The following is a 57671-nucleotide window of genomic DNA, read 5'->3' on the forward strand; positions in this document are numbered from 1 at the left end:
CGGCGGAAATAGGTAAAAAACCGAAGGTATCGTGACCGCTAAACTACAATAAACGAGCCTTCCAGCATCAAGAGTTTATCGGTCACGATGAATTTGGAACCGGCGGTCACGATCGCTGGAATACGCAACTAGAACATCAGTTAAATCCGTTCACAGCCTGCATATAGCCTTGGATATATTGCGGCGGTACAAAGAGTTCAGTCTTCACACCATTCTTGGCTGACAGGTTAATGATGAAACCTTTCTTCATCTTGTCTTTGAGGAATGCTTCAGTCAACTGAATTGAGACCACTTCCCGAAAGATGCAGCCTCTATCTCCGCATGCGCCAGCCTCTCTGCCTACTACTTTAAATGTCGTGGCAGGAGTGTTTTCTAGCATTGCAGAGTCGTAATAACGCCATTGTGAGTAATAAGTTAATTGCGCATTGAGCTCATAAGTCTTGGCGCCTTGCTTAGGCTGCTCAGCTCTGAGGCCAAACATTTCATAGGTATTAGCCTCATCCATCGTATTGATAGGAGGGCCTTGATAGATTTTTCCACCGGTTGCTGAGTTGGGGGTAATGATGGTTGAGTGATAGACATCATTGGATTCCCATCCGCTAATTTTTTTATCATTCATATTGCAGGCAGCTAGCCCGCTTATTGCCAGCAATAGAACAACTCGATAGATGATTCGATACATATAAAGCTCCTAGAGAATCTTCAAATCATACTATCCCTTTGGTTAGGGGCTGCAATTCTGGGGCTTGCACGTATTTTCCGGTCATACCGCGCCATCAATCGCCAGTTCCCACGCAGTGCCAGATTTACCCATGTGACCTCCTTATCCCTGGCGGAACAAGCTTCATCAATGCCGTTCTCCGAATAAATTGGATATTAGCGGCCTTGTTCACGCTCTCACACTAAAGCTGCCTAGAGGCGTTCTTGGCGGCATAGCTCAGTTAACGCCTCCATATCTTTTTATTAGGGTAGCTCCCTATGCTTTTTTATACTTCACAACTTCACAACTTCAGAAGTTATGATATAGTGTTGGTACTGGGAGATGAAATGAAGAGACAGGTACCGAAAACACATCAAGCCTTGGAGTGGGTAGGGAAGGGCATGACTGCTGCTCAAGCAGCCAGAAAGATGCAAATTTCAGAATCCAGTGTGTATGCCGCCCTTAGAAAGACAAAGGCGAAAGAAGTGGGCTGTTGTCCAACATGTGGTCACAAAATAAGGAACTAAGATGAAAAAGACTCTATTAGCAGCTGCAACAATCACTGTTGCTGCATTCGCTTATGCAAATACATCGCCGTCAGATTCTTCTGAGTTAGTCAATCAGCAGTGCAAGATATCTGCTGAAGCGGTATCTACCTTGAAGGGTCTGCGTTACGGCAACACTTCAATTCGCAAGGATGTAGCCACATTAATTAACGCCAGCCTTAAGACTCCAGAGAATCGCGAGCTAGCGCAAAAGACCCTGAACCTCATGGTTGACGATAAGGCAACCGATACAAGGGGTTTAGAGGGCAAGTACTGCTCTTAAGGAGATCAGTCTGATTCTTAAAGGTGGCACATAACGCTGAATGCCCTGATTGTGGAAATATGCGGGCATTGTTTAATCAGTGTCCGCATTGCGGTTCTGTCAATTTGCCCATATTGGGTTAGGATACGATTGAGTTCAATATCAAGCAAGACGGCCCATTTGTTGAAGAGGCCCTAGATCGCCTAACGGACATCCTACGAAAATCATTAGAGATCGGAATCAAGGCCATCATATTGATTCATGGATATGGATCAAGCGGTGAAGGTGGTCGAATTAAGTGGGCTATCCATGAAGCGCTTGAAAATAACCGTTACTCTGACCGAGTTGCTGAATACCATTTTGGCGAAGATGTAGCCTTTGGTAGTGAGTCCTATCATGCCTTGCTGAAACGCCGTCCTGGCCTAAAGCGATATCTCAAGCGCTTTAAAGAAGGTAACGCTGGTATGACAGTTTTATTGCTGGGATCTCAGGTTAGAAGTGCTTAGAATAGGGTTATTGGTATTTATGCCTCATCTATTAGGGATCCATTTCCATGACTACTAAGAAACTCGAACATTCAGATTTACATGATGAAAAGCAAGTTGGCGCAGAAAGCCTTATTAGTGAATTCAAATCCCTGATGGCTGATGCTGAAGCTTTAATCAAGGCAACCGAAGATCATCCAGGTGCGGCCATTAGCTCCATTCGTAATAAAGCCCTTGAAACTCTCGCAGGTGCCAAAGAGAGCCTTTCAGGTGTCGAGGGCAAGATGATTGAGAAAGCGAAGGTAGCCGCTGAAGGTGCGGATGATTTCGTGCATCGCAATCCTTGGGAGGCTGTCGGTGTTGCAGCTGGTCTAGGTTTGCTGATTGGCTTATTTATTGGACGCCGTTAGACCCTTATGTCTCAAGAAAATTTACTTTCCTCTATCAAAGGCCTTGCATCAACTGGTGCATCGATAGCGCAAACGCGCTTAGAGCTCTTATCTCTGGATGTGCAAATCGCCAGAAGTAAATTCATTGGCTTGCTAGTGATGATTATCGGCGCCTTATTTTTTTTATTCTTTGGTTTAGTGATGCTCGCGTTGCTAATTGTTATTTACAGCTGGGAGACGGACCGAATACTGGCCTTAGGCTTATTGACCGCAGCCTTTTTATTGGTTGGTCTGGTTTTAGCGGCGCTGATTGCTCAATCACTACATACGATGCCTAGACTATTTGAGGCCTCAATTGCTGAATTAGCAAAAGATCGCGAAGCCCTTTCAAAATGAGTGAGCATTTAAAAGCTTTAGAGCTGCGCCAACACCAATTGAAGCTTCAGGCAAACCGTGAGCGCACTGAGTTTGCTGAACATTTTGAGGCTTGGGAAAAGCCTCTCTCATGGGCTGATAAAGGGGTTGATGCTGTCAACTTCCTAAGGAGTAATCCGATCCTATGGACTAGTGCATTTGCAGCCTTGGCACATTACAGGCCTAAGCTGGCAAGTAAGGCTCTTGCAGTGGGTTGGGGTGCCGTGAAGGTTATCAAGAGCGTTAAAAAACTGCTCTAGCTTCTAGCTTTTTAATACTGACTGATGGCGAATGCCCGATTGATTTAAAAGATCACGGCCATTTAGGAAAGTAATTTCCAGCAAGGTAATTGCACCACTGACTTCAAAGCCAGCACTGCGTATTAACTTATCAGCAGCCACTAAGGTTCCACCGGTAGCAAGAACATCGTCAAGCAGTAATACTCTGGCATCTTTAGGGAGGGTAGATTGCTGAATCTCTAGAGCATCATTGCCATACTCAAGACCATAAGCTTCACGATGACTAGCTAAAGGGAGTTTGTTAGGTTTTCTGGCCAGTACTAAGCCCCTGTGTGCGTGATGGGCTAGGGCAGAGCCAAAGATAAAGCCGCGAGACTCAATGCCTAGAATGTGGGTGTAATCAAATTGCTGGGACACCTCATCTAACTGACGAATAGCTTCTTTAAAGGCGGCTGGATTGGCTAATAAAGGGGATATATCCCTAAAGAGAATGCCGGGTTTTGGAAAATCAGGAACTCCGGGTAGATAATCTAATAAATTCATCAACAGCCAATATGAAAACAGAACTTCTTATTATTACCGCATTAGAGTCCGAGCTCAAGCGTGAAGCTCTGCCAAGTGGGGTGGAAATTGTTTATTCAGGCGTTGGCAAAATTAATGCTGCCATAACCAGCATCAAAGCCATTCACCAATACTCACCAAAGAGAATATTGAATTTCGGTACCGCAGGGAAAATCAAAACAGAATTACAGGGGCTACTAGAAATCGGTAAGGTCATTCAGCGCGATATGGATGCTGAGCCACTAGCACCCCGCGGCAGCACTCCTTTTTGCGCTAGACCACAAGAGTATGTATCTACCGGAAGATTTATCTGTGGCTCTGGTGATAGCTTTGTGACGGCATCCGATCCTTGGTTGCATAGCCAAGGTGTTGATGTTGTTGATATGGAGCTATTTGCAATTGCTGCGATTGCACATGATCATCACATACCTTGGCAATCATTTAAATACATCACCGATGAAGCTAATGAAGACTCTGGGGAAGACTGGCAGGCGAAAGTTCATCTCGGCCAAGAACTCTTTTTGGCGGCTTTAAGTCAGGCTCTTGCTAACGATTCCTAGTTACCTTATTCCTTAATTTGAGCCCAAAATCACCCTAAAAGCACCTAAGTAAGGTTTTTTTACCCTCATTAAGCTTGTGGTGATTTCTGCTGAGTCGCACCGGCAAAATAAGTTCTTGTGTTATAAAATTCATTGACTAGTCAATTAGTTTTATGAAAAATACCAGCCCTTCACCATCCTCTTTCTACACCCCAGATAATTACCGCCCCCAGGGGAGTGTGGCTTATTTGATGTTGCGTAACAAATCAAGCTATCAACGCCTAGGTGATTTGAGGCTGGCAGATCTTGGTATTACTGCAGCGCAGATGAGCGTGTTGCTCCTCGTTTCACATTCTGAAGCGGCTACGATTTCTTCCTTATCGCAAGCGTTAGGAGTTAATGCCGCAGCAACAGTGCGCGTGGTTCAAAAACTGGAAAAGATGAAACTCATACAAAAAGAGCCCTCCAAAAAGGACGGACGTGTAATTGGCCTATCGCTCACTGCTGACGGAAAGAAGGCGGCAATATCGATTCCACCACTGTGGTGCGATCTATTAAATCAGTCATTAAATGGCTTTACGCAAAAAGAATTTGATCAATTACGCGATTTCTTATTGCGAATTGAAAAAAATAATTTACAGCAACTTGAGGTGAGCTCATGAGGCGCTTAGCTTGGGTATGTAGCGTAGTCCTAGTGACGTCCATAGGCTCTCTCCTATCGGCTTGTGCCTTTTTTCCTAGGCAGGCGTTGCCTGAGCAAGCTGCGAAATCCATTGATGTGCTTGAGCCAAAGCTGGCTACACAAACCAATAGCAATAACAGCAGTACTAATCCTATTGAAGATGCATGGTGGACGGCATTTGGTGATCCGCAGTTAAATCAATTGATTCAACTGGGGCTTAAGCAGTCTCCTAGCTTGGATACATCAGGCGCAAGGATAGCGGCAGCCCAAGCGATGTTAGAGAGTGAAAGGGCGGCATTTATTCCTCAGGTAAGTGTTGGAGGTCAGGTTGATCGACAACAACTTTCACAGAATTATATTTTTGTGCCTGGCATGCCTATTTACACCGGATACGGACTAGCCAATGCTTCACTGAGTTGGTCTCTGGATATTTGGGGAAAGCAAAAGAAGTATTTTGATGCCGCCAAGAATCAGGTACTTGTTGCTCAAGCAAATTACAAAGCCTCAGAACTTCTTCTCTCGACAACGATTGTGCGCGTTTATTTTGACTATGACCATATGGTTCAGGCTCGAGCACTTTATGCGAGGGAGCTTGAGGTCAGAAAGAATTTACTGCGTATTGCCATTGACCGCCAGCACGCAGGTCTAGTTGATGCGTTGACAGTAAATCAGCGCAAGGTAGAATTAGAGTCTGCTCAAGCTAATGTAAATCAGTCTAATTTGAGTGTGAAGATGATGCAGCATCAACTTGCTGCTTTGGTTCAAGAGGGCCCATCCTGGGGTGAATCGCTCAAGGCCCCATCGATTCAGGCAACCAATCTTAGTCTCCCCGAAGTTATCCCATCCGATCTATTGGAGCGCAGGCCTGATTTACAGGCATTGTTAAGTCAGATTGATGTAGCAAAGCTGCAATTAGAAGGTGCAAAGTTAGAGTACTTGCCGGACGTGAATCTTGCAGGTTTCATCGGAGTTCAATCATTTGGCTTATCCCAACTTTTTTCTAGCAGAAGTCAGCAATTTAGTATCGGCCCTGCGATAAATCTGCCAATCTTTGATGGCGGCGTAATTGATGCCAACGTAACCGGCAAAGAAGCGAATCGAAACCAAGCGATTGCCTCATATCAGGAGCAACTAGTACAAGCTTTGCGTGAGGTTGCCGATAGCATTGGATCTGTGAAGAATACACAGGCTAATTATGAGGGCTTCGCTAATGCCGAGATAAACGCCAAAAGAAATTTTGAAATTACGCGCAGTAGAAGCGAGGTTGGAATCGCCTCCAAAGAAGCGTCTTTAACTGCGGAGCAGGCTTATCTGTTGCAGGGGCAAAACTATGCAGATGCTAAATCCAAACTGTTAACTGCCAATGTGGTGCTGGTTCAGGCCTTAGGCGGATCTTATCTTCAGTCTAAATCTGAATCTAGAACTCAAGCGAAATTAAGCGGACAAACTCAATAAGTATTTCACTCGGAATATCCATGGACACTACTACAAACAATGGCGGTTTTAATCGACCAAAAGCTTTCAAGATCTTTTTCGCGATCCTGGTTGGCGTCTTTCTTTTAGGACTGCTGTACTGGCTTATTTTTAGCCGTAATTCAGAATCTACTGATGATGCATATGTAGCAGGTTCTCAGATTCAGGTTGTATCCCAAATAGAAGGCGCGATTGCTACTGTCAATGTTTCTGAAACCCAATCTGTCGAGGAGGGCCAAACACTCTTTAGGGTTGACCCTACAGAAGTACTGATTGCATCTGAAAAAGCAGACATTGATTTGCGCAATGCGAATGCAGATTACCAAAAGCGTAAGGTCTTACAGGGCGATGCCAGTGTGTCAAAAGAGGAGCTGGAACACTCTCAGTTGGCCTTGCTAAAGGCGATGGCTAATGCCCGCCAAGCCTACATCAATCTGCTTCGAGTCGATGTTCAAAGTCCAGCTAAAGCCACAATAGCAAAGCGGTATGCTCAAGTTGGCCAGCGTGTAGCTCCAGGCACTCAACTGGCAATGATGGTTGCGGGCGATCAGATTTGGGTTGATGCGAATTTTAAAGAAGATCAGCTTAAAAATATTCGCATTGGACAGTCGGTGAAATTGGAATCTGACATCTACGGAGGCAAGATGGAATTTCATGGCAAGGTAGTTGGCTTTGCCCCTGGAACAGGTTCCACTTTAGCCCTTTTGCCACCTCAGAATGCCACAGGAAATTGGGTAAAAGTAGTGCAGCGCTTACCTGTGAGAATCGCGCTGGATAGTAATGAGTTAAGTAAGCACCCCTTAAATATTGGCTTATCAATGAATGTTAAAGTCGATACTAGTGATCGCGATGGTAGTTCACTACAGGCGATGGATAAAGGTCCCATTAGTGACACTACTATTTATCAAAAGCAATTTGATAAAGCTGAGCGCCATATTCAGTCTCTATTGACGAACTCTAAGAAGCCATAATTAGCCCTTATGAGTGCGCCTGAGCTAGAGCCTCTTAAGGGATATAAGCTGGTACTTGGAACCTTGGCTTTTGCCTTGGGATCCTTTATGAACGTTCTCGATATGTCCATTGCAAACGTTGCTTTACCAACGATTGCAGGAGATTTTGCTATTAGCCCAACTCAAGGGACCTGGGTCATTACTTCCTACGCAGTTAGCGAAGCTATCTTTTTGCCATTAACCGGTTTTCTAGCCAAGAGAATTGGCGAGGTACGTCAGTTTATCTTTGCCACAATACTTTTTACGATAGCTTCAATGCTGTGTGGGTTGGCGCCATCCTTCGAGGTGCTGGTCATCTCGCGCATCTTGCAAGGCATTGTTGGCGCTTCAATGATTCCGCTTTCCCAAACCTTGATCATGAAATGTTATCCGCCAGCAAAGCGGGGTATGGCATTGGGTATTTGGGCGACAACTACCATAGTGGCGCCTGTATTAGGACCCTTAATTGGTGGCTGGCTTACCGATAATTTGGTGTGGCGTTGGGCTTTCTATATCAATTTGCCATTTGGCATTTTGGTTGCTGTGATGGTTTACTGGTTGTATGGGGCTCCAAAGCCTGAGTCCTCTAAAGAGAAAATTGATCTTATTGGCATAGCGCTACTAGTTGCTGCTGTCGCCTCGATGCAAATTGCACTTGATAAGGGTAGTGAATTAGATTGGTTGTCATCATCATTCATTGCAACTTTAGCAACGATCTCCTTTATCTCTTGGGTCGCCTTTGTTCTCTGGGAGTTGGGGGCAGAGCACCCCATTGTGGATTTGCGCTTATTTAGGCTGGTGAACTTTCGTACCTCTGCCATCTGCTTGGGGATAGGATCTTTTGCCTTTTACATCTACATTGTGATCGGCCCTTTATGGCTGCAAACCCAATTGGGCTATACCGCATTTAACTCTGGCAAGGTCATGGCAATCACTGGAGTATTGGCTTTATTTTGTGGCCCTTTATTTGGGGCCAATATCCATCGTATTGACGCGAGAATCATTGCCACTATTGGATTTGCCGCCATGGCAATTGGGTGCTGGATGGCTGCCGGCTTTACAACTGGCGTCGATGAAAAAACACTGATGTTTGCTCGCCTCATTATGGGTGTGGGTATTGCAGGATTCTTCATGCCAATGTCTGCAATTTCTATGTCGCAGCTCAGGGGGAGTCAAATTGCTTCTGGTACGGGTATCTCTAACTTTTTAAGAAACGTGGGTGCCAGTGTAGGAACAGCGGTTGCCACTACGCTCTGGCAGGACAATGCGATTAGACAGCATGAGAACCTCATGAGCAATATTCAGACGGGGAATCTTGCATACCAACAATTGATGGAAACAACTGCCAAACTCGGCATGACAGAAATGCAGCGACATGCCTTAGTTGATAACTTGGTTACCTCTCAGGCCTACATGCTTTCAACCAATCAGCTAATGCTATTGGCAGGACTCATTTTGGTGGCGCTGATGCCCCTAATCTGGTTATCTAAACCTCCATTCGGATCGGGCCTTATCGGTCACTAATGAGGCTTTAATGCTGCGTCATTAGGGATTCTACTGAGATGCTCCGAACACTGCATCCCAAAAGGCGGGCCATCCAATCAAGCAATTTTTGTGAGTGGAGGCTAAGATGTAGTTATGAATAGCATAACAACAACCCAAAATCCAGAGTGGAATGATAAGCGCTGGCTTTGGTTATTGAGCCCAACTATTCCATTTGCTTTTACCGCTTCTATTCTGGCATTCGTATTGACGGGTCAGTGGCTTTATTTGCTTTTTGCCCCCGCCATCATTCATATCGCCATACCAATCTTGGATCTGACTTTTGGTGAAGACTTTAGCAATCCTCCGGAATCCGCTGTTGAGAACTTGAATAAAGATTTCTTTTATCGCGCGCTGGTTTGGCTTTATGTTCCCTTTCAGCTCATTGGCACAGTCTATGGAACTTGGCTGGCAGCGACTCAGTCTTTAGATTGGTATGCCTACATCGCCTTAGTATTTACTGTGGGATCTACCAATGGTATTGGCATTGGAACTGCTCATGAGTTAGGGCATAAACAAGAGTCCGTAGATCGCTGGCTTTCTAAATTGGCATTAGCCTCCAGTATGTATGGCCACTTCTTTGTGGAACATAACCGCGGCCATCATAAGCGGGTGGCAACCCCAGAGGATCCCGCTAGCGCTCGTATGGGAGAGAGTTTTTGGGTATTTCTGCCGCGCACTGTATTGGGTAGCCTATATTCAGCATGGGAATTAGAGCGAGAACGCTTAAAAAGAAAAGGTAAGGGCGTTTGGAGTATCCAGAATGAAAATCTCCAAGCTTGGTCTCTCACCATTCTCTTGTATGGTGCTCTCATGCTTTGGTTGGGATGGGCAGCCCTGATCTTTCTTGCCCTTCAGGGCATCTACGCTGCCTCCATGTTGGAGGTTGTGAACTATGTAGAGCACTACGGACTATTGCGTCAAAAAGATCAAGATGGTGAGTACGTGCGCTGTGCACCAGAGCACTCTTGGAACAGCAACCATATAGTTGGAAACATTTTGCTGTATCACCTACAGCGTCATTCTGATCATCACGCACATCCAACTAGACGATATCAAGCGCTGCGACATTTTGATAAAGCACCGCAATTACCGGGTGGGTATGCATCCATGATTACCTTGGCTTACTTTCCACCATTATGGTTTGCCTTGATGGATCATCGTGTAGTGAAACACTACACTGGTGATCTAAGTAAAATAAATATTCAGCCATCGGCCAGCAGAAAGCTATATCAGCGCTGGTGCAATTAAGGAGACAGCATGACTTCACATAGCTATGACTATGTTGTGATTGGCGGAGGATCTGGTGGCTCAGTTGTGGCAGGGCGCTTAAGCGAAGATGCCAGCACCTCAGTGGTGCTACTAGAGGCGGGCGGCAAGGGCGATAGTTGGGTTGTGAAGACTCCGGCAGGCGCTGTTGCTATGCTGCCAACCCCATTAAATAACTACGCTTATGAGACCGTACCGCAATCGGGCTTAAATGGACGTCGTGGATATCAACCCAGAGGAAAGTGTCTTGGAGGCTCCTCAGCAATTAATGCAATGATTTATATCCGCGGCCATAAATCAGACTATGACCACTGGGCGGAATTAGGAAATGACGGTTGGTCATATCAAGATCTACTACCTTATTTCAAAAAAAGCGAAAATAACGCCGCTATAGCTGATGAGTTCCATGGAAATGATGGCCCTTTACATGTTTCCAATCTTCAATCCCATAATCCCTTTCAACAATATTATTTGGAGGCCGCTAAAGAAGCTGGCTTTAAGATTAATGATGACTTCAATGGTGAGGAACAAGAGGGTCTGGGTATCTATCAAGTAACCCATAAAAATGGGGAGCGTTGGAGTGCTGCGCGCGGCTATATTCATCCATATATGGGCAAGCGCTCTAATTTAAATGTTCAAACTGGCGTTCAAGTCGAGCGCATATTATTCGAAGGTAAGCGTGCAATGGGTGTGAGTTACAACCAAGGCGGCAAGCACCATATCATTCGCGCAAACAAAGAAGTCATCCTGTGTGCTGGAGCCTTTAATTCCCCTCAATTGTTAATGGTGTCTGGAGTGGGACCTAAAAAAGAACTGCAAAAGTTTGATATTCCACTGGTACATGATTTACCGGGCGTTGGTCAAAACTTGCAAGATCATCCCGACTTTATCTTTGGTTATTCTGCGGATAGTCTTGATTTAATTGGCATTTCACTTGGTGGCACCGTCAAAATCACGGGTGAGATTATGAAGTATGTGCGCTCTCGCGAAGGCCTGTTGGCGACTAACTTTGCCGAAGGAGGCGGATTCTTGAAAACAGATTCCAGCTTAGAGGCTCCAGATGTGCAGTTGCATTTTGTAGTGAGTCTAGTAGAGGATCATGCCAGAAAACTCCATATGGCTCATGGATACTCATGTCACGTTTGCGTTCTTAGGCCAAAGAGTCGCGGTCAAGTGACATTAGCTAGCGCAAGCATGAATGAAGCCCCCTTAATTGATCCTGGTTTCCTAAAAGATGATGAGGATCTTGAAACTTTAGTTAAAGGCTATAAATTAACTAAAAAATTAATGGATGCCCCAACGTTTACTAAGATTCGTAAGAAAGATATTTTTACGCCTTATGTAAAAACAGATGATGATATTCGTCAAATTCTTAGACAAAGATCAGATACCGTATATCACCCGGTGGGTACCTGCAAAATGGGTAATGATCCAATGGCAGTTGTCGACTCCCAATTAAAAGTGCATGGCATTGATGGTCTTCGGGTAGTTGATGGATCCATCATGCCGACCCTCATTGGCGGTAATACCAATGCCCCTATCATTGCTATCGCCGAAAAAGCAGTTGATCTTATTCGGGCAGAAGCTTAAATAAGTTTCATTTTGAAAACTAGGCTAATAAAGGTAGCTTTCGGATGCGATTGCCAGTCAATGCAAATAAGGCATTACTTAAGGCTGGTGCAACAGGAGGGACCCCTGGTTCACCCACGCCTGCTGGTGCCCTAGTGCTCGGCACGATCCAAGTCTCTACCTGGGGTGACTCTGACATGCTCAATATTGGATAGTTATTAAAATTTGTTTGCTGAACCACGCCATCTTTGATATCTATCTTGCCGTACAAAGCTGCTGTTAATCCAAAATTGACTGAGCTTTGTATTTGCTGGGCAACCGTATTGGGATTAATTACTGTGCCACAGTCAATTGCGCAAACTACCCTGTGGACCTGAGGTTTTCCATTCTGAATTGATGCTTCAACAACTTCCGCCACAATCGAGCCAAAGGATTCATGCAGTGCAATTCCTCTAGCGTGACCACTTGGAAGAGGCCCACCCCAATTCGCTTTTTTGGCAGCAAGTTGTAAGACTGCTAAATAGCGCGGCGCATCTGTAAGCAGGGATTCTCTAAAAGCTAGTGGGTCTTGTTGAGCCGCATAAGCCAATTCATCAATGAAGCTTTCTAGGAAGAAGGCGTTTTGTGAATGACCAACAGAACGCCAATAACCAACCGGTACACCCATATGAGTTGATATATGAGAAATGTGCTGATTGGTAAAGGCATATGGAAAGTCAAATAGTCCTTCTGATGCTGTTTTATCTGGGGCATCAATTGGACCAGCCAAAGGAATGGAAACCCGCTCCATCCATCGGGGGGTAATGGCGTCACCAGCAGAGACAATGCGCAAGCTATCTACTTGACCTTTTTCATTGAGGGATGCTTTGAGCTGGGTAGCTTGCATTGGTCGATAAAAGTCGTTGGCCATATCTTGTTCTCGAGACCAAGTTAGCTGAACAGGTCTCCCATCAGTAGTCATGGCAACTTGCACAGCTTGGGAGACAAAATCAAGCTCTAGGCGTCGTCCAAATCCACCGCCCAATAGAGTCACATGAAGATTTACTTTCGCAACTGGAACATTGGCGATTTTTGCAGCTAGTGCTCTCGCTAGTCCTGGAATTTGAGTTGGCACCCAAACATCCACTTGACCATCTTTAATTTGCACAGTGCAATTCATTGGCTCGAGAGTTGCATGTGCCAAATAGGGAGCAGAATAGCTGGCTTCGATAACTTTTCTGGCCTTCTTCTCGGCCTCTGTTGTATCACCTGTTTTATAGAAAGTAAATCCGTTATCCTTTTTTATATTTTCTTGGAGTGTCTTTAATATTTGATCGGTATTGATGGCGCCATCTTTTCTCTCGGCCCACTGAACTTTGACTTGTTTTGAGCCTTGCATGGCATCCCAAGTTGTTTTACCAACAACGGCAAAACCATTGGCTGATCCTGCATAGCTCTTGAGCGGAACAATCTTAAGTAACCCAGGTACATTCTGGTTTGTGTCTAGCTCCTTAATGCTGCCACCCATCATTGGAGCTTGAACTATAGTTGCATAAAGCATGTTTGGAAGTCTGATATCTATTCCAAATATTGCTGAACCATCCGTCTTTGATGGGATGTCTACGCGTTTCGTATCCCTGCCAATAACTTCCCATTCTTTGCGATCTTTTAACGCCACTTCATTTGGCGTGAGAGCTGCAGCCTTTTTAGCAAATTCTCCAAAGTTGGCAAAATTTCCACCAGGACCAATAATTTTTCCATTTGCTACCTGTAGATCTTTGGTGGGTACATTCCATTGTTTAGATGCAGCCATTAGCAGGCTAGCTTTTGCTGTGGCTGCAGCATAACGTAAATTGAGCCACGAATCTGCTACTGAAGTAGAGCCGCCAGTAGCATTGATACCTAATTCACGAGCAACTTTGCCAACAAGCCACTCACTACTTTTCATAATGAAAGGTTTTTCACCGTCATTGACGACGGGATGCAGCGGCAGGGCTCCCATAAAAAGTGCTACGTTGCCATAAATGCCGTCATAAGCAGCTTGGTGAAGATAAATGCTGGCCATTGGGGCGTTTAACTCTTCTGCTACAAGCATCATCAGGGCATTAAAAATACCTTGTCCCATTTCACTTTTATTCATAGCCAGACCCACGCTACCATCGGGTGCAATCTGAATCCAGCCATTCAGAGAAATAGCCCCATCTCCAGTCAAGAAATTATCAGGACTTCCAAGTCGTGATCTGGCTGGGAGGACGCCCCATCCCACAATGAGCGCACCTGCAACACCAAATGTGCTGAGGATCATCGTCCGGCGCTTCATGCTCGCTCCTTTGCTGCGGTATGTATGGCAGCCTTGACTCTTTGATACGTACCGCAACGGCAAATATTGGACATCGCTTCATCGATATCAGCATCGGTTGGCTTAGGTTTGCGTGTCAATAAATCTACAGCGGCTAATAGCATGCCACTTTGACAATAGCCACATTGTGGAACTTGTTCTTGAATCCAAGCAGCTTGAAGAGGGTGGTGCTTTTCTGGGATGCCTAAATATTCAATAGTGGTAATTTTTGCGCCAGAGACACTTTCCACCGGGGTTACGCAGGAACGCGTAGCTCGACCATTGACGAGAACAGTACAAGCTCCGCAAGCGGCTATGCCGCAGCCATATTTCGTTCCAGTCATATTCAAAACATCGCGAATAACCCACAGTAGGGGCATGCTAGGATCTACCGTCAGCTCAACTGATTTATCGTTAATGGTTAATTGCATATTTTCTCCCGAATTGATAGATCTAGGAATGCTACATTCTCAAAAACTAAAAACCATTACTAATCCAGCCCATCAAAATTAGGAGCGCGCTTTTCTAAAAAGGCGGTCAGAGCCTCTTTCGCTGCAGGACTATGAAGCCTAGCAATGAAGAGTTTGCCCTCAATATCAATTTGATTGAGTACTGCAGTCTTCAGAGCGCCATCTTTCAATAGTGACTTAGTGCGTAAAACAGACCCGAAGGAGAGGGAGGTAAGTTTTTGAGCTTGCAGCTCTGCATAAGGCAAAGCGGATGGCTCTGTAATTACCTTATTTGCAAATCCAATTTGCTTTGCATCGTCAGCGCTCATGGGTTCGCCAAAAAGCAATATTTCTGACGCTCTTTGATGACCAACGAGGCGTGGAAGTAATAAAGAGATGGCGCCTTCTGGAACCAATCCTAGCGAAACAAATGGAAAAATAAAGCGTGCATCCTTTTGAGCGTATACCAAATCACAATGAAACAGTAATGTCGCCCCTATACCAACGGCAACACCATCAACTGCTGCGATTAAAGGCTTAGTTAGTCCTGCTAGCGCCTTTAACAAATTAATGGGTGGCGCATCTTCATGTGTAATCGGCGATTGCATGAAATCCACAATATCGTTACCTGCTGAAAAGGCATTGCCAGCCCCAGATATCAACATCACTTTTACTTCGGGATTTTGGTCGCCATCAGACAATATCTGCGTAAGCTCACTATACATGGCATTGGTGAATGCATTTTTTTTCTCAGGACGATTCAGTAGTATCTTGAGGATGCCATCCGATAGATGATGATTAATCATGTCGTCTATGCTATACCTTTAAGCAAATTCGCTTTAGTTTGATCATATTCAGCCTTTAAGCGACCTACAAATTGCGCTGTAGGTGTAACCGCTTTCACGGCGCCAATACCTTGACCGCAACCCCAAATATCCTTCCAGGCTTTCTGAGCTGCGCCACCAAAGTTCATCTTGCTTGGATCGCTTTCGGGGAGATTGTCTGGGTCCAAGCCGGCATTGCGTATAGATGGCGCTAAATAGTTGCCAGATACGCCAGTAAATAGGTTGCTCAAGACAATATCGTCTGAATTGCAATCAACCACCGCTTGCTTATACGCATCACTGGCACGAGCTTCCTCGGTAGCGATGAATGCTGAACCAATATAAGCATAGTCAGCGCCCATTGCCTGAGCGGCTAAAACAGCGCCACCAGTAGCAATGGATCCACTTAAAACTAGCGGGCCTTTAAACCACTCCCGAATCTCCTGAATCAATGCAAATGGGCTTTTAATGCCAGCATGTCCACCAGCGCCAGCTGCAACCGCAATTAAGCCATCAGCACCTTTTTCTATCGCCTTTTTAGCAAAGGCATTATTGATGATGTCATGTAATACGATGCCGCCATAGCTATGTGCGGCAGTATTAATTTCTTCGCGTGCACCAAGGGAGGTAATGATGATGGGTACTTTGTATTTGACGCATAGCGCCATATCATGTTCAAGACGATCGTTGCTCTTGTGCACAATTTGATTAATGGCAAAAGGTGCGGCTGGCTTATCCGGGTGTTCTCTGTTGTATTCCGCTAAGGCAGTAGTAATTTCAATCAACCATTCTTCAAGCTGTTCAGCAGGTCTGGCATTGAGGGCTGGCATAGAGCCAATCACACCCGCTTTGCACTGGGCAATCACTAATTTAGGATTGCTGATAATAAAAAGTGGGGCTGCAATGACGGGTAAATTACCATCCGCCAAATGTTTGCGTAGCACTTCTGGAAGAGGTTGATTGCTCATATTTTTTAAATGATCCGTAGATTACTGCTCAGCTTTGTACCAAACTTGGGTGCGACCTAATAATGGAATGCCAATATAGCCGCGGACATCCATTTTTTTGCCATCTTCAGTTGCAACCTTAACTTTGTAGGTTTCGCCATTCTTTGGGTCTAAGATTTTTCCATCTGACCAAGTACCCGCCCCATCTTGCTTAAGATCACTCATGATTTTCATGCCAATGAGGGGCTTATCTTTACGATCGTCTTTGCACAGATTGCAATAAACTAGCGGCGTTTCGCCTGGGGCTGGGAATGTTTTGATGATGGTACCCTGTAAAAACCCATTGGCCTCTTCAATCTTAATTAAGGAAGCCGGTTGATTGGTTTTATCGTCAATTGTTTTCCAAACCCCAATAGCTGGATCGGTAGCTTGAGCATACGTATTGCCAGCAATCAGACCAAGAATGCAGGCCGATAGAATGATTTGTTTTTTTAACATTCTGATGTCTCCCATTTTTGATAAAAGCTGATTAGCAACGCTCAAATATTCCAGCAGCGCCCATACCGGTACCAACGCACATCGTCACCATGGCGTGTTTAAGATTACGTCTCTGTAGGGCATGAATCGCTGTTGCAGCTCGGATGGCGCCTGTTGCGCCCAAAGGATGACCAAGAGAAATGGCGCTACCCAAAGGATTGACTTTGCTTTGATCCAAACCAAGATCTCGAATGACTGCTAAAGACTGGGCTGCAAACGCTTCGTTCAACTCGATCCAGTCCAAATCCTGCAAATTGAGTCCAGCCAGTTTTAACGCAGCTGGAATAGCCTCTTTAGGGCCGATGCCCATAATCTCCGGGGCAACGCCTTTGACGGCAAAACTTACAAAACGTGCCAAAGGAGTGAGACCAAAGGTCTTGATCGCTTTTTCACTGGCTAAGATGAGTGCGCCAACACCATCAGAGGTTTGTGAGCTATTGCCAGCGGTCACGCTACCTCTAGCGGCGAATGGAGATTTGAGTTTCGCTAATCCTTCAAGCGAGGTATCGATCCGTGGGCCTTCGTCTTTCAAAAATTCACGCCACTGTATATCCACTTGGCCTTTATCCAGATTCATCGAGCGATGGGCAACCTTGACGGGAAAGATTTCAGAGTTAAATTCACCGGCGGCTTGTGCGGCCATAGCCTTTTGATGAGAATGATATGCAAAAGCATCTTGATCTTCGCGACTGATCTTCCATTGTTGCGCAACTTTCTCGGCGGTTAAGCCCATACCGTAAGCAATACCAATGTTTTCATCGGCCATAAAGATTTCTGGTGACATCGATGGAGAGTTGCCACCCATGGGAACCATACTCATTGACTCAACACCACCAGCAATCATCACATCCACTTCGCCAACCCGAATGCGGTCAGCTGCCATAGCAATGGCATTTAATCCAGACGAGCAGAAACGGTTGACAGTAATGCCGCCAATAGTATTTGGTAGCCCACCTAGGAGTAAACCAATGCGTGCCACATTCAATCCTTGTTGACCTTCTGGCATGGCACAGCCAATAATGGCATCCTCAATGGCTTTGGGATCTAGGGTGGGTACTTGCGTCAGAATATGTTGTAAGGCGTTGCCAAGCAAGTCATCCGGACGAGTATTTTTTAATGCACCTCGTCCAGATCTACCAACGGCACTGCGAGTGGCTGCAACGATATATGCGTCTTGAATATTTTTCATAGTGATATCTCGGTAAATTAGTTTCTAACAGGCTTGCCAGTTTGCAGAATGCCCATAATCCGTTCCATGGATTTAGGGTGACCAATGAGCTCCACAAATGCCTGGCGCTCTAGTTTGAGCAGCCACTCTTCAGTAACAAGCGTTCCTGCATCGACATCGCCACCAGTAATGATCTGAATGATCTTCTGAGCAATGTGCGCATCGTGTTCAGAGATAAAGCCACCGTCACGCATATTGACTACTTGACCCATCACGGTGGCGGCAACAGAACGGCCGCCAACCGGTATTAAGGTTGGTATAGGAGGTCTGTATCCGGAGTAGCGCATTGCTTTGACTTGATCTTGTGCCAAAGCCAGTAATTCATAGACATTAGCAACAATAATGTCACCCTTTTGCAGGTAAGCCATCTTCATTGCCTCTTGAGCTGATGAAGAAACCTTAGCCATTGCAGCATTTTCAAAAGACGCTTTGGTAAAATCTAAATAATTGGTATTACCAGCAAGCGCGACACCCTGAGCAGCCCTAATAGCCGCTTCTTTTAGTCCGCCACCAGCAGGTAATAAGCCAACACCAACTTCCACTAATCCGATATAGCTCTCCATAGCGGCAACCCTACGTGCAGATTGAAGAACCAGTTCACAACCACCCCCTAAGGCAATGCCAGAGACTGCAGCAACTACAGGCACTTGGGAGTATTTGATTTTCATCATCGTGTCTTGAAACTCTTTGACGAACGGCTCCACTCCAGCGGGGCCGCCTTTCATAACCATAGGCATAGCAGCTTCCAAATTAGCACCTGCGGAGAAGGGCCCACCAGGCGTGCCTAGCTTTAATGAAGTAGGCTGCCAGATCACCAATCCCGCATAGTTTGCTTCTGCAATCTCTACGGCCTTTTGTAGGCCACTTAATACGTCTGGGCTGAAGGTATTCATCTTCGAGCGGAATGAGGCAATCAATACCTCGGGCTGATTGGTATCTACCCAAGCTCGGAAGTCCGTGTTTTCAAAAACAGTGGTGCCCGCTGTTTTAGGATCAGGAGAGCCATCCCCTAACAGTGGCGCCCTAAATACTTGCTTTTGGTATACCGGCAAAGCAGAGCGGGGAATGTATTTATTCTCAGATGCAGACCATGAGCCTTCAGGCGTATGGAAAGCTTGCTTATCAGCAACTGGTCCACTAAAGATCCATGCGGGCAAAGGCTCTTTGCTTAGTGTTTTGCCTGCATCAATATCCTCTTTAATCCAATTAGCCACTTGCGTAACGCCAGCTGCTTGCCAGTCCTCAAAGGGGCCTAAATTCCAACCATAACCCCAGCGCATCGCGAAGTCGATTTCTCGAGCAGATTGCGCAATCTCACCAAGGTGAATCGCACAGTAGTGGAAGATATCCCGATAGATAGCCCATAAAAACTGAGCTTGAGGTTCATCGGTCTCGCGTAGCAATGCAAGTCGCTCTGCAATTGGTTTTTTCAGAATGCGCTCAATCAGCGGTTCAATCGTTGCGGTAGATGGTTTGTATTCACCGGTGACAGCATCCAATACAAGAACATTCTTCCCGTCCTTGCGATAAAAACCTGCTTTAGTTTTCTGTCCCAGCGCACCTTTTGCAATGAGTTGACTAACCACTTCAGGCGTTTTAAATAGGGCAGAGAAGGAATCGCCTTGTAATGCATTTTCCATGGTCTTAATGACATGGGCCATAGTATCCAAGCCAACCACATCGCTGGTTCTAAAGGTAGCTGATTTAGCACGTCCAAGTTTGCTGCCGGTAATGGCATCAACTTCATCAAAGCCTAGGCCAAACTTTTGTGCCTCTGCAAACACTGCCAGGATCGAGAAAACACCTACACGGTTGCCGATAAAGTTCGGGGTATCCTTAGCACGCACAACCCCTTTGCCCATCGTGGAAGTCATAAAGGTTTCAAGTGCATCCAATACGGCGGGATCAGTGTCTGCCGCTGGAATGAGCTCTAGTAAATGCATATACCGAGGTGGGTTAAAGAAGTGCACGCCACAGAAGCGCTTCTTCAGATCACCAGAAAAACCTTTGGCAAGTTCGCCGATAGGAAGGCCTGAGGTATTGGTAGCAAACAGAGCATGCGCCGGAATATGTGGCGCTACTTTTTCATAGAGAGCATGCTTCCAATCGAGACGCTCTGCAATGGCTTCAATGATGAGATCGCAACCTGATAGAAGGCCTAAGTCATCCTCATAGTTTGCAGGAGTGATTAGATTGGCTTCTGCAGATAAACCTAGTGGAGCGGGTTTGAGTTTCTTGAGGTTCTCAATTGCCTTGAGGGTAATCGCATTTTTATTAGAGGGCTTACCTTCTTCAGAATTTGTCGCCAAATCAAACAACACTACAGGCAAGCCTACGTTAATACACTGCGCAGCAATCTGAGCGCCCATGACGCCAGCACCCAAGATGGCTACTTTTTTAATGATTTTGTTATCACTCATATTCAGTCTCTCAGAAAAAATCAGCAGGCATTGCCATTAACGATTTAGAGCCAGCACGTGCTTGACGGATCAGCATGGCTGTTTCAGGAAGGAGTTTGTCAAAGTAGAAGCGGGCAGTAGCCAATTTCGCTTCATAAAAAGGATCTTTGCTAGCCTTATTGGCTAAAGCAATTTTTGCCATCCGCGCAAAGAGGTAGGAATAAATCAAGTGACCCACAACACGTAAGTAAGGTACGGCAGCAGCACCCACTTCTTCGTGATTCATCATAGCTTTCATGCCAATCTCTTTGGTGAGTTTTTCTACCTTGACGGCGATATCAGAGAGTGGATCAATAAACTCCTGCATTTCCTTGCGCACACCTTCATCTTCGATGAACTGTTCGATGATTTTGCCAAACTTGGTAAGCTTCTTGCCCATATCTCCAAGAACTTTTCTACCTAAGAGATCAAGAGATTGAATGGTGTTGGTGCCCTCATAAATCATATTGATACGAGCATCACGAACATATTGCTCCATACCCCATTCAGCAATATAGCCATGACCACCAAATACCTGCATGCCTTCGTTTGTTGCAGTAAATGCGTTATCGGTTAAGAAGGCTTTAATAATTGGGGTGAGTAGGGCTACCATCTCACCTGTTTCTTTACGAACTTTTTCATCAGGATGATTAAGTTCTTTATCAATCATGAGGGCCACCCAGTAAGAAAAGGCTCTACCAGCTTCTGCGTAAGCTCTTTGGGTGAGCAACATTCTACGAACATCCGGATGAACAATAATCGGATCAGCCGCCTTTTCGGGTGCCTTAGCCCCAGTTAAGCTACGCATTTGTAAACGCTCTTTGGCATAAGCGGCAGAGTTCTGATATGCCACCTCTGTTAAGCCAAGACTTTGCATGCCTACACCAAGACGAGCCGCATTCATCATCACAAACATCGCGTTTAGACCTTTGTGGGGCTCGCCAACGAGGGTGCCTATGGCACCATCAAAGTTCATAACGCAAGTGGCATTCCCATGAATACCCATCTTATGTTCCAGGGAGCCACAAGACACTGCATTGGCTTTACCAATAGAACCGTCGCCTCCAACCTGAAATTTAGGCACTGCAAATAAAGAGATGCCTTTACTTCCAATTGGAGAGTCCGGTAGGCGTGCTAAAACAAGATGAACAATGTTCTCAGCTAAATCATGATCACCGCTGGAGATAAAAATCTTGGTTCCGTTAATAGCGTATGTACCGTCGGCCTGTGGTTCTGCTTTAGTCTTTAGCAAACCCAGATCAGTGCCGCAATGAGGCTCAGTCAAGCACATCGTTCCAGTCCATTGACCAGATACCAATTTTTCTAAATAAGTCTTTTTCTGTTCATCGGTACCATGGGCATGTAAGCATTCGTATGCACCATGTGACAAGCCCGGATACATCGTCCAAGATTGATTTGCGGAATTTAAAGTCTCATACAGAACAGTATTGAGTAGTTGCGGCAAGCCTTGGCCACCATATGCGGGATCGCATGATAAAGCAGGCCATCCACCCGCAACATACTGCTCATAAGCCTGCTTAAAGCCAGCAGGGGTCGTAACTGACCCATCCTCATGTCGCGTACAACCTTCTTGATCGCCAATTTGATTCAAAGGGAAGGCGATCTCACTAGCAAATTTGCCGGCCTCTTCAATGATCTGATTCATGGTGTCTTTATCAACATCCTGGTATGCAGGCAGAGAAGCGAACTCTTTGCCGGCATCAAGCATTTCATGAATAACGAATTGAATATCGCGGAGGGGTGGATTGTATTGAGGCATTTTCTTTATCTTCTTCGATGGGATTTAAGATTAACTGACTAAACGTTATTTAGTTACTTGATTTGCTGTAAAAATTTCTTTAATTAGTTTGTTGGCAATCACAAGGCATTTGGGGTTTTCTAGAAAACGAGAATCATGGTGAACGCCTAATGCGATGCTGTAAAGCCTAAACAGTAGAGCTTGGGCATCCACCGATTTTTTTAGATGCCCTTCAGAAATTGCTTCTTTAATAGCCCTTAGCAGGGCAGAGCGCCATATTTCAACACTTCGAAGTAATTCATCTCGAACAATTCCCGGGCAGTCGTCAAATTCAGCCGCTCCAGAAATAAAGAAGCAGCTAGAGGTATCGCCACCGCTGCTCATTTTGAGCCAAGAGCTAATCATTTGATTCAGTCTTGGCAAACCCTTAGGCTTTAAAAGTGCAGGGGCGAATACTACTTCCTGAAATTTTTGATGGTATGCGCGAACAACTTCAACCTGCAGCTCCTCTCGGGAGCCAAAGTGTGCAAAAACTCCACTTTTACTCATCTTCACAGATTCTGCTAAATTCCCAATGGTCAAGCCTTCAAGGCCCGATTTGCTAGAAATCTCTAATGCTGCATTCAGGATCAAAGTCTTGGTTGCCGACCCTTTGGTTGGCTCGTCTGCAGCCTTTAAGTTAACCCTTACTTGATTCATGGGATGTATTTTGACCTTGCAATGTTGTAAAAATAATACGATCGTTCGTTTATATTACATCAATACCAAAATCTTGAAACTAGTTTCCAGACCCTTTAAACAAACAATCTTATCTACAGAGCTACTGGAATTAATGCGCTGCACAATTAATAGAGGGAAAACCCGAGATACAAATTCAGAAAAAGATATTTAAGATTCGAGGTGTTGTTACAGATTTATTACAAAATAAATACAGGAAGACATAAATGAAAACAGTAAAAATTAGCGTCTTAGCTTTAGCAATGGCTGGTGTATTCGCAACGAGTGCTCATGCGCAGTCGGCTAAGAAGAATGCATGGGAAGGTGCTTATGGTCAGATTGGTGTTGGCTTCGGAGTATTTACACCAAAAATTGGTAGCGGTAGCGCTGTAACCCCAACAGGCTTGCCGGCCAATACTGGATACCCCTCTACTGTTTCACAAGGCGCCTCAGCCAGCAGCATAAACAATGTCAATACTGGATTGGTCAATTTGGCTGCAGGTTATAACTTTGGTATTAATGAAACTTGGGTTTTAGGTCTTGCTGCAACTTATTATCCTGGCGCAAGCTCATCGGCAACTGGTCAGCTATCTGTTGCTCCAACTACTATGACCAATGCAAATGGTAATCCTGCATATAATGTTGCAATTCCAGGCGGTAGCTCAACAGCGACTTATAACGTTAAAAATCTCTATAGTATTGTTCTCACCCCTGGCTATGCAATCGATAAGGATCGCTTAGCATATGCCAAAGTTGGTTATACAGGAGCCACTATTGGACTTAATGGCCCAACTCTTGCATATCAAAGCACTAATTTAACTGGCTACACTTTAGGGTTAGGTTACAAGCAAATGATCACTCAATCGCTCTATGCTTTTGGAGAAGTAAACTACGCATCCTATGGTACAAAGTCTTTAACGGCAACCCTTACAACAGGCACTCAACTGCAAGGTATGACTGTTAGCGGTGTTGGTACCGATATTTTGGTTGGTGTCGGATATCGCTTCTAATCTTTGTGTATCAAAAGTCAAAGCCCTCTCATCGCAGAGGGCTTTTTCTTTAGATTTATTGTTCCTGTGATTAGAATGAGTCATACAGATTTAACAATCTGACTATAAGTAAAACTAGATCGAGACCGAAAGTAACTCATGGTTAATCCCTCAAAACCTTGGTTAAAACACTATCCTGAGGGTGTGCCTCATGATGTTGATATCTCTGGCTATAACTCTTTGTTGGATATGTTTGAGGAGGCCTTTGAGCGCTATCCAAATAGACGTGCCTGTGAGTATCTAGATAAATTCTTAACCTATCGAGAGCTTGATCAGCACTCCAAGCACTTTGCCTCTTACTTGCAAAACCTGGGTTTAGAACCTGGTGCTCGTGTGGCAATCATGTTGCCAAACGTTTTGCAATTTCAAATTGCGATGATCGGCATTCTTCGTGCTGGGTACGTAGTGGTCAATGTTAATCCGCTTTATACCGCTCGTGAGTTGGAATACCAACTTAAAGATAGCGGCGCTTCAGCTTTAATCATCTTAGAAAACTTTGCACATGTATACCAGCACATCGCTGCTGATGTGCCATTAAAAAAGACCATCGTTACTTCACTTGGTGAAATGATTGGTCTGAAGGGCTCTGTAGTTAACTTTGTAGTGCGCAATGTAAAAAAACTCGTGCCTGCATGGGATCTCCCCGGCCATATTACTTTTTTGGCTGCTTTAGGTGAGGGCAGTCGTCATCACTGGAATAAACCCAACACTTCTTTAGGGGACATTGCCTTTTTGCAATACACAGGGGGCACCACTGGTTTATCTAAAGGCGCGATTCTTCTGCATAAAAATATTTTATCCAATGTTATTCAGACAGAGCTTTGGCTTGAGCCAGGATTAAAGCGTAAAAAAGTGGATCAATTGGTTTTCTTATGTGCGTTACCGATGTATCACATCTTTGCTTTAACAGCCTGCTCAGTATTGGGAATGCGCAAAGGTGGTCTGTTAGTTTTGGTTCCTAATCCACGTGATTTTGATGGCTTCATAAAACTATTGAAGAAGCATCCAAATATCAATATTTTCCCTGGTGTTAATACTCTCTTTAATGCACTGATGCACAAACCAGAATTTGCCTCTGTGAAGTTCCCTAATATTTTGGCCACTATTGGTGGTGGCATGGCAATGCAAAAGGTAGTTGCTGATCATTGGCAAGAAATGACTGGTGCTCCTATTGCCGAAGGCTATGGCCTTTCAGAAACCTCACCAGTTGCTTGCGTTAACTCTGCTTTAATCGAAAGCTTTACTGGCTATATTGGCTTTCCTGTTCCAAGCACTGAAGTTGTAATCCTGGGTGACGACGGCATTGAGGTGCCTTTTGGTACTCCTGGTGAAATTTGCATCCGGGGGCCTCAGGTAATGGCGGGTTACTGGAATAAGCCTGAAGAAACTAAGAATGTCATGACATCTGATGGCTTCTTTAAATCGGGCGATATTGGCATCATGAATGCCGACGGTCTCACTAAGATTGTGGATCGCAAAAAAGATATGGTTCTGGTTTCTGGATTTAACGTCTATCCAAATGAGGTAGAGGAAGTCCTATCATTAATTCCTGGTATCTTGGAGTGCGCTGTCATTGGTGTGCCTGATGAAGACTCTGGTGAGGCTGTCAAAGCTTTTGTTGTAAAGCAAGACCAGGCCCTAACAGAAGAAGCTATCTTGGCATTCTGCAAAGAGAACCTCACTAACTATAAGCGTCCTAAATATATTGTTTTCCGTACTGATTTGCCAAAAACTAATGTTGGAAAAATCCTAAGACGTGAATTAAGGGATTTATGAGCATTGCCAAGGGTCATCTCGTAAAGGCCAATCATTTAAAATAAGTTTTTTAGCGCTTTATTAGTAAAAATATTATCGTGATGCTTTGGCTGCGTTCCTTTCTATTCTATTTATTTGGTTTCACAACCGTCACCATTGTTGCTAGCGCAATTATTCTGGTCATCCCATTTACGGGTCGAAGCACGCGTTACCAGATGGGCGTATTTTGGTGTCGTTTAACCCAAAAAGCACTCTTATTTTTCTGTGGAATAGATCTAAAGATAAAGGGCTTTGAGAATATCCCCCAAGATCCTAATAAGGCATTAATTATTTTGGGTAAACATCAATCGGCATGGGAAACCTTTGTCTACCCAGCATTTTTCCCAAGACAGCTTTGCTTTGTATTCAAAAGAGAATTATTGTTTGTGCCATTTTTTGGTTGGGCTTTGGCCTCATTAAAGATGATTCATATCAATCGGGGCGATCGTGAGAAAGCTAGAGAAGCTGTCAACGAACGGGGCAAAGTGGTTTTATCTGAGGGAAATTGGATTGCCATTTATCCAGAGGGTACGCGAACCCCACGTGGATCATTTAAGCCTTACAGAAAAGGCGGTTCGCGCCTTGCCATCAGCACGCAAACAGACATTCTTCCGGTGGCGCAGAACTCTGCTGCCATTTGGCCTAGAAATTCCTTCTTAAAGCATCCCGGGGTTATTACTCTTTCTATTGGACCAGTGATCTCAGTGGCGGGAAAAACCGAAGAGCAGCTGCAGCTTGAGGTGGAAGCCTGGATTGAAGGCGAGATGCGTATTATTGATGCTCCCGCTTATACAAAGCAATCAGTCGATTAGTAAAAAGCTAACAACACGCCTTAGCTTTTCTTCATCTTCTTTCGTATATACAAAGTCTTGGTGATGCGTGCCACTACATCATCTTCTTGATCTTTTACGTCGACTACAAAGTCCCTTAAGACCTTATCTCCAGGCTCTGCGGCAGTAACAATTTCATCCAATTGGTCCTGAGTAATTTCAAAACTAGCATGAACTTTCCCTTTGCCCGGCTTCAGAAATTCAATCTTGGCCGCCTGGTCCCAAATAATGTAACCCTTACCTAGATTCTGGGAGACCATCATCATGAAGAAAGGGTCGGTCATTGCAAAGAGACTGCCACCAAAATGAACCCCAACAATATTGCGATTCAACAGACCGTGCTTGAGAAGTACCTTGGCATGACGAAAGTCTTGAGCAATATGCTCAACCGTAATACCAGCACCCAGAAACGGGGGCCATAGATTCATGCCTCTACGCAAGAGATTGGCGTTTATCACTGAAAACTTTTATTTGGATGAAGGAGTCTTGCCAACCATCTTCGCTGCTCTCAAGAAATCAAAGTCGACGCCTTGATCTGCTTGAGTCACGGTATCCAAGAAAAGCTTCTTATAGCCGCGTTCAGCAGTCGGTGAAGTAATGGGATTATCTTTCATACGCTTAGCTAGTTCTTCATCTGAAATTAAAAGACTTATTTCACGATTCTTCACGCTCAAACGAATGCGATCACCGTTACGTACCTGCGCTAATGGACCCCCAATAGCGGATTCAGGGGTAACGTGCAACACAATCGTGCCGAAGGCAGTGCCGCTCATGCGTCCATCAGAGATGCGCACAATATCTTTCACACCAGCACGAGCTAATTTCATCGGAATAGGGATGTACCCAGCCTCTGGCATACCAGGGGCACCTTTAGGCCCAATATTTTTGAGTACCAAAATGTCATCAGCAGTGACATCTAAGTCTGGGCTATCGATACGGTTAGCTAAATCTGCAGCATCTTCAAACACTACGGCACGACCTTCATGCTCCATGAGCTTTTCATTGGCAGCAGATTGCTTAATGATGGCGCCACCAGGTGCTAGATTACCGTGCAAGACAGCAATACTGCCGCGTGGGTAAATTGGTTTATCAAATGGACGCACTACATTTTGTTTAAAGCTTGGTGCAGCAGCATCAAGCTCTTCACCAAGGGTTCTGCCGGAAACAGTCATTGCATCAAGCTTCAAGAGAGGCTTCAGTTCACGAAGCAAGGTGGTCATGCCACCAGCATCATGGAAGTTTTCCATATAGTGGTCACCAGATGGTTTTAAATCAACCAAAACAGGGGTCTCATCACCCATCTTATCAAGCGCATCTAAATCAATCTCGAGGCCCATACGGCCAGCAATGGCAGCTAAGTGAACAATGCCATTGGTTGACCCACCAATCGCTAGCAAAACACGCATCGCGTTTTCAAATGCGTCTGCAGTGAGTACCTTGTCTATCGTCAAACCTTCTTTTGCCATCTTCACAGCACAAGTACCAGTTTCTTCAGCTACGCGGATACGGTCTGCAGTGACTGCTGGAGGAGTTGCACCACCGGGAACTGTCATACCCAGCGCTTCTGATATACATGCCATGGTGCTGGCTGTGCCCATAACTGAACATGTACCAACACTGGCCACTAACTGATCATTGACTTCATCTTTTTCTACTTCATCAATTTCACCGGCGCGGAATTTACCCCAGTAACGGCGGCAGTCAGTACAAGCACCAACACGCTCGCTGCGATGCGATCCAGTCAGCATTGAGCCGGTAATCAGTTGGATAGCGGGTAAGCCTGCAGAAGCGGCACCCATCATTTGTGCGGGAACAGTTTTATCGCAACCACCAATCATGACAACTGCATCCATTGGCTGTGCGCGCAGCATCTCTTCAGTGTCCATCGACATTAAGTTGCGCAAGTACATGCTAGTAGGCGCAGCAAAACTCTCATGTATCGAAATCGTCGGAAATTCCATCGGCAAACCACCGGCCAACATCACACCACGCTTTACCGCCTCCAAAAGCTGAGGCATATTGCCATGGCAGGGGTTGTACGCACTGCCAGTATTGATAATGCCGATGACAGGGCGATCTAAAGCGCTATTGGTATATCCAGCACCTTTAATAAAAGCCTTACGTAAAAATAAAGAAAAGCCTTTATCGCCATAGCTAGTTAAGCCTTTACGTAAACCACTCTCTGCAGAGTCTTTTGGTGTATTGCTCATGATTGTCTCGTGTCTCTTTTTAATGATCTTTGGCTTTATTGTAGCGATGGAGTAGCCTATATACCTACACTCCGCCGCCCCAGCGGTACTGCCAGGAAATTCCCAGTGCGGTGTAGTCAGTATTGGTGTTGGAGTAGACGCCTTTGCTACCAGTTAGGCGGATGGAATTGCGCTTATTAATAGGGTAAGAAAAAGTACTGCCAAAACGCCAATTTTCTTGTGAGCCGCTGATTGCTGCGCCATTGACATATTTCTGACCACCCATGAAGTAGGTAGCATCGGCAGAAATATAGGCTGTATTCTCAAAGTAATAGATCCCATGGGCTTCCGAGGAGTAGATGGGATTTTGGGAGAGCGTATTGCTTCCCAGAAAACTAGTGTTGTTGGTGTAGATGGTAGCCATGCCTGCTAATTCCAAACGCCATGGCCCGATTGCTTGAGATGCTCCAATAGCAGGTTGAATAAGAGAGCGATTGGCGCCTACATTGAGCATTTGCTCACTGTTGTACTTACCCCATGGGATCGAAGCCGCAAGACTAGTGCCAATAATGAGATCTTGTTTATAGTTATTAAATTCCTCTAGCGAGAGTGCTGGAGCGCCATACAGATTGGCGGAGATTTTTACAACAGGATCGGATAAGCCTTCTGCAGATGCGTTGATATTTTGAGGGCCAAGACTGCCAGTACCAGAAAGCTGCGCATAGGGTAGTAACAAGCTGATTCTGCCAGACTGGCCGAAGACATCAATGATGCGGGTCAGATTTACCGCCTCTGTAGTGAGCGTGTAAGAACCGCTTTTAGCTTGAGCAATGCCGCCAGTAACAAAGTTGATGCCTATGGGCGCATTGGAATAAGCGCGCGCTTCAATTTCTTGAGCGGACGCTTGTTGGCAAATGAGTTCCAACAAGCAGAGCCAAAAAATTCTCACGCAATACAAGTATGGCAATTATTTTTTGGAGCCAAATAGGACGGCAAGTGTTTCAGTATTTCCAACAACCTTATTGAACCCAACAAAAATTAAGTAAGGCCAAACAATTAACCAATACACAATCGACATGGCCAATACCCTTAATGGATCACCGCTTCCAAAAGCGGCCATGGAGGTAATAAACTCTTTTCCATGTATCAGGCCATCGACTCCGGCCTCAATATAGTTCAAGGCAATAATGACAATAATGTAAACGATAGACTCAATAAATAGAGGGCCAACAATTCCATGTGCTTTATCAACCTTGATTGGATAGGCGGCCTGAGCAATTAGCATAAATTTTGCCGATAAGCCTGCTTTGATTAATGCAAAGCCAAAGAGGGTCAGGGGGATAGGGCGCTCTTCTAAAGCGGTTGTAGCCATAAAGGTAATCGCGCAGAACCAAATGCCGAAGTAAAGCGTTAGAGCAAGCGCTTTCCTCATTTCATCTTCCAGCTTTAATTTCAAGCCGGGTTTGTTTGGTGGGTTCTTAGCGCTGTTAGTCATGAAAATCTTTAATAAGATAAATAGGGATGTTAATCGCCGCAAGTGGAGCAAGAGCTGGAAGTAGCTACTTCAGCTGGTGCAGGTTCTTGTGTATAGCGCGCAATAAAGGCATGTGTTGTGGCCATTGGTATTTTTAGCCAAACAAAGTGACCCGATCCAGGGGCTACATCAATTGACTCGCCCTTCATATTCCACATCTCAGTCAATACAACATCCGTGTTTCCATTTGGTTCAATGATTTCGATTTTGTCACCAACAGAAAAACGATTCTTAACATCTACCTTCACTCGACCCGTAGCAGAGTCAATCTCCAGCGTTTCACCAACATACAAGCTTCGCCCCGATAAGGAGTGGCCACGCATATAGAGTTGATACTCTTTGTCATGGTGACGCTCATAAAAGCCATCTGTATAACCACGGTTGGCTAAACCTTCTAATTGACCTAATAATGCAGTATTAAATGGTTTGCCTGCTACAGCATCATTAATTGCCGCTCTATAGGATTGCACAGTACGCGAAACGTAATAAGGTGATTTGGTACGACCTTCAATTTTGAAAGAGTCAACACCCATCTTAGTTAGGCGCTCAATATGCTCAACGGCTCGCAGATCTTTCGAGTTCATGATGTAGGTGCCATGCTCATCTTCTTCCATTGGCATCAAGTCATCAGGGCGACGTGCTTCCTGAAGCAGTACAACATCACCACTCGTATTTTGTTGCCCAGGCTTCACCTTGTAATCCCAGCGGCAAGCATTCGTGCAGGCGCCTTGATTGGAGTCGCGGTGAGACATATAGCCCGATAACAAGCAGCGACCTGAGTAGGCAATACAGAGAGCGCCATGAACAAATACCTCAAGCTCCATCTCAGGGCAGTCTTGACGTACTTCCTCAATTTCATCAAAAGAGAGTTCGCGGGACAAAATTACACGACTAATACCAACCGAGCGCCAGAACTTAGCGGAAGCACCATTCACGGTATTGGCCTGTACCGATAAATGAATTGGCATATCTGGCCAAGCTTCACGAGCCATCATGATGAGGCCAGGATCAGACATGATTAAAGCATCTGGCTTCAATGCAATGACTGGATCCATATCTTTAATGTAAGTACGCGTCTTACCACCGTGAGGTAATAAGTTAGAAACTAGATAAAACTTCTTGCCCATTTCATGGGCGGTATCGATACCTTGCTTGAGAACCTCAATTTTGCCAAAGTCGTTATTACGAACCCTTAGTGAATAGCGAGGCTGTCCGGCGTAGATGGCATCTGCGCCAAAATCAAAGGCAGTACGGAGCATGGAAAGGCTGCCGGCTGGAGCGAGGAGTTCAGGAATCTTAGTCATCCGGCTATTTTAGTGAATACGGCCGAACTTGTTTGATTTGCCCCATGACTCAGTCCTGGGGCCTTCTAGAACTGGGTTTGCGTAGGCCTGACAAGTAGGCGGCTAGCTAATGAAGAGTATCCTACAGGTGATGTGGAGAGCATTGTCAAGATGAACGGGGAGACTTCCCTTTGACTTTTCACCCTAAATTGAAGGCGCTTACTATAAAAGCATAACGAATTCAGAAAGAATGTAATGTCAAAACTCACATCCAAACCCATCCTAAAAAAAGCCAGTGCAATTTTGGCTCAAGAGTTTGCAATACCTAAAGATATTGCTTGGGCATGGGTCACTCTATTGCTTTCACAAGAAGAACAGAAGCGCGATAGCGAAGAAAAGCGTTACAGCCGCATTGCTGAATTTGAAGCTTGGATTTTAGGTCTAAGTCTACCAACTGATCCAAAGAATCCTGAGAGCGGTGCAGTGAGTCCTGAGGCAGTTAAAAATTCCGCCAGAAATGTCTTTGAGTGGCCACATGAGTACATCTTCGAAGAACCAGCAGCCCCAAATCATATGGATACCAAGGTTACCTATGGCGATACCATCACCAAACCCATTTTGGATGCGGTTAAAGATGCTGGTGGATCCGATGATCGGGCGGCACTGATCGCCATCTTAGAAGGCTATGCAAAAGAAGGTAAAGAGCCTTTTGCTAATGTCACAGCAGAAGGCATCGAATGGAAAGGCAGCGCTTGGAAAGATGGCGATAAATATAATCTCCTGACTATTAAGACTCTCAATAATCGCCTGGCCAATTTACGCAAGAAGGGCTTGATCTAAGCGGGTTGCCTTACCCGTACTACAAAAGAAAAAGCCCCTAGATTGCTCTAGGGGCTTTACTTATTTGGCTCCTCGACCTGGGCTCGAACCAGGGACCTACGGATTAACAGTCCGGCGCTCTACCGACTGAGCTATCGAGGAATAAGCCGATATTATAGCAAGATGAAATCACTTCTTCCCACTTCTGTGCAGATCCCCAAAGTACTGACCATTGCTGGGTCCGATAGCGGCGGTGGGGCGGGGCTGCAGGCCGACCTCAAGGCGATCACCGCCCTTGGTGGCTACGGCATGTCAGTCATTACGGCAATTACCGCCCAAAATACCTTGGGTGTAACGCGTATTCAGGATGTAGATCTTGATGTGGTTGAAGCCCAGATCGACGCTGTTTTAATGGATATTGGCGCCGATATAGTCAAAATCGGTATGTTGGCCAGCCCAGAAATAGTCCGAACAGTTGCTAAATCTTTACGCAAACATGGTGTTAAACGTATTGTTTTAGACCCTGTTTTGCGCGCAACCTCCGGCGCTAGCTTAGGTGGTGACGATGCCGCTCAAGCAATGATTACTGAATTATTTCCGATGGCATTGCTCGTTACTCCTAACTTAGATGAAGCTTCATTACTACTTGGTCGCGAAATAAGCGGTCCAAATGATTTCAAATTAGCCGCCGAAGAATTACTCGAGATGGGCCCACAAGCAGTGCTCATCAAAGGCGGGCATTTAGACAGTACGCATACCCAAATTACCGATTATTTAATGTGGCGTACGCTTGAAGACGGCCTTGAAGTGGTTCAGTCAAAAGAATTCAAACACTATCGTGTCAATACGGTAAATACGCACGGCACTGGATGTTCTTTAGCATCTGCCATTGCTACCTATCTAGCTGATGGTCATGATCTAGCTCATGCCGTTGCTAAGGCGATCGCCTATGTAGAGGCAGGCTTAGAGGCAGGCCGCTTCTTGAGTATTGGTGAAGGTCCAGGACCCCTCTGGCATATGCATGATTTCTACCCAACTGCGCTACTTGACGAAAAAACAAAGCCATAGCAGTGTTTTTAACCTCAATCTAGCAATGTTAAAGACCTTAATTGCCATAACATCTTTTTCTTTGGATAATAGAAGTTATGGGCAATTTCTTCATTGACGATCAAACAAAAGCTGCTACATCAGCTTTTATGGATAGGGTTGCTCAATACTTTCCAATAGCAAAAGCGTTGTTGTTTGGAAGTCGAGCTAGGGGTACTCATAACGTAGAAAGTGACGCCGATGTTGCTATTCTTTTGAAAGGCCTAGCAACTCCATTTATGGCGACAAAATTTGCTATGGATGACCTTGCTTATGAAGTTCTTTTAGAGACCGGTATACGTATTCAGCCGCTACCAATATGGCAGGAAGAATGGGATCATCCAGAAACTTATTCAAATCCAAGCCTTATCAATAATGTGCGAAACGAAGGTATTGTGCTTTGAAGGCAAAAGAACTTTTTATTAAAGCGACAACAGCAGCTGCCTCGGCAAAAATACTATTAAATGCTGATGATTTCGATGGAGCATGTAATCGAGCCTATTACGCTATGTTTGACGCTGCTCGAGGTGCTTTACTTGCTTCGGGCGAGGTAAATTCGGTCGAGCATACAAAAACCCATAGTGGTCTCATATCAGTTTTTAGTTTGAAATTGGTAAAAACAGGTCAAGTCTCAATTGAATTCGGCAAAGCATTAAACAGGGTCGAGGATCTTCGTTTAATGGGTGATTACAAAGGTGATTTGGTGGCCAAGGAGGATGCTCAATGGGCGGTTGCTAAAGCAAGTGAATTCGTTGAGCACCTTTTGGGGTTATTTGATAAATCCTAAATCGATTTAAGCCTGCATTAATTCTTGTAAGCGCTTAACTGCTGCCTTAGGGTCTTTAGCTTGGGTAATGGCTCTCACAACAGCTACAGAACCAACACCACTTTTTGCTACTGCATGAATGCTATCTTGATCAATGCCACCAATAGCTACCAGCGGGTAGTTGCTCATGAGCTGAGCATATCGATATAAACGACCTAGTCCTTGCGGTGCTGTAGGCATCTTCTTTAAATTTGTTGGAAAGACTGCGCCCATCGCAATGTAGCTTGGGCAAAAGCGATCTGCATAAGCCAGCTCTGCATAGCCATGAGTGCTTAGTCCCAGCCTTAAGCCCGCACCCCGAATTTCTTCTAGGTTGGCATCTACTAAATCCTCTTGACCTAAATGCACGCCATAGGCGCCAGCATCAATTGCTTCTTGCCAATAGTCATTAATGAATAGCAAGGTCTTGCTATCTTTGACTGCTGCAACAGATTCTTTAATTTGTTTTCGGATCTTAGACTTTTCGTCTGACTTAAATCTAAGTTGTACCGTCGGCAACTCTGCATCGACCATGCGCTTTACCCAATCAGCATCCGGCATGACTCCATACAAGCCCAGGCGTTTTGGACACTCTTTAAAGGCATTGGGATTCATATTGCGAGTCCAGGGCAATAAATCAAAATGCTCTGGCCTGCTGGGCCATTTAAAGGGATTAAAGCCACCATCTTGCAATGTCATGCGTGACCATGCTTTACCCAGAATTCTGGCATCAGACTCGATAAATCCCATTTCAATGGCAGCTAGTGCGCCTGCCAATTCGTAGTGATCGACGGCTGCTTCGTTATCAATCAGTGGAGGCGGAGAGTTCAGACTAAAGGTCGGAATCGGAATACATAAATCTTCATTGCGATGTGCAGCAACGATTTGATCAGCAAGGTCACGAATGAGGCTCATGAGTTCAGTGTACTTAACTTAGTGTCCTGTTGCGACTACGATTGATGCCAAAACGGAGTACCCACCAAAGGCGTGCTTGCTTGAGCAGACTCTTGAGGCTTCATGGCGCCCGATAAGAAGGTGGCACGACCTGCATCAACCGCCATAGCAAAGGCTTTGGCCATTACCACAGGATCATCCGCCAAGGCTACTGCGGTATTGAGTAGTACACCATCAAACCCCCATTCCATGACGGTGCAGGCATGAGAAGGAAGTCCTAGACCAGCATCCACCAAGAGCGGAACTTTTAATCGGTCGCGCAACAGTTTCATGGCATAGGGATTTAAAGGCCCCTGTCCGGTACCAATTGGAGCCGCCCAAGGCATGACTGCTTGGCAACCGACATCAACCAGACGTTGGCACAAAATGAGATCCTCCGTGCAATACGGCAGAACCTTAAAGCCATCTTTAATCAGAGTCTCTGCTGTCTGCACTAAGCGCAAGACATCTGGTTGCAAAGTGTAATCATCGCCAATGAGCTCTAACTTGATCCAATCGGTTTCAAACACTTCACGCGCCATTTGCGCGGTGGTAATGACTTCTTGTGGGCTATGGCAACCAGCGGTATTTGGTAAAACAGGAACTGCCATCTTTTTGAGCAAATCCCAAAAGCCGCTATGCGCTTCAGCGGTTGATGTTCCCTGGCGACGCAAACTTACGGTAATCATGCCAGGGTTAGATGCCTCTACTGAGTTCTCAAGCACCTGTGGAGAAGGGTAGCGTGAGGTTCCTAATAGCAAACGACTCGCAAAGCTCTCGCCATAAAGGACAAGTGTATCGGCGCTATTGAGGTTATTAGGTAAAGGAGCGTTCATAGCAAAATAATTGGTTCTTAATCAGCCGCCAGTAACTGGAGCAATCACTTCAATTTGGTCATTCTCATTTAATGCAAAGTCTGCATGCTTAGTCTTGGGCACAAAGTTGAGATTTACGGCAACGGCATAGGGTGGCTTCGCATTGATCAAGGCTAGAGCATCACTCACCATACTCTTGCTAGGCAACTCATAAGCTACTTGATTCACGATTACGCGCATACCGCCTCAATCTGGTTGCAATCTTGAGTCACACTCAACCCTAAATCCAATGCAGTCTTACTGGTGCCGAGCTCTATAAGTTCCAATGCGCAGTCAAGCACTGCAGGAGAAATCATAAAACCATGGCGATATAGACCATTGATCATGATCAAATCAGATAGCCCTGTATCCCTTTGTGATTGAATTTCTGGAAGATTATTTTTTAAAGTAGGGCGACACTGCGTTGCCATCTCTAAAATACGTGCCTCAGCAAACCCACTATGAACGGTATAGACGGCGCTGAGCAATTCCATAGCAGAGCGTAAGCTCATTTGTGACAAGTCATCGGACTCAATCTCCGTTGCACCCACCACATAAATATCATTTTCTTTAGGGGCAATATAAATCGGGTAGCGTGGATGGATTAAGCGCGTAGGACGATGCAACTTCACTTCTGGCGCATAGAGTCGAATGACCTCACCACGAACACCACGCAAGCTATTGGGCTTGTCACCAAATGACCAAGCTTCTTTAGCTCCCGTACCGCGGCAATCAATTACGGCCTTATAGCCCGTCTTTTTGCGCAATTCGGTTGGGTTGATTTCGGTATGCCAGTGGCAATTGACCTTCAATAGCGTTAACTCACTAGCGAGAGCATCCAATAGCTGGCGATTATCCAATTGCCCCTCATTGGGTAAGTACAGTCCCTGAGTAAAGCGATCGGCAACACCAGGCTCAAGTTCACGCAAAGCTTCATTGCCGAGCTTTTGTGGCGCACTGAGATCAGCGTTCGCGCGACAGTTCTTCTCTAAATGAGCAGTAAAGCGTTCGGCTTCACTGGCATCTTGGCGATGCCACAAAATCAAAGTGCCATCTTGCTGAAAGTAAACCGGATTAGACAAATCAGCAATAAGCTCTTTCCAGCGAGGCAGGCTATACAAACCCATGCGCACAACAGAATCCTCAGTAATTGCAGACTCAGCTAATGGCGCCAACATCGCTGCAGCAATGCGCGCAGCAGCATGAGCACCATCAGGGCCGCCTTTATCAAAGAGATCTACTTGAGCACCTCCTTTAGCAAGCGCAACAGCCAGCAGGCGACCCATCAGACCGCCGCCAGCAATTGCATATTTACTATCGGTGAAGCTTGCACTAGTCATCTTTATCTTTTGAGCTAGTTGGCTTATTGATAAATCTCACTACCGCGTTTACGGAACTCTGCAGACATCTCTTCCATGCCCTTAGAAGCGTCAGCTACTTCAGTAATCGGAATAACTTTCGCTTTTGGATTTCCATCTGCATCTAGAGTTGCCGCGTAGTCACGAACTTCTTGAGTGATCTTCATCGAGCAGAACTTCGGACCGCACATTGAGCAGAAGTGCGCAATCTTGGCGCCTTCAGCTGGCAGTGTTGCATCGTGATACTCACGCGCGCGCTCAGGATCTAAGCCCAGATTAAATTGGTCTTCCCAGCGGAATTCAAAGCGTGCTTTAGAGAGGGCGTTATCACGCACTTGTGCACCAGGCAAGCCTTTAGCCAAGTCAGCACCATGGGCAGCAATCTTGTAGGTAATGATGCCTTCACGAACGTCTTCTTTATCTGGCAAACCTAAATGCTCTTTTGGCGTGACATAGCAAAGCATTGCTGTACCGTACCAACCAATTTGCGCAGCACCAATACCGCTGGTGATGTGGTCATAGCCAGGGGCGATATCGGTAATCAATGGTCCGAGCGTGTAGAAAGGAGCTTCCAAGCAATGCTTCAGCTCTTCAGTCATATTCTCTTCAATGCGCTGCATTGGAACGTGACCAGGACCTTCAATCATGACTTGCACATCATGCTTCCAAGCCTTAGCCGTCAATTCACCAAGGGTGTGAAGCTCACCAAACTGAGCGGCATCATTAGAGTCGGCAATACAACCAGGGCGCAAGCCATCACCCAAGCTAAATGACACGTCATACGCTTTCATGATTTCGCAGATCTCATCAAACTTCGTGTAAAGGAAGTTCTCTTTGTGATGAGCCAAGCACCATTTAGCCATGATCGAGCCGCCACGAGAAACAATACCCGTAATACGATCAGCTGTTAGCGGGACGTAACGTAGCAATACACCTGCATGGATGGTGAAGTAATCCACGCCTTGTTCAGCTTGCTCAATAAGTGTGTCACGGAACATTTCCCAGGTGAGGTCTTCGGCGATACCGCCGGTTTTATCTAGTGCTTGATAGATTGGCACTGTGCCAATAGGTACTGGAGAGTTACGAATAATCCATTCACGAGTCTCGTGAATATGTTTACCAGTGGAGAGATCCATGATGGTGTCTGCACCCCAACGAATAGACCACACCATCTTTTCAACTTCTTCATTGATGGAAGAGGTGACAGCAGAGTTACCTAAATTGCCGTTAATCTTCACGCGGAAGTTACGGCCAATAATCATTGGCTCTAATTCAGGGTGATTGATGTTTGCTGGAATGATCGCGCGGCCTGCAGCTATCTCAGAGCGCACAAATTCACCGGTGACGATGTCAGGCAGGTTGGCGCCATAACCTTTGCCTGGGTGCTGCTTCAATAACTGCTTGTAAGCTGGATCTTTGCGAAGCTGCTCAAGGCCCATAGATTCACGCAGGGCGATGTATTCCATTTCAGGAGTAATGATTCCTTGGCGGGCGTAATACATCTGACTCACGTTATGACCGGATTTAGCGACTCGCGGTGCACTGATATGAGAGAAGCGTAAATTTTGAGTAGCTTCATCTTGAGAGCGAGCTACGCCGTATTCAGAGCTAGGTCCTGCCAACTGGATGGTGTCATTACGCTCAGCAATCCAAGCATCACGCAGCCTTGGCAAACCTTTTTCCAGGTTGATCACAACATCAGGATCACTGTATGGGCCTGAAGTGTCATAGACGGGTACCGGAGGATTTGCCAACATTTCTTCACCTACGCGAGTAGGTAGTTGCTCAATCATGCGGATTGGCGCTTTGACATCAGGCCTTGACCCTTGAAGATAAGTTTTGGTTGAGGCTGGATAGGCAAACTTTTGCCCAAAGTCGCGCTCCAAACTTTTTAAGCTTGGAATCTCGTGTTTAGCGTTTTTAGTTGAGGTGTTGCCTGTACTCATGTCCATCTCCTGGCTGTTTTAGATGGACGAAACCGGGTGTCGGTCTGATGTAACTCCCCACGCCAGCATTACCTGGATCGGGTTCTAGGGTCTTTCTCAGCGCCTTCTAGCAAAACTGCTATGAAGGGCACCCCTGTTTCATCCTTAAGATGAATTTAACCACGAATTGACGGTTTAAGGCATGACGCTAGTCAACCAGCAGCCCTGATGCGCTAAACAAGGCGAATACCCTATTTATTGCTGCGCAATATGAAGTCAGCCGTAACAAAAGCAGCATCAGAGGTAAATTCATCAGCCAGGATTCTGGCGGCAGCCTCTGGCAGGGAGATTTCAATAAAGCCACTCACTTCGCCATCATGATTTGTGGGGACAAAGTTATCAGCCAGCTCTAAATCGTAGATGTATAGCTGCTCATCATGAAAGCCTCGACCTTGAGATGGGCGGCGCATATGAATCCGTCCCACAGGTTCAATCTGATCGGAGATTTGTTCGGGTACACCAGCCTCTTCCCAAAGTTCGCGTCGTGCGCTGACCCAGGGTGTTTCATCAGCAGTAATTCCGCCGGCAGCCAAGTTGTCTAACTTGCCTGGATCAGTAGGTTTAGTTTCACTGCGTCTACCCAGCCAAATGGTGTTGCCGCGGGTGTAACCATTTATATGCGTTGCCATACTCCGAAAACCAAAGGTACGAAACGCAGCGCGCTCCATGCGAAAGTATTTATGACCATTTAGATCAACCCAAGCAAAGTCTTCGTTACGCCAGCCTGGAATAAATCCACCCAGTCTCATGCGATTGGCTAATTGATAAAGGCTGTTAGACAAATCTCTAGGTTTGCCTAATTGAATGGTGAGTTTGTCATGACCCATGGCAATGAGTGCAATGGATTCTTTTTGTAAAGACTCTTGCAGATAAGGAATAAATTCTGGATTGAGGTGGCCAATGAGTTGCTCACCTGTTGCGCCGCGGGATAAATAAATCGGCAGGTATTCCGCAGGAGCAGAGCGCGCCGTGTTTTGGAGCATTTCCTCAAGGGCGGCTAAGGTGCTGGTTGAAAGGCTGGTCATGGTCTAAGTGTAAGGGAACTTGCCTTTCCATGCCTCCAATGGTTAAGCTGCATAACACAAATTCCTATAAGAACTAACTTAAATATTTATAAGCAAACACGCAAAATAGAGCAGGATATCCTGCACACAAATTAGGCAAGCTAGGTCTACCTATACAAATCTGTGACTTACGAAAACTTTTGAGGATTTATCCACAATGCCTGTGGATAAGTATTGGGAAATTTTGGTCCCGCCGACAGGAATCGAACCTGTATCCCACGCTTAGGAGGCATGTGCACTATCCATTGTGCTACGGCGAGATGCTAAAAAATAAAAAAGTGTGCTAGGTCAATTCTAAGGAATTACAAACCACGAATTACCAACCACACAGCGCCCATACTTGATTTGTCACTGCCACCATCATATCGGGTGCGAAGTACATCGAGAAAACAAACAACAAAGCGAATAGAGCAAACCCATAAAAAATGATTTCCCCAATGCTTGGTTTTCTCTTAAGCATTGGCCACTCTGTGAATTGCTCGCTCCTTTACGGGAAGATTAACCAAGAAAGCAAAGACGCCCAATCCAATCGCGATCTCCCAAACAATTAAATAAGAACCAGTTTGGTCAAATAAATAGCCGCCTAGGAAGGCTCCGCAGAAACTGCCCAATTGATGAGAGAAAAAGATGAGGCCAGAAAGCATCGTTAAATACTTCACGCCGAAAATTTGCGCAACGATACCGTTGGTCAGTGGAATAGTTGAGAGCCACAAGAAGCCCATGATGGCCGCAAAGATATAAGTGCTCATCGGTGTTGGTGGCAATAACAAGAACGCTGTAATGGCAATGGAACGCCCAATATAGATTGCAGATAGTAAATAGCGTTTAGGGAAGCGCTGACCTAGGATGCCAGAGCTATAGGTGCCGAAGATATTAAACAGGCCAATTAAGGCTAGGGCGGTCGTGGCAACAACCGGAGCCCCAACAGCTGGATAGGTAGAAGACAGATCCTTAAGGTAAGGCGCCAAATGCACCGCAATAAACACTACCTGAAATCCGCAAACAAAATAACCTAGGGTCAGATAACGAAAGCTTGGATTACTCATTGCTTCCTTTAATGCCTGCTTAATCGTCTGATCACCTGGATTATGGTTGTAAGTGAAATTCTTTTCACGCAACATGAATGCGGTTGGTACCATCAAACTTGCCATCAACGCCAACATTAGTAGTGCATCTTGGGTGCCAAACATGCTGAGCAAGCCTTGCTCGGCTGGAATCATGAGGAACTGACCAAATGAACCGGCAGCTGCAGTAATGCCCATTGCCCAAACCCGCTTCTCCGCAGACACATTGCGACCCAGGATTCCATAGACCACGCTGTAGGTCGTGGCAGTTTGTGCCAAGCCGATGAGTAAGCCACCAGCCAATGTAAAATTCATGACATCAGTAGAGATAGCCATGCCTGCCAAACCTAGGGCGTACACAATCCCACCAGCAACCATAATTTTAAATGCGCCGTAACGATCGGCCAAAGCCCCAGTAACTGGTTGCACAGCCCCCCAAATCAGATTTTGTAAAGCAATAGTCAGAGCAAACGTTTCGCGACCCCAGCCATTGGCTGAAGTAATGGGTAAATTGAAGAGGCCAAAGCCATGACGAATACCCATCGATAGGGTGACCATGAGTCCACCATAAATGAGGACTTCCTTCATCGAAAGCCCTGCTTTGGATGTTTGTGTTGTCATGGTTCCTAGATGATCCCCTTAGTACGTAAAACTTCAATCGCTTGATCATCCAGCTTGAGACGTTCATGCAAGATCTCTTGCGTATGCTGACCCAATGTTGGTGGCGCCATTCGCACCTCAGTGGGTGTTTTAGAAAGACGCATAGGACTAGCAACTAATTTCATAGTGCCAACGGTCGGGTGTGGTACATCAATCTGTACTCCACGATGAATTACCTGTTCGTTCTCAAAGACTTCTTTGAAGTTATTGATCGGACCACAAGGAACATTAGCTTTCTCAAGCTGTGCAATCCATTCACCTTTGGTCTTCTTGCGCGTCATTTGTTCTAAAAGCGGAATGAGTTGCTTGCGATGCTCAACACGCTGCGGGTTGGTTGCAAAGCGCGAGTCATCCGCTAACTGGGGTTCGCCACCTGCAGCTACAAAATGTCGAAATTGACCATCGTTACCAGCCCCCACAATCATCCAGCCATCAGAGGTGGGGAAAGTTTGATAGGGAACAATGATCGGAGAAGCATTACCCCAGCGTTTCGGAACTTCTCCTGAGGTGAGGTAGGCACTCGATACATTGGCCATCACGGCTACTTGTGTATCTAGTAGTGACATATCAATGTATTGACCTTCACCGGTATGGTCTCGATGCACAATGGCAGCGAGAATGGCGGTACTGGCATACATGCCAGTAAAGATATCCGCGATCGCAACCCCGGATTTTTGTGGGCTAGCACCCTCGAAGTCATGAGCTTCACCAGTCACGCTCATGAAGCCGCCCATACCTTGAATAATAAAATCGTAGCCAGGGCGATGGGCGTAAGGCCCAGTTTGACCGAATCCAGTAATTGAGCAATAGACTAAATCGGGTTTGACCTTCTTCAGGCTTTCGTAGTCGAGTCCATATTTAGCCAAGTCACCCACTTTGTAGTTCTCGATGACAACATCAGAATCAGCCGCAAGTTTGCGAATTAGCTCTTGACCCTCGGGCTTGGCAATATCAACCGTAATGGAGCGTTTATTGCGATTGATGCAAATAAAATAGGCAGATTCGTCAGTTTCCTTGCCATTGGCATCTTTGGCGAATGGAGGGCCCCAATGGCGGGTATCGTCTCCAACCCCAGGTCTTTCGACTTTGATGACATCCGCACCCAAATCGGCAAGATTTTGAGCGCACCAAGGACCAGCCAAGACACGGCTAAGGTCTAAAACGCGAATATGACTTAAGGCTCCCATCCCCCGATTTTGGCATGGATGAAAGGGGAATTCCCGAAAAATTCGGTCTGGATCTCAGACATGACTACAATTTGCGCGCATGGCTACCCGTAAAACTTCCGAATACAGCGAATCGTCGATTCAGGTCCTAAAAGGACTAGAGCCAGTCCGTCAACGGCCTGGAATGTACACCCGCACCGACAATCCACTCCATATCATTCAGGAGGTGCTGGATAACGCATCCGATGAGGCTTTAGGAGGTTTTGGCAAGCAAATCATCGTTACGATGCATAGCGATGGCAGCGTGAGCGTGGAAGATGATGGTCGAGGTATTCCAGTGGGAATGCATCCAACTGAGAAATTGCCGGTTGTTGAGATCGTGTTTACCCAGCTACATGCAGGCGGTAAGTTTGAAAAAGGTACTGGTGGAGCATACGCATTCTCAGGTGGCTTGCATGGTGTGGGTGTTTCAGTAACCAATGCTTTATCCAAAAGATTAGAAGTCACCGTTTGGCGTGACGGCCAAATGTCAACATTGACCTTTGCCGATGGCAAGGTGATTGAAAAGCTCAAAACGATTTCTTCTCCAAAAGAAGATAAGTCACACGGTACGCGCGTTCGTGCATGGCCAGATGGTAAGTATTTTGATAGCTCAGTGATTCCAATGCCTGAGCTCATTCGCCTACTACGTTCCAAGGCTGTTTTATTGCCGGGTGTGAAGGTAACCCTGATTCAAGAAAAATCAGGCGATACCCAGACTTGGCAATATGCGCAAGGCTTGCGCGGTTATTTAAATGAAGCAATTGCGCAAGCTGGCCATGGTGCTGAAGTCATTCCTCCGTTCGAGGGTGAGCAATACGCTACCGGTACTGGAGAGGAAGATTCTTTTGCTGAAGGCGAGGGCGCGGCTTGGGTTGTTTGCTGGACTGAAGATGGTGCGCCAGTGCGCGAGAGTTATGTGAACTTGATTCCAACACCTGCAGGCGGTACTCACGAAAGCGGTTTACGTGAGGGCTTATTTAATGCTGTTAAAGGCTTTATTGAGATGCATGCATTGCAACCGAAAGGCGTGAAACTCATGCCTGAAGACGTTTTTGCTCGCGCATCTTTCATTCTGTCAGCCAAAGTATTGGACCCTCAGTTCCAAGGACAGATTAAAGAGCGTCTGAATTCTCGTGATGCTGTACGTTTAGTTTCCGGCTATGTGAAGTCTGCCTTAGAGCTTTGGCTCAACCAACACGTTGACTACGGTCGCAAGTTAGCCGACCTGGTGATCAAGCAGGCGCAAGCGAGAACTCGTGCTGGTCAGAAAGTGGAGAAGAAAAAATCCTCTGGCGTAGCCGTACTCCCGGGCAAGCTTACAGATTGCGAGAGCGAAGATATCAGCATGAATGAAATCTTCCTTGTGGAGGGTGATTCTGCTGGTGGTTCAGCCAAGATGGGACGTAACAAGGAATATCAAGCCATTCTGCCATTGCGCGGCAAGGTATTAAATACCTGGGAAGCTGAGCGCGACCGCTTGTTTGCCAATAATGAGGTGCATGACATCGCTGTAGCGATTGGTGTGGATCCGCATGGAGCAAATGACACCCCCGATCTTTCCAATCTACGCTACGGCAAGGTATGTATTCTTTCTGATGCAGACGTCGATGGCGCGCATATTCAAGTATTGCTGTTAACCTTGTTCTACAAACATTTCCCTAAACTCATTGAGTTAGGGCATATACATATTTCTAGACCGCCACTATTTAGAGTGGATGCTCCGGCGCGCGGTAAAAAACCAGCGCAAAAGATTTATGCCTTAGATGCTAATGAGCTTCAGGCTATTGAGGATAAATTACGTAAAGATGGCGTCAAAGAAACTGCATGGCAGATCTCTCGCTTTAAGGGCTTAGGAGAAATGAGTGCAGAGCAACTCTGGGATACCACTCTGAATCCAGATACACGTCGTTTGCTACCGGTTACTTTGGGCACGTGGACTGAAGACGAAACCTTTAAAACAATGGATATGCTGATGGGTAAATCAGAGTCTGGTGCACGCCGTGACTGGCTTGAAGAGCGCGGCAATGAAGTGGAGGCAGATATCTAATGACAACTAAAAAGACTCCTGGAAAAAATACTCCGGCTGATCAGGCCGACTTGTTCTCTAGCCCGATCGAAATCGATATTGTTGAAGTAGATGAAGCTCCTGCTGTAGCTGCTACCTCAGGTGGTGGATCAAGCAATCACGACCCCAAAACAATTGATCTCAATGAAGATGGAAAAGATAGCTTAACTCTGGCGGTATACGCAGAGCGTGCATATTTAGATTACGCAATTAGCGTAGTTAAAGGACGTGCATTACCCGATGTATCTGATGGTCAGAAGCCTGTGCAGCGCCGTATTTTGTTCTCGATGAGCGAAATGGGCTTACGCGCTGATGCAAAACCGGTGAAGAGTGCACGTGTAGTTGGTGATGTATTGGGTAAGTTCCATCCGCACGGCGACCAATCTGCATATGATGCTTTAGTTCGTTTGGCACAAAGCTTCTCATTGCGTTACCCATTAATCGATGGTCAAGGTAACTTCGGCTCGCGCGATGGCGATGGCGCGGCAGCGATGCGTTATACCGAGGCTCGCCTAACCAAGATTGCTGGTTTGCTACTGAGTGAGATTGATGAGGGTACGGTAGATTTTGCACCGAACTACGACGGCTCATTCCAGGAGCCTAAATTATTACCAGCGCGCCTACCGTTTGTATTGCTCAATGGCGCATCCGGTATTGCAGTAGGTATGGCGACCGAGATTCCTTCACATAATTTGCGTGAAGTGGCTACCGCTGCCGTTGCTTTAATGAAGTCTCCAAAGATGAGCACTTCAGAGTTATTGGAAATCATGCCTGGTCCCGACTATCCAGGTGGCGGTCAAATTATTTCTTCTGCTGCAGAAATTGCGCAGATTTATGAAGCGGGTCGCGGCAGTATAAAAGTGCGTGCACGTTGGTCTGTCGAAGAGCTCGCTCGAGGTCAATGGCAGATCGTGGTTAACGAATTGCCTCCAGCTACATCTTCACAGCGTGTTTTGCAAGAGATTGAAGAAATCACCAACCCGAAGGTTAAGGTAGGCAAAAAGACCTTAACACCTGAACAAAATAATCTTAAATCAACCATCTTGAATGTGCTCGATGGCGTGCGTGATGAATCCAGCAAGGATGCCGCAGTACGTTTGGTATTTGAGCCCAAGAGTAAGAATATTGACGTCAATGAGTTTGTCAATTTATTGCTTGCTCACACTTCATTGGAATCCAATGCACCAATGAATTTGGTGATGATTGGTAACGATGGGCGCCCACGGCAAAAAGGCTTAAAAGAAATTCTGTCTGAGTGGGTTGCATTTAGAGTTGCCACAGTGACGCGCAGAACTCAGCACCGCTTAGGCAAAGTCAAAGACCGTATGCATATTTTGGAGGGGCGCTTAACCGTTCTTCTCAATATTGATAAGGTCATTAAGATCATTCGCAATAGCGATGAACCTAAAGCTGATCTTATTAAAGAGTTCAAGCTGAGCGATCGCCAGGCTGAAGATATTCTAGACATTCGCTTGCGCCAGTTGGCGCGTCTTGAAGGCATCAAGATCGAGCAAGAGCTGAAAGAGCTTAAGGCTGAACGTGATGACCTAGAGGGTTTATTGCAAAACGATGCCGTATTGCGCAAGCGCATCATTAAAGAAATCGAATCCGATATGAAGGACTTCGGCGATGATCGTCGCACCCTGATTCAGGAAGATAAGCGCGCCGTTGCTGAGACCAAGGTCGTTGATGAGCCGGTTACAGTGATTGTTTCTCAAAAGGGCTGGGTACGTGTTCGCCAAGGTCATGAGCACGATGCAACCCAATTTGGCTTCAAAGCGGGCGATGCTTTATATGCTACCTTCGAGGTAAGAACTGTAGATGTAATTCAGGGCTTTGGAAGTGACGGACGTGTATATACAGTTCCTGTCAGCGAATTACCAGGGGCTCGTGGTGATGGCTCGCCATTAACTAGTTTCGTCAATTTGGCTGCTGGCTCACAAATGGTTGCCTATTACGCTGGTCAACCTGATGATTTAGTGTTGCTATCCACTAGAGCAGGTTATGGATTCTTGGCCAATGTATCTGATATGACTACTCGTAATAAAGCGGGTAAATCATTCTTGAGCATGGACGCTAAAGTTCCTGGCGATGCTCCTTTAGGTGCTGCCAAGGTGAAAGTAGGTATGAAGCAAGTTGCCTGCTTATCAGAAACTTCTAAGTTATTGGTATTCCCACTAGATGAACTCAAGCGTCTGCCAACCGGCGGTAAGGGTGTAATTTTGATGGGCTTGGATGAAAAAGAGCACTTGGCTTCTGCTATCGCAGTTGGGTCGGATGGTGCCACCTATTCAGGCGCTGGACGTGCCGGTAAACCAACTGAACTCGGCCTTGATGCCAAAACATTGAAGTCTTTTGCAGGTAACCGCGCACGCAAAGGCCACTTTGTTGAGCCGCGGTTGAAAGACGGCAAGTTAACAGCAAACTAAGCTAGTTAAATCAGCTAAGTATTCTTCGAAATACTCACACCATATTTAACGGCAATCACTTCTGCCAGAATCGATACAGCGATCTCTGGTGGAGTGAGTGCGCCGATATAAAGCCCAACAGGGCCGTGTAACTTTTCAACTTGTTCTTGGCTCACGTCGAACTCGAGTAAGCGCTCTTTGCGCTTCTGTGTATTTTTGCGACTACCGAGTGCTCCCACATAAAAGGCAGGTGACTTTAAGGCCTCCATCAAAGCCATGTCATCTAACTTAGGGTCATGTGTAAGAGCAACGACAGCAGTGTGAGAGTCAACGCCAATTTCCAGCAAGACATCATCTGGCATGCCCTTTACAAAGGTGATGTCTGAGCGATTTAAACCCTCGGCATATTCTTCACGGGGATCAATCACAACGACTTCAAAGTCGGAAGCCAGCGCAAAATCCGCGGTGTATAGGGATAGCTGACCAGCGCCAATAATCACCATGCGCCAACGGGGGCCGTAGGTGGTTTTCATTTCTTGTTCGGTGCAAGCAAATTCATCGCTGCGATCGCCTAAACGGAGGGTGGATTTGCCAGTAGCCAAATTTACGGAGCGGCGCGTAATGTGATGGGATGAAATATTTGCAAGCAACTTCTCTAAAATTGCCAATTCTGGTTTTGGTTCGACTAGCAGGCGAAGCGTGCCACCACAAGGTAGACCAAAACGGGCAGCTTCTTGCTGGGTTACTCCATAAACCACCATTTCTGGGGTATCGCGAGTGAGGATTTCAGATTGGACTCGACGAATAAGGTCATCTTCAACGCAGCCACCTGAAACAGACCCAGCAACTTGCCCATCAGCTCGAATAGCCAGCCAGGAGCCGACTGGACGCGGTGCTGAACCCCAAGTCTGGGCAACGGTTGCAATCGCAACAGATTGACCCGCTTGGAGCCATTCGACGGCAGATTTGAGTACGCTTAAATCGGTGCTGTTCATGCGTTTTCTTCTTTTTCGTTCTTTTGTGAAAGCTTTTATTAATAACTATTTATTATCACTCTAATGACAGTCTCCGGTGAATCCTCCAAAAGCCCCAATTTGCGTCTAGCCATCCTGATATTGGCGGCGGGTGAGGGAAGTCGTTTGGGTGGATATCCAAAAGCCCTGTTAAAAAAAGACGGGGATAGTTTGTTAAAGTACTTTGTCCAATCAATTCAAACTCTTGAGCCCTTAGAGACTCTGATTGTTACCGGCTTTTACTCAGATCAAATTGAAGCAGAAATCAAATTAATCAAGCAGTTCGTAGCAAGCCCAATCACTTGGGTAAAAAATCTCCAGCCAGAATTGGGTCAAGCCTCTTCAATACGTCTTGGTCTTGAATCTCTAAGGAGTGACTACGATGTGTTGACGATTGCTTTATGCGATCAACCCAGCATAGCGAGTACTGAGATAGAGGCATTGCTAGGGCAATTTAATCAAAGAGCCGCAAACCAGGAAATCATTCTGCCAATGGTGAATGGTCAGCGAGGTAACCCGGTATTGTTTTCAAGAAGGGTGATCAATCAAATTTTATCTATTCCCGGAATGGTTTGCAGGCCCTATATGAATGAGCATCCAGAGTTGGTCAAATCATTTACAACCGATAACAAGGCCTATTTAATGGATGTCGACACGCAATCTGACATCCAGAAACTAGGGCTTGATCCTATTTAATTAAAACCAATTAAATCTCCGCAATGAGTTCAATTTCTACACAAGCACCAAGCGGGATTTGAGCAACGCCAAAGGCGCTACGCGCATGTTTGCCAGCGTCGCCAAAAACTTCAAACAACAATTCTGAGCAGCCATTCACCACTAAGTGTTGCTCGGTATAACTGTCAGTGGAGTTCACCAAGCCCATGACTTTAACGATGCGCTTTACTTTATCTAAAGAGCCCAAGTGATTTTGTAAGGTAGAAATCAAGTCAATCGCAATAGCGCGGGCAGCGGCTTTCCCAGTTTCTGTATCCATATCTTTACCGAGCTTACCGACCCAAGGCTTACCATCACGTTTGGCGATATGACCAGAAAGAAATACGGTATTACCAGTAGTGGCAGCCATGACATAGGCAGCAGCAGGGGGTCCTGGTGGCGGTAAATCGATGCCGAGGGTCTTAAGGCGTTCGTTAATAGTTGTGCTCATATGTGGTTTCTGTAATTAAATTGAAAAAGAAATCTTACTTGGAAAGTTGACGCATGGCACTTTCAAGGCCATTCAGAGTGACTGGGTACATAAGATCTTTCATGAGGTTTTGCATGATGTCGATTGATTGACGGTATTGCCAGATGGATTCAGGCTCTGGATTGAGCCATGCAAAATGGGGGAAGTGATCAATCAGTCTATTAATCCAAACCGCCCCAGCTTCTTTGTTGTTGTACTCGACAGAACCGTTAGGGCTCAATATTTCATAAGGAGACATCGTCGCATCTCCAACAAAGATGAGCTTGTAGTCGGGCCCATATTTATTAATGATGTCTTGCGTTGCAGTCACTTGATCACGTCTGCGGCGATTGCTTTGCCATAAGTTTTCATAAACACAGTTATGGAAATAGTAATGTTCTAAGTGCTTAAATTCCGCTTTGGCAGCAGAAAATAACTCAGCAATGCGTTGGATATGATCATCCATCGAACCACCGACATCCATGAGCAGTAGAACTTTTACCTGGTTGTGTCGCTCAGGTCGCATTTGAATATCAAGCATGCCTGCATTGGCAGCTGTTGAGTGAATGGTTTTATCTAAATCCAACTCTAGAGTAGATCCCTCTCGGGCAAAGCGCCGTAAGCGCCGTAAAGCGACTTTAATATTGCGTGTGCCTAATGCTAGATCGCTGTCGTAATCCTTAAATTCTCGAGCTTCCCAGACTTTGATAGCCGTTCTGTTGCCGGCACTCTCGCCACCAATACGGATGCCTTCGGGGTGATAGCCGCTGTGACCAAATGGTGAAGAACCACCTGCGCCAATCCATTTATTGCCACCGCCATGCCATTCTTTTTGTTCTTTTAAAAGCTCCTCAAGACGCTTCTTTAGGGCATCCGGACCGCCTAATTTCTGCAGCGCAGCTTTTTCTTCATCCGTTAGTACATGTTGAAGTTTTTTCTCTAACCATTCCAGTGGAATATCTGGCGATAGCGCAATGATTTGTTCAATCCCGTTGAAGTAGCTGCCAAATACTTGATCAAACCGATCAAAGTGTTGCTCATCCTTAACCAAGGTTAAGCGCGAGAACTGGTAAAACTCATCAATCGAGGGGTTAATAACACCCGATTTCAAACCCTCCAAAAGAGTTAAAAACTCTCGCACTGAAACAGGCACCTTGGCCTCTTTCAGATTTAGAAAGAATTGAATCAACATGTCAGAAGTCTTCTGGCTAACAAGTTAGCGATGATTGCGATTCATCATGACCAAGCGCTCAAATAGATGAATATCTTGTTCATTCTTAAGTAAAGCCCCATGCAATGGTGGTACGACAATCTTTTCATCGCTGCTGTGCAGCGCTTCAGGTGGGATATCTTCCGCCAATAAGAGCTTGAGCCAGTCGATTAATTCAGATGTAGAGGGCTTCTTTTTTAAGCCCGGCAACGAGCGTATCTGGTAGAAGGCCTTGAGGGCAGCATCCAAAAGATCCTGTTTGATATTGGGGTGGTGCACATCCACGATGCTTTGCATCGTATTGGCGTCCGGGAAGGTGATGTAATGAAAGAAGCAACGACGTAAGAAGGCATCGGGCAATTCTTTTTCATTATTTGAGGTAATGATGACGAGCGGGCGATGTTTAGCCTTAATCAATTCACGAGTTTCATAGACATAAAACTCCATGCGATCAATTTCACGTAATAAGTCATTCGGAAACTCAATATCCGCTTTATCGATTTCATCGATTAGCAATACTGTCGGCTCATCTGCTTCAAAAGCTTGCCAAAGAACACCTTTGACAATGTAGTTGCGAATATCGTTTACTTTTTCATCACCCAATTGGGAGTCGCGCAAACGGCTTACAGCATCGTATTCATATAGACCCTGCTGAGCCTTAGTGGTTGATTTGATATGCCATTGCAACAGCGGCATGTTGAGGGCAGCAGCGACTTCTTCAGCGAGCATGGTTTTTCCAGTGCCGGGCTCACCTTTAATGAGAAGGGGGCGCTGCAGAGCAATGGCTGCATTCACGGCCAATTTCAGATCATCGGTAGCGACATAGCTTTGGCTGCCTGCAAAGCGATTTTGAGAGAGTGGGGAGGATTTGCTCATAGACATACCTAAATAAGTACTGGATTAAGCATTCAAGTATAGGTAAATGAGGGGAATTTTTCAGTGTTTCTACTGATTTTGGCCTCTGAAATGACGGGGAAGGCATCTGTCCGCTATACTCTTCCCAAATTGATCTAAATCAAACTCATTAATACTGATTTCCATGAAAAAACTCTCATTTCTTCCTCATTTGGCCGTTGCTGCAACTTTAGCTTTTGCAGGTTCAGTTGCTCAGGCTGATGAAGTTAAAGGTAATGCCGCTGCTGGTAACGCTAAAGTTTGGCTTTGTGTTGGTTGCCACTCTATCCCAGATTACCGCGCTGATTACCCATTGGTTTACAAAGTGCCTATGTTGGGCGGTCAAAATGGTGCCTATATTGCGACTGCTTTGTCAGAGTACAAAAAGGGTGAGCGCAAGCATCCAACGATGCGCGCTATCGCTGCCAGTTTGTCTGACCAAGATATGGCCGATATTGGCGAATACTATGCTGCGCAAACTGCCAGCACACCGAACAACCCATTGAAGTGATTCATTGATAAAGATACATAGAGATACTTTTATGAAATTTGCACTAATTACAGCAGTTTTGCTCTCCAGCATTGGTTTGGTAAACGTAGCAAATGCTGCTAACGTAGATAAAGGTCAGGCATTGGTAGAGAAGGGCAATTGTGCTTCTTGCCATGGTGCTGGACTCAATGCCCCAATCTTGCCGGCTTATCCAAAGTTAGCTGGCCAGTATTCCGATTACTTGTATTACGCTCTGAAAGCATACAAAGTAGGTAACGGCAACCCTCAGTATGGTCGTAATAACGCCATCATGGGCTCACAAGTTCAAGCCTTTAGCGATGCTGATATGCAAGATATCGCTGCTTATGTTTCCAGCTTGCCAGGTAATTTTGTTATTAAAAAGTAAACCTTGCTAGCTCAGGCTACTTAGATTAAAGGCTTAGAATATCTTTCTAAGCCTTTATTTTTTATAGGTTTTATCTTAACGCTTCCAGCCCTTGGGCAAGGTGTTTGCGCATCACCGCTTCAGCAGCATGCTCATCTCGTTTGAGAAGTGCTCGAAGGATTTCTCGATGCTCAACTAATGAGTTTTGCAGTCTACCGGTGCTGGTTAATGAGTCTCTACGATGTAATTTAAGTACTTTACGTAGATCAGCAATAACGCCATTCATCCATTTATTGCCTGCAATTTCTTGTATTAGCTCATGAAACTTGCCATTTATCTCAAAAAACTGCTCAATATCACGGTCAGCAGCTGCTTTCTCTAGGCGGTGATGCAGGTGATCCAGCATATTCAATTCAGCTTCAGTCGCTTTAATCGCTGTTTCCTTAGCGGCTTGACCCTCTAAAAGAGAGAGAATCGTGAAGATTTGCTCTAGATCTTTTCTGGCTACCTCAGTCACATAGGCGCCACGACGCATCTTGATGGTGACAAGGCCTTCGGAGGCCAAAACCTTAATCGCTTCACGCATTGGTGTGCGACTAATACCAAACTGGTCTGCCAAGGATTGTTCATCTAACCAGCTTCCAGGCGCCAGCTGTTTGCTAAATATCTGCTCCCGTAGGCGGTCGGCAACGTCTTCGTATAGGGGCCTATTATTCAGTTTTGTATTCATAATTATGAATACATTATGTAGACAAATGAATAATTGTCAAGCAGAATGTAAGGACATTACGATGCAACGCAGCAAAAATTAACCAGGAGTTTTTGTGAGTTCTAAAGAAAACAATTCATGGCCATCCTTTCCGGAAACTAATCTGGAGGCTTGGAAAAAGTCAGCGCAAAAATCTGCACCTAATGGTGATGTTGATTCTTTGGGCTGGAAAACGCCAGATGGAATTCATTTAAAAGCCTTATACACATCATCTGATGTAGAAGGCCTTAATTACACCGATACATTGCCTGGATTTGAACCATTTGTACGTGGCCCTCAAGCAACGATGTACTCGGTTCGTCCTTGGACCATTCGTCAGTACGCTGGTTTTTCAACTGCAGAAGAATCCAATGCGTTTTATCGCAAGGCGCTTGATGCAGGTGGTCAAGGCGTATCCGTTGCTTTTGACTTAGCCACTCATCGCGGCTACGACTCCGATCATCCACGCGTTACTGGTGACGTTGGTAAGGCCGGTGTTGCCATTGACTCTGTTGAAGATATGAAAATCTTGTTCGATGGCATTCCATTGGACAAGGTATCTGTTTCGATGACGATGAACGGTGCTGTATTGCCGGTACTGGCTGGTTACATTGTGGCTGGTGAAGAGCAGGGCGTAAAACAGGAGCAGCTATCAGGAACTATTCAGAATGACATTCTGAAAGAGTTCATGGTGCGCAACACCTATATCTATCCACCAGAGCCTTCGATTCGTATTATTGGCGACATTATTGAGTACACCGCTAAGCACATGCCGAAGTTCAACTCGATTTCTATTTCGGGTTATCACATGCAAGAAGCAGGCGCCAACCAAGTATTGGAATTGGCTTTCACATTGGCTGACGGTAAAGAGTATGTAAAAACCGCACTTGCCAAAGGCTTAGATGTTGATGGTTTTGCAGGCCGCTTATCTTTCTTCTTTGCAATTGGTATGAACTTCTATCTTGAAGTTGCAAAGTTGCGTGCCGCACGTTTGTTGTGGTGGCGCATTATGAAATCCTTCGAGCCCAAGAACCCAAAATCTTTGATGTTGCGCACACACTGCCAAACATCCGGCTGGTCTTTGACCGAGCAAGACCCTTACAACAATGTTGTGAGAACAACTGTTGAGGCCATGGCAGCTGTATTTGGCGGGACTCAGTCATTGCATACCAATTCCTTGGATGAGGCGATTGCCTTGCCTTCTGAGTTCTCAAGCCGTATTGCACGTAATACCCAATTGATTTTGCAAGAAGAGACGCATATCCCAAGCGTAATTGATCCATGGGCGGGTTCTTACATGATGGAGAACCTTACACAAGAGATGGCTGATAAAGCTTGGGAGATCATCCAGGAAGTGGAAGCCATGGGTGGGATGACGAAAGCCGTTGAAAGCGGCTGGGCTAAGCTCAAAATTGAAGCTGCTGCAGCTGAAAAGCAAGCCAAGATTGACTCTGGCTCAGATGTCATCGTAGGTGTTAATAAATACAAACTAGGCAAAGAAGACCTGGTTGACGTGTTAATGATCGATAACGATAAGGTGCGCGAAGGCCAAGTTGCTCGTTTGAAGGATATTAAGGCTAAGCGTGATTCCAAAAAAGTAGAGGCTGCGTTAGAAGCGTTAACCAAGGCTGCTGAAGATAACTCTGGTAACTTATTGGAGTTGTCGGTAAACGCCATTCGTTTACGTGCGACGGTAGGTGAAGTTTCGGATGCATTAGAAAAAGTTTACGGGCGCCATCGCGCCGATACTCAAAAGGTGACTGGTGTGTATGCAGCTGCTTATGACTCAGCCGAAGGCTGGGCAAAACTCCAAACAGAGATTGCTGACTTTGCAAAAGACTTCGGACGTCGTCCGCGGGTAATGATTGCGAAGCTCGGCCAAGACGGCCACGACCGTGGTGCAAAAGTAGTTGCTACTGCTTTTGCCGACTTAGGTTTTGACGTGGATATCGGGCCTTTATTTCAAACCCCTGAGGAGTGTGCTCGTCAAGCTATCGAGAACGACGTTCACGCATTAGGTGTCTCAACATTGGCGGCTGGTCATAAGACCTTGGTGCCAGCCATCATTGCTGAATTAAAGAAGCAGGGCTCAGATGACATCATCGTGTTCGTTGGTGGCGTCATTCCGAGACAGGATTATGAATTCCTCTATGAGGCCGGTGTCAAAGGTATTTATGGTCCAGGCACTCCAATTCCGGCTTCGGCCAAGGATGTGCTTGAGCAAATTCGCAAGTCTGTGAAACCAGCTTAATACGGATCATAGGCATGCTCGAAGCTGCTGATCAGGTTCTGGTGAATGATCTCACTGGTGCGCCTTCGCTTAAACAGCGACGCGCATTAGCAAAGATCATTACTTTGCTTGAATCGACTCGACTAGACCACCGTCATCGTGCAGATGATGTCCTGAATTCTTTATTGCCCAAAACAGGTAAATCATTTCGTTTAGGAATCTCAGGAGTACCCGGAGTTGGTAAATCAACTTTGATTGAAACTCTAGGCCTTTATCTAATCGAAAAAGGTCATCGAGTTGCCGTATTGGCGATTGATCCTTCCTCAAGCATTTCTGGCGGCTCCATCCTGGGTGATAAGACTCGTATGGAGCGCTTATCTGTTTTAGAAAATGCCTTTATTCGTCCCAGCCCTTCGTCTTGCACGCTAGGCGGCGTAGCAGAGAAGACGCGTGAAGCTATGTTGGTTGCAGAGGCTGCAGGTTTTGACGTCATCATTGTTGAAACGGTCGGCGTGGGGCAGAGTGAAATCGCAGTTGCTGGTATGACGGATATGTTTCTGTTGTTGCAGCTACCAAATGCAGGCGATGATTTGCAGGCAATTAAAAAAGGCGTGATGGAAATTGCCGATTTAATTGTGATTAATAAAGCAGATATTGATCCTGATGCCGCTATGCGTGCCCAGCTATTCATCACAAGTTCATTGCGTCTATTAGGTTTTCAGGGCAACCCTGATCATGCCTCCCACCTCAAAGAATCATGGCACCCCCAAGTAATGAGCTTGAGTGCTTTAGAAGGAAAAGGTGTGCCAGAGATGTGGGATAAGGTTTCTCACTTTGCTTCTCTTCAGAGGGCAAATGGGAAGTTTGAATCTCGTCGCAAGGAGCAGGCTGGCGCATGGATGTGGGATCGCATTGATGCTGGATTAAAAAACGCATTTCGTAGCAATGAAGTAGTACAAAAACTTCTACCAAGTTTGAGTGCCCAAGTAAACCAAGGAACCATGGCGGCTTCAGTTGCAGCAAGACGACTACTGGAAGCCATGGGGCATGAATTTTTCTAAGGAGTAGGAAATGAAGGACATCATTGAACAGCTTGAGGCCAAGCGTGAGCTTGCCCGATTAGGTGGTGGGCAAAAACGTATTCAAGCCCAGCACGCTAAGGGTAAATTAACCGCTCGTGAGCGTATTGAGCTCTTGCTTGATGCTGCTACCTTTGAAGAGTGGGATATGTTTGTTGAGCACCGCTGTCATGACTTTGGCATGGCTGATCAAACGGTTCCTGGCGATGGTGTGGTTACCGGCTACGGAATGATTAACGGACGTTTGGTATTTGTTTTTTCACAAGATTTCACTGTTTTAGGTGGCTCCTTATCAGAAGCCCATGCAGAAAAGATTTGTAAGATCATGGATCAGGCACTCAAAGTAGGTGCTCCTGTGATTGGCTTAAATGACTCTGGTGGTGCACGTATTCAAGAGGGCGTTGCATCTCTTGGCGGTTATGCAGAAATTTTCCAGCGCAATGTCACTGCATCTGGCGTGATCCCCCAAATTTCATTGATCATGGGTCCTTCAGCTGGGGGTGCTGTTTACTCGCCGGCGTTGACTGATTTCATCTTCATGGTGAAAGATAGCTCTTATATGTTTGTGACTGGTCCT

Annotated in this window: 56 protein-coding genes, 2 tRNA genes and 1 riboswitch (1 of these 59 running past the window's edge); of the genes, 27 read left to right on the forward strand and 31 right to left on the reverse strand. The window is 45.8% G+C overall.

Going from position 1 to position 57671, the window contains the following annotated elements:
- Positions 1-136: 136 nt before the first annotated feature.
- Entirely contained in the window at positions 137-682 is a 546-nt protein-coding gene (locus tag VC188_RS03070) for a hypothetical protein (RefSeq protein ID WP_323482988.1), read from the reverse strand.
- Between the two features lie 546 nt (positions 683-1228).
- On the opposite strand from VC188_RS03070, the gene VC188_RS03075 reads away from it, so the two are divergent.
- The 5 genes from VC188_RS03075 (at position 1229) to VC188_RS03095 (ending at position 3055) form a co-directional block, all read left to right on the forward strand.
- Positions 1229-1528, forward strand: coding sequence for a hypothetical protein (locus tag VC188_RS03075; protein WP_215322031.1), 300 nt, complete (start codon positions 1229-1231; stop codon positions 1526-1528).
- Positions 1529-1668: 140 nt separating this feature from the next.
- Positions 1669-2013 (forward strand): Smr/MutS family protein, encoded by a 345-nt coding sequence (locus tag VC188_RS03080; protein WP_323483097.1) that lies wholly within the window; start codon positions 1669-1671, stop codon positions 2011-2013.
- A gap of 47 nt (positions 2014-2060) precedes the next feature.
- Entirely contained in the window at positions 2061-2402 is a 342-nt protein-coding gene (locus VC188_RS03085; RefSeq protein ID WP_215322035.1) for a DUF883 family protein, read from the forward strand.
- 6 nt (positions 2403-2408) lie between these two features.
- Positions 2409-2777: a phage holin family protein gene (locus VC188_RS03090; protein ID WP_323482989.1), complete on the forward strand. Its 369-nt coding sequence runs from the start codon at positions 2409-2411 to the stop codon at positions 2775-2777.
- A complete protein-coding gene (locus VC188_RS03095; protein ID WP_323482990.1) occupies positions 2774-3055 on the forward strand; it encodes a YqjK-like family protein in 282 nt (93 codons plus the stop codon). Before VC188_RS03090 ends, VC188_RS03095 begins: the two co-directional genes overlap by 4 nt.
- Positions 3056-3058: 3 nt before the next feature.
- Here the strand turns inward: VC188_RS03095 and VC188_RS03100 are convergent, their stop codons facing one another.
- On the reverse strand, positions 3059-3577 hold the full coding sequence (locus VC188_RS03100; RefSeq protein WP_215322039.1) for an adenine phosphoribosyltransferase: 519 nt from the start codon (positions 3575-3577) through the stop codon (positions 3059-3061).
- 11 nt (positions 3578-3588) lie between these two features.
- On the opposite strand from VC188_RS03100, the gene VC188_RS03105 reads away from it, so the two are divergent.
- From VC188_RS03105 to VC188_RS03135, 7 genes are all read left to right on the forward strand, one after another.
- Positions 3589-4155 (forward strand): 5'-methylthioadenosine nucleosidase, encoded by a 567-nt coding sequence (locus tag VC188_RS03105; RefSeq protein ID WP_216229138.1) that lies wholly within the window; start codon positions 3589-3591, stop codon positions 4153-4155.
- A 152-nt stretch (positions 4156-4307) separates the two neighbouring features.
- Positions 4308-4796 carry a MarR family winged helix-turn-helix transcriptional regulator gene (locus VC188_RS03110; protein ID WP_215322043.1) on the forward strand — a complete coding sequence of 163 codons (489 nt, stop codon included), beginning with the start codon at positions 4308-4310 and terminating at the stop codon, positions 4794-4796.
- Entirely contained in the window at positions 4793-6271 is a 1479-nt protein-coding gene (locus VC188_RS03115; protein ID WP_216229136.1) for an efflux transporter outer membrane subunit, read from the forward strand. Before VC188_RS03110 ends, VC188_RS03115 begins: the two co-directional genes overlap by 4 nt.
- 20 nt (positions 6272-6291) lie before the next feature.
- Positions 6292-7260, forward strand: coding sequence for an efflux RND transporter periplasmic adaptor subunit (locus VC188_RS03120; RefSeq protein WP_216191502.1), 969 nt, complete (start codon positions 6292-6294; stop codon positions 7258-7260).
- Between the two features lie 9 nt (positions 7261-7269).
- Positions 7270-8802: a DHA2 family efflux MFS transporter permease subunit gene (locus tag VC188_RS03125; protein WP_323482991.1), complete on the forward strand. Its 1533-nt coding sequence runs from the start codon at positions 7270-7272 to the stop codon at positions 8800-8802.
- A 114-nt stretch (positions 8803-8916) separates the two neighbouring features.
- Positions 8917-10071, forward strand: a complete 1155-nt coding sequence (locus tag VC188_RS03130) for an alkane 1-monooxygenase (RefSeq protein ID WP_323482992.1) — start codon at positions 8917-8919, stop codon at positions 10069-10071.
- 9 nt (positions 10072-10080) lie between these two features.
- A complete protein-coding gene (locus VC188_RS03135) occupies positions 10081-11679 on the forward strand; it encodes a choline dehydrogenase (protein ID WP_323482993.1) in 1599 nt (532 codons plus the stop codon).
- A gap of 19 nt (positions 11680-11698) precedes the next feature.
- Here VC188_RS03135 and VC188_RS03140 read toward each other — a convergent pair whose 3' ends face one another.
- The 9 genes from VC188_RS03140 to VC188_RS03180 are packed head-to-tail and all read right to left on the reverse strand — an operon-like array spanning position 11699 to position 22856.
- Positions 11699-13957 carry a xanthine dehydrogenase family protein molybdopterin-binding subunit gene (locus VC188_RS03140; protein ID WP_323482994.1) on the reverse strand — a complete coding sequence of 753 codons (2259 nt, stop codon included), beginning with the start codon at positions 13955-13957 and terminating at the stop codon, positions 11699-11701.
- On the reverse strand, positions 13954-14406 hold the full coding sequence (locus VC188_RS03145) for a (2Fe-2S)-binding protein (RefSeq protein ID WP_323482995.1): 453 nt from the start codon (positions 14404-14406) through the stop codon (positions 13954-13956). Before VC188_RS03145 ends, VC188_RS03140 begins: the two co-directional genes overlap by 4 nt.
- A 59-nt stretch (positions 14407-14465) precedes the next feature.
- Positions 14466-15230, reverse strand: coding sequence for an enoyl-CoA hydratase (locus tag VC188_RS03150; RefSeq protein WP_323482996.1), 765 nt, complete (start codon positions 15228-15230; stop codon positions 14466-14468).
- A 5-nt stretch (positions 15231-15235) separates the two neighbouring features.
- A complete protein-coding gene (locus VC188_RS03155; RefSeq protein WP_323482997.1) occupies positions 15236-16216 on the reverse strand; it encodes a nitronate monooxygenase family protein in 981 nt (326 codons plus the stop codon).
- A 21-nt stretch (positions 16217-16237) separates the two neighbouring features.
- The gene (locus VC188_RS03160) at positions 16238-16693 is read right to left on the reverse strand and encodes a DUF2147 domain-containing protein (RefSeq protein WP_215322062.1); all 456 of its coding nucleotides are present in this window, start codon (positions 16691-16693) and stop codon (positions 16238-16240) included.
- A gap of 31 nt (positions 16694-16724) precedes the next feature.
- Complete coding sequence (locus VC188_RS03165) at positions 16725-17921, reverse strand: acetyl-CoA C-acyltransferase (protein WP_323482998.1); 1197 nt, start codon at positions 17919-17921, stop codon at positions 16725-16727.
- Between the two features lie 17 nt (positions 17922-17938).
- Complete coding sequence (locus VC188_RS03170) at positions 17939-20380, reverse strand: 3-hydroxyacyl-CoA dehydrogenase/enoyl-CoA hydratase family protein (protein WP_323482999.1); 2442 nt, start codon at positions 20378-20380, stop codon at positions 17939-17941.
- A 10-nt stretch (positions 20381-20390) separates the two neighbouring features.
- Entirely contained in the window at positions 20391-22178 is a 1788-nt protein-coding gene (locus VC188_RS03175; protein WP_323483000.1) for an acyl-CoA dehydrogenase C-terminal domain-containing protein, read from the reverse strand.
- A gap of 45 nt (positions 22179-22223) precedes the next feature.
- A complete protein-coding gene (locus VC188_RS03180) occupies positions 22224-22856 on the reverse strand; it encodes a TetR/AcrR family transcriptional regulator (RefSeq protein WP_323483001.1) in 633 nt (210 codons plus the stop codon).
- Positions 22857-23101: 245 nt separating this feature from the next.
- On the opposite strand from VC188_RS03180, the gene VC188_RS03185 reads away from it, so the two are divergent.
- From VC188_RS03185 to VC188_RS03195, 3 genes are all read left to right on the forward strand, one after another.
- Positions 23102-23884, forward strand: coding sequence for a hypothetical protein (locus VC188_RS03185; protein ID WP_323483002.1), 783 nt, complete (start codon positions 23102-23104; stop codon positions 23882-23884).
- Positions 23885-24022: 138 nt separating this feature from the next.
- Positions 24023-25699, forward strand: a complete 1677-nt coding sequence (locus VC188_RS03190) for a long-chain-fatty-acid--CoA ligase (protein ID WP_323483003.1) — start codon at positions 24023-24025, stop codon at positions 25697-25699.
- A gap of 80 nt (positions 25700-25779) precedes the next feature.
- The gene (locus tag VC188_RS03195) at positions 25780-26529 is read left to right on the forward strand and encodes a lysophospholipid acyltransferase family protein (RefSeq protein ID WP_323483098.1); all 750 of its coding nucleotides are present in this window, start codon (positions 25780-25782) and stop codon (positions 26527-26529) included.
- A 20-nt stretch (positions 26530-26549) separates the two neighbouring features.
- Here VC188_RS03195 and VC188_RS03200 read toward each other — a convergent pair whose 3' ends face one another.
- The 5 genes from VC188_RS03200 to VC188_RS03220 form a co-directional block, all read right to left on the reverse strand.
- On the reverse strand, positions 26550-26975 hold the full coding sequence (locus VC188_RS03200; protein WP_323483004.1) for a DUF4442 domain-containing protein: 426 nt from the start codon (positions 26973-26975) through the stop codon (positions 26550-26552).
- A 39-nt stretch (positions 26976-27014) separates the two neighbouring features.
- Positions 27015-28757 carry an IlvD/Edd family dehydratase gene (locus VC188_RS03205; protein ID WP_323483005.1) on the reverse strand — a complete coding sequence of 581 codons (1743 nt, stop codon included), beginning with the start codon at positions 28755-28757 and terminating at the stop codon, positions 27015-27017.
- A gap of 64 nt (positions 28758-28821) precedes the next feature.
- Positions 28822-29661 carry a transporter gene (locus tag VC188_RS03210; RefSeq protein WP_323483006.1) on the reverse strand — a complete coding sequence of 280 codons (840 nt, stop codon included), beginning with the start codon at positions 29659-29661 and terminating at the stop codon, positions 28822-28824.
- Between the two features lie 42 nt (positions 29662-29703).
- The gene (locus tag VC188_RS03215) at positions 29704-30231 is read right to left on the reverse strand and encodes a hypothetical protein (protein ID WP_323483007.1); all 528 of its coding nucleotides are present in this window, start codon (positions 30229-30231) and stop codon (positions 29704-29706) included.
- 29 nt (positions 30232-30260) lie between these two features.
- On the reverse strand, positions 30261-31574 hold the full coding sequence (locus VC188_RS03220; RefSeq protein ID WP_216264381.1) for a peptidase U32 family protein: 1314 nt from the start codon (positions 31572-31574) through the stop codon (positions 30261-30263).
- Between the two features lie 234 nt (positions 31575-31808).
- Here VC188_RS03220 and VC188_RS03225 point away from each other — a divergent pair, with 234 nt between their 5' ends.
- Positions 31809-32393: a hypothetical protein gene (locus VC188_RS03225; RefSeq protein ID WP_323483008.1), complete on the forward strand. Its 585-nt coding sequence runs from the start codon at positions 31809-31811 to the stop codon at positions 32391-32393.
- A gap of 65 nt (positions 32394-32458) precedes the next feature.
- Here VC188_RS03225 and VC188_RS03230 read toward each other — a convergent pair.
- Positions 32459-32534, reverse strand: a tRNA-Asn gene (locus VC188_RS03230).
- 21 nt (positions 32535-32555) lie between these two features.
- Here VC188_RS03230 and thiD point away from each other — a divergent pair.
- From thiD to VC188_RS03245, 3 genes are all read left to right on the forward strand, one after another.
- Positions 32556-33440, forward strand: a complete 885-nt coding sequence (thiD, locus tag VC188_RS03235; RefSeq protein WP_323483009.1) for a bifunctional hydroxymethylpyrimidine kinase/phosphomethylpyrimidine kinase — start codon at positions 32556-32558, stop codon at positions 33438-33440.
- 77 nt (positions 33441-33517) lie between these two features.
- A complete protein-coding gene (locus tag VC188_RS03240) occupies positions 33518-33862 on the forward strand; it encodes a nucleotidyltransferase domain-containing protein (RefSeq protein ID WP_323483010.1) in 345 nt (114 codons plus the stop codon).
- Positions 33859-34245, forward strand: coding sequence for a HEPN domain-containing protein (locus VC188_RS03245; protein WP_323483011.1), 387 nt, complete (start codon positions 33859-33861; stop codon positions 34243-34245). Before VC188_RS03240 ends, VC188_RS03245 begins: the two co-directional genes overlap by 4 nt.
- Positions 34246-34251: 6 nt before the next feature.
- On the opposite strand, the gene thiE is transcribed toward VC188_RS03245, so the two are convergent.
- The 9 genes from thiE to VC188_RS03290 form a co-directional block, all read right to left on the reverse strand.
- Positions 34252-35178, reverse strand: a complete 927-nt coding sequence (gene thiE / locus VC188_RS03250) for a thiamine phosphate synthase (RefSeq protein WP_323483012.1) — start codon at positions 35176-35178, stop codon at positions 34252-34254.
- Positions 35179-35213: 35 nt separating this feature from the next.
- Positions 35214-36032: a thiazole synthase gene (locus tag VC188_RS03255; protein ID WP_215322088.1), complete on the reverse strand. Its 819-nt coding sequence runs from the start codon at positions 36030-36032 to the stop codon at positions 35214-35216.
- Positions 36033-36053: 21 nt separating this feature from the next.
- Positions 36054-36251 carry a sulfur carrier protein ThiS gene (thiS, locus tag VC188_RS03260; RefSeq protein ID WP_072582372.1) on the reverse strand — a complete coding sequence of 66 codons (198 nt, stop codon included), beginning with the start codon at positions 36249-36251 and terminating at the stop codon, positions 36054-36056.
- Complete coding sequence (locus VC188_RS03265) at positions 36242-37390, reverse strand: FAD-dependent oxidoreductase (RefSeq protein WP_323483013.1); 1149 nt, start codon at positions 37388-37390, stop codon at positions 36242-36244. The genes thiS and VC188_RS03265 overlap by 10 nt, the downstream gene beginning before the upstream one ends.
- Positions 37391-37413: 23 nt before the next feature.
- Positions 37414-39354, reverse strand: coding sequence for a phosphomethylpyrimidine synthase ThiC (gene thiC, locus VC188_RS03270; RefSeq protein ID WP_251368548.1), 1941 nt, complete (start codon positions 39352-39354; stop codon positions 37414-37416).
- 37 nt (positions 39355-39391) lie between these two features.
- Positions 39392-39499, reverse strand: a riboswitch (TPP riboswitch).
- A gap of 85 nt (positions 39500-39584) precedes the next feature.
- A complete protein-coding gene (locus tag VC188_RS03275; protein WP_323483014.1) occupies positions 39585-40418 on the reverse strand; it encodes an NUDIX hydrolase in 834 nt (277 codons plus the stop codon).
- 224 nt (positions 40419-40642) lie between these two features.
- A tRNA-Arg gene (locus VC188_RS03280) sits at positions 40643-40717 on the reverse strand.
- A gap of 192 nt (positions 40718-40909) precedes the next feature.
- Positions 40910-42142 (reverse strand): MFS transporter, encoded by a 1233-nt coding sequence (locus tag VC188_RS03285; RefSeq protein ID WP_323483015.1) that lies wholly within the window; start codon positions 42140-42142, stop codon positions 40910-40912.
- A gap of 5 nt (positions 42143-42147) precedes the next feature.
- Positions 42148-43368 carry a CaiB/BaiF CoA transferase family protein gene (locus VC188_RS03290; RefSeq protein ID WP_216156374.1) on the reverse strand — a complete coding sequence of 407 codons (1221 nt, stop codon included), beginning with the start codon at positions 43366-43368 and terminating at the stop codon, positions 42148-42150.
- 79 nt (positions 43369-43447) lie between these two features.
- Between VC188_RS03290 and VC188_RS03295 the strand changes: the two genes are divergently transcribed.
- Positions 43448-45436 (forward strand): DNA topoisomerase IV subunit B, encoded by a 1989-nt coding sequence (locus VC188_RS03295; RefSeq protein ID WP_215322099.1) that lies wholly within the window; start codon positions 43448-43450, stop codon positions 45434-45436.
- 71 nt (positions 45437-45507) lie between these two features.
- Entirely contained in the window at positions 45508-47883 is a 2376-nt protein-coding gene (gene parC, locus VC188_RS03300; RefSeq protein WP_323483099.1) for a DNA topoisomerase IV subunit A, read from the forward strand.
- Between the two features lie 14 nt (positions 47884-47897).
- On the opposite strand, the gene VC188_RS03305 is transcribed toward parC, so the two are convergent.
- A complete protein-coding gene (locus tag VC188_RS03305) occupies positions 47898-48857 on the reverse strand; it encodes an XdhC family protein (protein ID WP_323483016.1) in 960 nt (319 codons plus the stop codon).
- A gap of 63 nt (positions 48858-48920) precedes the next feature.
- Here VC188_RS03305 and VC188_RS03310 point away from each other — a divergent pair, with 63 nt between their 5' ends.
- Entirely contained in the window at positions 48921-49571 is a 651-nt protein-coding gene (locus VC188_RS03310) for a nucleotidyltransferase family protein (protein WP_216156380.1), read from the forward strand.
- Positions 49572-49581: 10 nt separating this feature from the next.
- Here the strand turns inward: VC188_RS03310 and VC188_RS03315 are convergent, their stop codons facing one another.
- From VC188_RS03315 to VC188_RS03325, 3 genes are read right to left on the reverse strand one after another with little or no spacing between them, the layout of a single operon-like run.
- Complete coding sequence (locus tag VC188_RS03315; RefSeq protein ID WP_323483017.1) at positions 49582-50040, reverse strand: RidA family protein; 459 nt, start codon at positions 50038-50040, stop codon at positions 49582-49584.
- Between the two features lie 34 nt (positions 50041-50074).
- The gene (locus tag VC188_RS03320) at positions 50075-51250 is read right to left on the reverse strand and encodes a vWA domain-containing protein (RefSeq protein WP_323483018.1); all 1176 of its coding nucleotides are present in this window, start codon (positions 51248-51250) and stop codon (positions 50075-50077) included.
- A 24-nt stretch (positions 51251-51274) separates the two neighbouring features.
- On the reverse strand, positions 51275-52144 hold the full coding sequence (locus tag VC188_RS03325; RefSeq protein ID WP_374222773.1) for an AAA family ATPase: 870 nt from the start codon (positions 52142-52144) through the stop codon (positions 51275-51277).
- 163 nt (positions 52145-52307) lie between these two features.
- On the opposite strand from VC188_RS03325, the gene VC188_RS03330 reads away from it, so the two are divergent.
- On the forward strand, positions 52308-52673 hold the full coding sequence (locus VC188_RS03330; RefSeq protein ID WP_215322115.1) for a c-type cytochrome: 366 nt from the start codon (positions 52308-52310) through the stop codon (positions 52671-52673).
- 31 nt (positions 52674-52704) lie between these two features.
- Positions 52705-53058: a cytochrome c gene (locus VC188_RS03335; protein WP_323483019.1), complete on the forward strand. Its 354-nt coding sequence runs from the start codon at positions 52705-52707 to the stop codon at positions 53056-53058.
- 70 nt (positions 53059-53128) lie between these two features.
- Here VC188_RS03335 and VC188_RS03340 read toward each other — a convergent pair whose 3' ends face one another.
- Positions 53129-53767, reverse strand: coding sequence for a GntR family transcriptional regulator (locus VC188_RS03340; RefSeq protein WP_215322119.1), 639 nt, complete (start codon positions 53765-53767; stop codon positions 53129-53131).
- Positions 53768-53861: 94 nt separating this feature from the next.
- On the opposite strand from VC188_RS03340, the gene scpA reads away from it, so the two are divergent.
- The 3 genes in view from scpA to VC188_RS03355 are tightly spaced (at most 14 nt apart) and all read left to right on the forward strand, a layout consistent with a single transcriptional unit that may run on beyond the window.
- Entirely contained in the window at positions 53862-56036 is a 2175-nt protein-coding gene (scpA, locus tag VC188_RS03345) for a methylmalonyl-CoA mutase (RefSeq protein WP_323483020.1), read from the forward strand.
- Between the two features lie 14 nt (positions 56037-56050).
- The gene (gene meaB, locus VC188_RS03350; protein ID WP_323483021.1) at positions 56051-57076 is read left to right on the forward strand and encodes a methylmalonyl Co-A mutase-associated GTPase MeaB; all 1026 of its coding nucleotides are present in this window, start codon (positions 56051-56053) and stop codon (positions 57074-57076) included.
- 10 nt (positions 57077-57086) lie between these two features.
- On the forward strand, positions 57087-57671 hold the beginning of the coding sequence (locus VC188_RS03355) for an acyl-CoA carboxylase subunit beta (RefSeq protein WP_323483022.1). The gene runs 948 nt beyond the window's last position; the window shows 585 of its 1533 coding nt (coding positions 1-585); it begins with the start codon at positions 57087-57089; its stop codon lies beyond the right edge, outside the window.

It is taken from the genome of Polynucleobacter sp. MG-28-Ekke-A2, assembly GCF_035012985.1.
Taxonomy (GTDB): Bacteria; Pseudomonadota; Gammaproteobacteria; order Burkholderiales; family Burkholderiaceae; genus Polynucleobacter.

Bases quoted from the DNA above. Each gene is read 5' to 3' on its own strand.
- VC188_RS03070 (WP_323482988.1), bottom strand. From the start codon at position 682: ATGTATCGAATCATCTATCGAGTTGTTCTATTGCTGGCAATAAGCGGG.
- VC188_RS03075 (WP_215322031.1), top strand. From the start codon at position 1,229: ATGAAAAAGACTCTATTAGCAGCTGCAACAATCACTGTTGCTGCATTC.
- VC188_RS03085 (WP_215322035.1), top strand. From the start codon at position 2,061: ATGACTACTAAGAAACTCGAACATTCAGATTTACATGATGAAAAGCAA.
- VC188_RS03090 (WP_323482989.1), top strand. From the start codon at position 2,409: ATGTCTCAAGAAAATTTACTTTCCTCTATCAAAGGCCTTGCATCAACT.
- VC188_RS03095 (WP_323482990.1), top strand. From the start codon at position 2,774: ATGAGTGAGCATTTAAAAGCTTTAGAGCTGCGCCAACACCAATTGAAG.
- VC188_RS03100 (WP_215322039.1), bottom strand. From the start codon at position 3,577: ATGAATTTATTAGATTATCTACCCGGAGTTCCTGATTTTCCAAAACCC.
- VC188_RS03105 (WP_216229138.1), top strand. From the start codon at position 3,589: ATGAAAACAGAACTTCTTATTATTACCGCATTAGAGTCCGAGCTCAAG.
- VC188_RS03110 (WP_215322043.1), top strand. From the start codon at position 4,308: ATGAAAAATACCAGCCCTTCACCATCCTCTTTCTACACCCCAGATAAT.
- VC188_RS03115 (WP_216229136.1), top strand. From the start codon at position 4,793: ATGAGGCGCTTAGCTTGGGTATGTAGCGTAGTCCTAGTGACGTCCATA.
- VC188_RS03120 (WP_216191502.1), top strand. From the start codon at position 6,292: ATGGACACTACTACAAACAATGGCGGTTTTAATCGACCAAAAGCTTTC.
- VC188_RS03125 (WP_323482991.1), top strand. From the start codon at position 7,270: ATGAGTGCGCCTGAGCTAGAGCCTCTTAAGGGATATAAGCTGGTACTT.
- VC188_RS03130 (WP_323482992.1), top strand. From the start codon at position 8,917: ATGAATAGCATAACAACAACCCAAAATCCAGAGTGGAATGATAAGCGC.
- VC188_RS03135 (WP_323482993.1), top strand. From the start codon at position 10,081: ATGACTTCACATAGCTATGACTATGTTGTGATTGGCGGAGGATCTGGT.
- VC188_RS03140 (WP_323482994.1), bottom strand. From the start codon at position 13,957: ATGAAGCGCCGGACGATGATCCTCAGCACATTTGGTGTTGCAGGTGCG.
- VC188_RS03145 (WP_323482995.1), bottom strand. From the start codon at position 14,406: ATGCAATTAACCATTAACGATAAATCAGTTGAGCTGACGGTAGATCCT.
- VC188_RS03150 (WP_323482996.1), bottom strand. From the start codon at position 15,230: ATGATTAATCATCATCTATCGGATGGCATCCTCAAGATACTACTGAAT.
- VC188_RS03155 (WP_323482997.1), bottom strand. From the start codon at position 16,216: ATGAGCAATCAACCTCTTCCAGAAGTGCTACGCAAACATTTGGCGGAT.
- VC188_RS03160 (WP_215322062.1), bottom strand. From the start codon at position 16,693: ATGTTAAAAAAACAAATCATTCTATCGGCCTGCATTCTTGGTCTGATT.
- VC188_RS03165 (WP_323482998.1), bottom strand. From the start codon at position 17,921: ATGAAAAATATTCAAGACGCATATATCGTTGCAGCCACTCGCAGTGCC.
- VC188_RS03170 (WP_323482999.1), bottom strand. From the start codon at position 20,380: ATGAGTGATAACAAAATCATTAAAAAAGTAGCCATCTTGGGTGCTGGC.
- VC188_RS03175 (WP_323483000.1), bottom strand. From the start codon at position 22,178: ATGCCTCAATACAATCCACCCCTCCGCGATATTCAATTCGTTATTCAT.
- VC188_RS03180 (WP_323483001.1), bottom strand. From the start codon at position 22,856: ATGAATCAAGTAAGGGTTAACTTAAAGGCTGCAGACGAGCCAACCAAA.
- VC188_RS03185 (WP_323483002.1), top strand. From the start codon at position 23,102: ATGAAAACAGTAAAAATTAGCGTCTTAGCTTTAGCAATGGCTGGTGTA.
- VC188_RS03190 (WP_323483003.1), top strand. From the start codon at position 24,023: ATGGTTAATCCCTCAAAACCTTGGTTAAAACACTATCCTGAGGGTGTG.
- VC188_RS03195 (WP_323483098.1), top strand. From the start codon at position 25,780: ATGCTTTGGCTGCGTTCCTTTCTATTCTATTTATTTGGTTTCACAACC.
- VC188_RS03200 (WP_323483004.1), bottom strand. From the start codon at position 26,975: ATGAATCTATGGCCCCCGTTTCTGGGTGCTGGTATTACGGTTGAGCAT.
- VC188_RS03205 (WP_323483005.1), bottom strand. From the start codon at position 28,757: ATGAGCAATACACCAAAAGACTCTGCAGAGAGTGGTTTACGTAAAGGC.
- VC188_RS03215 (WP_323483007.1), bottom strand. From the start codon at position 30,231: ATGACTAACAGCGCTAAGAACCCACCAAACAAACCCGGCTTGAAATTA.
- VC188_RS03220 (WP_216264381.1), bottom strand. From the start codon at position 31,574: ATGACTAAGATTCCTGAACTCCTCGCTCCAGCCGGCAGCCTTTCCATG.
- VC188_RS03225 (WP_323483008.1), top strand. From the start codon at position 31,809: ATGTCAAAACTCACATCCAAACCCATCCTAAAAAAAGCCAGTGCAATT.
- thiD (WP_323483009.1), top strand. From the start codon at position 32,556: ATGAAATCACTTCTTCCCACTTCTGTGCAGATCCCCAAAGTACTGACC.
- VC188_RS03240 (WP_323483010.1), top strand. From the start codon at position 33,518: ATGGGCAATTTCTTCATTGACGATCAAACAAAAGCTGCTACATCAGCT.
- thiE (WP_323483012.1), bottom strand. From the start codon at position 35,178: ATGAGCCTCATTCGTGACCTTGCTGATCAAATCGTTGCTGCACATCGC.
- VC188_RS03255 (WP_215322088.1), bottom strand. From the start codon at position 36,032: ATGAACGCTCCTTTACCTAATAACCTCAATAGCGCCGATACACTTGTC.
- thiS (WP_072582372.1), bottom strand. From the start codon at position 36,251: ATGCGCGTAATCGTGAATCAAGTAGCTTATGAGTTGCCTAGCAAGAGT.
- VC188_RS03265 (WP_323483013.1), bottom strand. From the start codon at position 37,390: ATGACTAGTGCAAGCTTCACCGATAGTAAATATGCAATTGCTGGCGGC.
- thiC (WP_251368548.1), bottom strand. From the start codon at position 39,354: ATGAGTACAGGCAACACCTCAACTAAAAACGCTAAACACGAGATTCCA.
- VC188_RS03275 (WP_323483014.1), bottom strand. From the start codon at position 40,418: ATGACCAGCCTTTCAACCAGCACCTTAGCCGCCCTTGAGGAAATGCTC.
- VC188_RS03285 (WP_323483015.1), bottom strand. From the start codon at position 42,142: ATGACAACACAAACATCCAAAGCAGGGCTTTCGATGAAGGAAGTCCTC.
- VC188_RS03290 (WP_216156374.1), bottom strand. From the start codon at position 43,368: ATGGGAGCCTTAAGTCATATTCGCGTTTTAGACCTTAGCCGTGTCTTG.
- VC188_RS03295 (WP_215322099.1), top strand. From the start codon at position 43,448: ATGGCTACCCGTAAAACTTCCGAATACAGCGAATCGTCGATTCAGGTC.
- VC188_RS03305 (WP_323483016.1), bottom strand. From the start codon at position 48,857: ATGAACAGCACCGATTTAAGCGTACTCAAATCTGCCGTCGAATGGCTC.
- VC188_RS03310 (WP_216156380.1), top strand. From the start codon at position 48,921: ATGACAGTCTCCGGTGAATCCTCCAAAAGCCCCAATTTGCGTCTAGCC.
- VC188_RS03315 (WP_323483017.1), bottom strand. From the start codon at position 50,040: ATGAGCACAACTATTAACGAACGCCTTAAGACCCTCGGCATCGATTTA.
- VC188_RS03320 (WP_323483018.1), bottom strand. From the start codon at position 51,250: ATGTTGATTCAATTCTTTCTAAATCTGAAAGAGGCCAAGGTGCCTGTT.
- VC188_RS03325 (WP_374222773.1), bottom strand. From the start codon at position 52,144: ATGAGCAAATCCTCCCCACTCTCTCAAAATCGCTTTGCAGGCAGCCAA.
- VC188_RS03330 (WP_215322115.1), top strand. From the start codon at position 52,308: ATGAAAAAACTCTCATTTCTTCCTCATTTGGCCGTTGCTGCAACTTTA.
- VC188_RS03335 (WP_323483019.1), top strand. From the start codon at position 52,705: ATGAAATTTGCACTAATTACAGCAGTTTTGCTCTCCAGCATTGGTTTG.
- VC188_RS03340 (WP_215322119.1), bottom strand. From the start codon at position 53,767: ATGAATACAAAACTGAATAATAGGCCCCTATACGAAGACGTTGCCGAC.
- meaB (WP_323483021.1), top strand. From the start codon at position 56,051: ATGCTCGAAGCTGCTGATCAGGTTCTGGTGAATGATCTCACTGGTGCG.